This window comes from Nocardia sp. NPDC058480 (assembly GCF_042720495.1).
In the GTDB taxonomy this organism is placed as follows: Bacteria; Actinomycetota; Actinomycetes; order Mycobacteriales; family Mycobacteriaceae; genus Nocardia.
Map to the genome: position 1 here is coordinate 171,802 of NZ_JBHXMN010000006.1, position 45,623 is coordinate 217,424.

Annotated in this window: 47 protein-coding genes and 1 pseudogene (1 of these 48 running past the window's edge); 18 read left to right on the top strand and 30 right to left on the bottom strand. The window is 65.5% G+C overall.

The annotated features are described in order from the left end of the window. The 4 genes and pseudogenes from ACFWO8_RS17285 to ACFWO8_RS17300 form a co-directional block, all read right to left on the bottom strand. Positions 1 to 72, bottom strand: the beginning of a protein-coding gene (locus tag ACFWO8_RS17285; RefSeq protein WP_378951458.1) for a MerR family transcriptional regulator. Its footprint begins 327 nt before the window's first position; only the first 72 of its 399 coding nucleotides appear in the window; it begins with the start codon at positions 70 to 72; its stop codon lies beyond the left edge, outside the window. 110 nt (positions 73 to 182) lie between these two features. Beyond that, positions 183 to 890 (bottom strand): annotated as a pseudogene (locus tag ACFWO8_RS17290) (PP2C family protein-serine/threonine phosphatase); the annotation flags it as partial. A 77-nt stretch (positions 891 to 967) separates the two neighbouring features. Then, positions 968 to 1,999, bottom strand: a complete 1,032-nt coding sequence (locus ACFWO8_RS17295; RefSeq protein WP_378951461.1) for a hemolysin family protein — start codon at positions 1,997 to 1,999, stop codon at positions 968 to 970. Further along, positions 1,992 to 3,356 (bottom strand): hemolysin family protein, encoded by a 1,365-nt coding sequence (locus ACFWO8_RS17300; protein ID WP_378951464.1) that lies wholly within the window; start codon positions 3,354 to 3,356, stop codon positions 1,992 to 1,994. The genes ACFWO8_RS17295 and ACFWO8_RS17300 overlap by 8 nt, the downstream gene beginning before the upstream one ends. A 209-nt stretch (positions 3,357 to 3,565) precedes the next feature. Between ACFWO8_RS17300 and ACFWO8_RS17305 the strand changes: the two genes are divergently transcribed. After that, entirely contained in the window at positions 3,566 to 4,018 is a 453-nt protein-coding gene (locus ACFWO8_RS17305; protein WP_378951467.1) for a nitroreductase/quinone reductase family protein, read from the top strand. 44 nt (positions 4,019 to 4,062) lie between these two features. On the opposite strand, the gene ACFWO8_RS17310 is transcribed toward ACFWO8_RS17305, so the two are convergent. Then, on the bottom strand, positions 4,063 to 4,998 hold the full coding sequence (locus ACFWO8_RS17310) for an oxygenase MpaB family protein (protein WP_378951470.1): 936 nt from the start codon (positions 4,996 to 4,998) through the stop codon (positions 4,063 to 4,065). Between the two features lie 140 nt (positions 4,999 to 5,138). Here ACFWO8_RS17310 and ACFWO8_RS17315 point away from each other — a divergent pair, with 140 nt between their 5' ends. Beyond that, positions 5,139 to 5,801 carry a TetR/AcrR family transcriptional regulator gene (locus ACFWO8_RS17315; protein ID WP_378951473.1) on the top strand — a complete coding sequence of 221 codons (663 nt, stop codon included), beginning with the start codon at positions 5,139 to 5,141 and terminating at the stop codon, positions 5,799 to 5,801. Between the two features lie 166 nt (positions 5,802 to 5,967). Continuing rightward, on the top strand, positions 5,968 to 6,501 hold the full coding sequence (locus tag ACFWO8_RS17320; protein WP_378951476.1) for a VOC family protein: 534 nt from the start codon (positions 5,968 to 5,970) through the stop codon (positions 6,499 to 6,501). A gap of 21 nt (positions 6,502 to 6,522) precedes the next feature. Here the strand turns inward: ACFWO8_RS17320 and ACFWO8_RS17325 are convergent, their stop codons facing one another. Further along, entirely contained in the window at positions 6,523 to 7,380 is an 858-nt protein-coding gene (locus ACFWO8_RS17325; protein WP_378951479.1) for a DNA/RNA non-specific endonuclease, read from the bottom strand. A gap of 146 nt (positions 7,381 to 7,526) precedes the next feature. After that, positions 7,527 to 8,132 carry a hypothetical protein gene (locus tag ACFWO8_RS17330; RefSeq protein ID WP_378951482.1) on the bottom strand — a complete coding sequence of 202 codons (606 nt, stop codon included), beginning with the start codon at positions 8,130 to 8,132 and terminating at the stop codon, positions 7,527 to 7,529. A gap of 203 nt (positions 8,133 to 8,335) precedes the next feature. Between ACFWO8_RS17330 and ACFWO8_RS17335 the strand changes: the two genes are divergently transcribed. The 4 genes from ACFWO8_RS17335 to ACFWO8_RS17350 all read left to right on the top strand — a co-directional run bounded on the left by ACFWO8_RS17335 (position 8,336) and on the right by ACFWO8_RS17350 (position 12,694). Further along, entirely contained in the window at positions 8,336 to 9,511 is a 1,176-nt protein-coding gene (locus ACFWO8_RS17335; protein ID WP_378951486.1) for a Rieske 2Fe-2S domain-containing protein, read from the top strand. A gap of 34 nt (positions 9,512 to 9,545) precedes the next feature. Continuing rightward, positions 9,546 to 10,724 carry an acyl-CoA dehydrogenase family protein gene (locus ACFWO8_RS17340; RefSeq protein ID WP_378951490.1) on the top strand — a complete coding sequence of 393 codons (1,179 nt, stop codon included), beginning with the start codon at positions 9,546 to 9,548 and terminating at the stop codon, positions 10,722 to 10,724. Positions 10,725 to 10,750: 26 nt separating this feature from the next. Continuing rightward, complete coding sequence (gene bphC / locus ACFWO8_RS17345) at positions 10,751 to 11,656, top strand: biphenyl-2,3-diol 1,2-dioxygenase (protein WP_378951493.1); 906 nt, start codon at positions 10,751 to 10,753, stop codon at positions 11,654 to 11,656. A gap of 180 nt (positions 11,657 to 11,836) precedes the next feature. Continuing rightward, positions 11,837 to 12,694 carry an IclR family transcriptional regulator gene (locus tag ACFWO8_RS17350; protein ID WP_378951496.1) on the top strand — a complete coding sequence of 286 codons (858 nt, stop codon included), beginning with the start codon at positions 11,837 to 11,839 and terminating at the stop codon, positions 12,692 to 12,694. Positions 12,695 to 12,780: 86 nt separating this feature from the next. Here ACFWO8_RS17350 and ACFWO8_RS17355 read toward each other — a convergent pair whose 3' ends face one another. After that, complete coding sequence (locus ACFWO8_RS17355) at positions 12,781 to 13,551, bottom strand: SDR family oxidoreductase (RefSeq protein WP_378951499.1); 771 nt, start codon at positions 13,549 to 13,551, stop codon at positions 12,781 to 12,783. Positions 13,552 to 13,922: 371 nt separating this feature from the next. Here ACFWO8_RS17355 and ACFWO8_RS17360 point away from each other — a divergent pair, with 371 nt between their 5' ends. From ACFWO8_RS17360 to ACFWO8_RS17370, 3 genes are all read left to right on the top strand, one after another. Beyond that, complete coding sequence (locus ACFWO8_RS17360; RefSeq protein ID WP_378951502.1) at positions 13,923 to 14,519, top strand: TetR/AcrR family transcriptional regulator; 597 nt, start codon at positions 13,923 to 13,925, stop codon at positions 14,517 to 14,519. A 44-nt stretch (positions 14,520 to 14,563) separates the two neighbouring features. Further along, positions 14,564 to 16,267: a 3-oxosteroid 1-dehydrogenase gene (gene kstD, locus ACFWO8_RS17365; protein WP_378951505.1), complete on the top strand. Its 1,704-nt coding sequence runs from the start codon at positions 14,564 to 14,566 to the stop codon at positions 16,265 to 16,267. 280 nt (positions 16,268 to 16,547) lie between these two features. After that, positions 16,548 to 17,510: an alpha/beta hydrolase gene (locus ACFWO8_RS17370; RefSeq protein WP_378951508.1), complete on the top strand. Its 963-nt coding sequence runs from the start codon at positions 16,548 to 16,550 to the stop codon at positions 17,508 to 17,510. Between the two features lie 72 nt (positions 17,511 to 17,582). Here the strand turns inward: ACFWO8_RS17370 and ACFWO8_RS17375 are convergent, their stop codons facing one another. Next, entirely contained in the window at positions 17,583 to 18,272 is a 690-nt protein-coding gene (locus ACFWO8_RS17375) for a PadR family transcriptional regulator (protein WP_378951511.1), read from the bottom strand. A 129-nt stretch (positions 18,273 to 18,401) separates the two neighbouring features. Here ACFWO8_RS17375 and ACFWO8_RS17380 point away from each other — a divergent pair, with 129 nt between their 5' ends. Continuing rightward, positions 18,402 to 18,908 (top strand): flavin reductase family protein, encoded by a 507-nt coding sequence (locus tag ACFWO8_RS17380; RefSeq protein WP_378627718.1) that lies wholly within the window; start codon positions 18,402 to 18,404, stop codon positions 18,906 to 18,908. 46 nt (positions 18,909 to 18,954) lie between these two features. Here the strand turns inward: ACFWO8_RS17380 and ACFWO8_RS17385 are convergent, their stop codons facing one another. From ACFWO8_RS17385 to ACFWO8_RS17470, 18 genes are all read right to left on the bottom strand, one after another. Next, positions 18,955 to 20,586, bottom strand: coding sequence for a flavin-containing monooxygenase (locus ACFWO8_RS17385; RefSeq protein ID WP_378951514.1), 1,632 nt, complete (start codon positions 20,584 to 20,586; stop codon positions 18,955 to 18,957). Between the two features lie 199 nt (positions 20,587 to 20,785). Further along, positions 20,786 to 21,418, bottom strand: coding sequence for a hypothetical protein (locus ACFWO8_RS17390; RefSeq protein ID WP_378951517.1), 633 nt, complete (start codon positions 21,416 to 21,418; stop codon positions 20,786 to 20,788). Next, the gene (locus tag ACFWO8_RS17395; RefSeq protein ID WP_378951520.1) at positions 21,418 to 22,695 is read right to left on the bottom strand and encodes a hypothetical protein; all 1,278 of its coding nucleotides are present in this window, start codon (positions 22,693 to 22,695) and stop codon (positions 21,418 to 21,420) included. Before ACFWO8_RS17395 ends, ACFWO8_RS17390 begins: the two co-directional genes overlap by 1 nt. Before the next feature lie 32 nt (positions 22,696 to 22,727). Next, positions 22,728 to 23,774, bottom strand: coding sequence for a hypothetical protein (locus tag ACFWO8_RS17400; protein ID WP_378951523.1), 1,047 nt, complete (start codon positions 23,772 to 23,774; stop codon positions 22,728 to 22,730). Next, positions 23,771 to 24,901 (bottom strand): hypothetical protein, encoded by a 1,131-nt coding sequence (locus tag ACFWO8_RS17405; RefSeq protein WP_378951526.1) that lies wholly within the window; start codon positions 24,899 to 24,901, stop codon positions 23,771 to 23,773. Before ACFWO8_RS17405 ends, ACFWO8_RS17400 begins: the two co-directional genes overlap by 4 nt. 10 nt (positions 24,902 to 24,911) lie before the next feature. Then, positions 24,912 to 25,949: a hypothetical protein gene (locus ACFWO8_RS17410; protein WP_378951529.1), complete on the bottom strand. Its 1,038-nt coding sequence runs from the start codon at positions 25,947 to 25,949 to the stop codon at positions 24,912 to 24,914. A gap of 23 nt (positions 25,950 to 25,972) precedes the next feature. Continuing rightward, positions 25,973 to 27,547, bottom strand: a complete 1,575-nt coding sequence (locus ACFWO8_RS17415; protein WP_378951532.1) for a phage tail protein — start codon at positions 27,545 to 27,547, stop codon at positions 25,973 to 25,975. Between the two features lie 41 nt (positions 27,548 to 27,588). Next, positions 27,589 to 28,368, bottom strand: coding sequence for a phage tail protein (locus ACFWO8_RS17420; protein WP_378951535.1), 780 nt, complete (start codon positions 28,366 to 28,368; stop codon positions 27,589 to 27,591). Between the two features lie 104 nt (positions 28,369 to 28,472). Next, entirely contained in the window at positions 28,473 to 29,597 is a 1,125-nt protein-coding gene (locus ACFWO8_RS17425) for a hypothetical protein (protein ID WP_378951538.1), read from the bottom strand. Beyond that, on the bottom strand, positions 29,597 to 30,013 hold the full coding sequence (locus ACFWO8_RS17430) for a DUF5361 domain-containing protein (protein ID WP_378951541.1): 417 nt from the start codon (positions 30,011 to 30,013) through the stop codon (positions 29,597 to 29,599). Before ACFWO8_RS17430 ends, ACFWO8_RS17425 begins: the two co-directional genes overlap by 1 nt. Next, positions 29,974 to 30,264 carry a hypothetical protein gene (locus ACFWO8_RS17435; RefSeq protein WP_378951544.1) on the bottom strand — a complete coding sequence of 97 codons (291 nt, stop codon included), beginning with the start codon at positions 30,262 to 30,264 and terminating at the stop codon, positions 29,974 to 29,976. The genes ACFWO8_RS17430 and ACFWO8_RS17435 overlap by 40 nt, the downstream gene beginning before the upstream one ends. A gap of 112 nt (positions 30,265 to 30,376) precedes the next feature. After that, complete coding sequence (locus tag ACFWO8_RS17440; RefSeq protein ID WP_378951547.1) at positions 30,377 to 30,964, bottom strand: hypothetical protein; 588 nt, start codon at positions 30,962 to 30,964, stop codon at positions 30,377 to 30,379. A gap of 77 nt (positions 30,965 to 31,041) precedes the next feature. Next, complete coding sequence (locus tag ACFWO8_RS17445) at positions 31,042 to 31,257, bottom strand: hypothetical protein (protein WP_378951550.1); 216 nt, start codon at positions 31,255 to 31,257, stop codon at positions 31,042 to 31,044. An 812-nt stretch (positions 31,258 to 32,069) separates the two neighbouring features. Continuing rightward, positions 32,070 to 32,243 (bottom strand): hypothetical protein, encoded by a 174-nt coding sequence (locus ACFWO8_RS17450; RefSeq protein WP_378951553.1) that lies wholly within the window; start codon positions 32,241 to 32,243, stop codon positions 32,070 to 32,072. 88 nt (positions 32,244 to 32,331) lie between these two features. Further along, positions 32,332 to 32,802: a hypothetical protein gene (locus ACFWO8_RS17455; RefSeq protein ID WP_378951556.1), complete on the bottom strand. Its 471-nt coding sequence runs from the start codon at positions 32,800 to 32,802 to the stop codon at positions 32,332 to 32,334. A 6-nt stretch (positions 32,803 to 32,808) separates the two neighbouring features. Then, positions 32,809 to 34,662, bottom strand: a complete 1,854-nt coding sequence (locus ACFWO8_RS17460) for a hypothetical protein (RefSeq protein WP_378951559.1) — start codon at positions 34,660 to 34,662, stop codon at positions 32,809 to 32,811. A 104-nt stretch (positions 34,663 to 34,766) separates the two neighbouring features. Continuing rightward, complete coding sequence (locus ACFWO8_RS17465) at positions 34,767 to 35,372, bottom strand: hypothetical protein (RefSeq protein ID WP_378951563.1); 606 nt, start codon at positions 35,370 to 35,372, stop codon at positions 34,767 to 34,769. A gap of 412 nt (positions 35,373 to 35,784) precedes the next feature. Then, positions 35,785 to 36,663 (bottom strand): hypothetical protein, encoded by an 879-nt coding sequence (locus ACFWO8_RS17470; RefSeq protein WP_378951566.1) that lies wholly within the window; start codon positions 36,661 to 36,663, stop codon positions 35,785 to 35,787. A 242-nt stretch (positions 36,664 to 36,905) separates the two neighbouring features. On the opposite strand from ACFWO8_RS17470, the gene ACFWO8_RS17475 reads away from it, so the two are divergent. From ACFWO8_RS17475 to ACFWO8_RS17500, 6 genes are all read left to right on the top strand, one after another. Next, the gene (locus ACFWO8_RS17475) at positions 36,906 to 37,190 is read left to right on the top strand and encodes a helix-turn-helix domain-containing protein (protein WP_378951569.1); all 285 of its coding nucleotides are present in this window, start codon (positions 36,906 to 36,908) and stop codon (positions 37,188 to 37,190) included. A 375-nt stretch (positions 37,191 to 37,565) separates the two neighbouring features. Continuing rightward, positions 37,566 to 39,101, top strand: a complete 1,536-nt coding sequence (locus ACFWO8_RS17480; RefSeq protein WP_378951572.1) for an FAD-binding protein — start codon at positions 37,566 to 37,568, stop codon at positions 39,099 to 39,101. A 104-nt stretch (positions 39,102 to 39,205) separates the two neighbouring features. Further along, positions 39,206 to 39,577, top strand: a complete 372-nt coding sequence (locus tag ACFWO8_RS17485) for a nuclear transport factor 2 family protein (protein ID WP_378951575.1) — start codon at positions 39,206 to 39,208, stop codon at positions 39,575 to 39,577. A gap of 7 nt (positions 39,578 to 39,584) precedes the next feature. Next, positions 39,585 to 41,246, top strand: coding sequence for an FAD-dependent oxidoreductase (locus ACFWO8_RS17490; protein WP_378951578.1), 1,662 nt, complete (start codon positions 39,585 to 39,587; stop codon positions 41,244 to 41,246). An 11-nt stretch (positions 41,247 to 41,257) separates the two neighbouring features. Then, on the top strand, positions 41,258 to 41,515 hold the full coding sequence (locus tag ACFWO8_RS17495) for a hypothetical protein (RefSeq protein WP_378951581.1): 258 nt from the start codon (positions 41,258 to 41,260) through the stop codon (positions 41,513 to 41,515). A 94-nt stretch (positions 41,516 to 41,609) separates the two neighbouring features. Beyond that, a complete protein-coding gene (locus ACFWO8_RS17500) occupies positions 41,610 to 42,521 on the top strand; it encodes an alpha/beta fold hydrolase (protein WP_378951584.1) in 912 nt (303 codons plus the stop codon). Between the two features lie 249 nt (positions 42,522 to 42,770). Here ACFWO8_RS17500 and ACFWO8_RS17505 read toward each other — a convergent pair whose 3' ends face one another. After that, on the bottom strand, positions 42,771 to 43,766 hold the full coding sequence (locus tag ACFWO8_RS17505) for a helix-turn-helix transcriptional regulator (protein WP_378951587.1): 996 nt from the start codon (positions 43,764 to 43,766) through the stop codon (positions 42,771 to 42,773). A 113-nt stretch (positions 43,767 to 43,879) separates the two neighbouring features. Here ACFWO8_RS17505 and ACFWO8_RS17510 point away from each other — a divergent pair, with 113 nt between their 5' ends. Continuing rightward, complete coding sequence (locus tag ACFWO8_RS17510; protein ID WP_378951590.1) at positions 43,880 to 44,347, top strand: VOC family protein; 468 nt, start codon at positions 43,880 to 43,882, stop codon at positions 44,345 to 44,347. On the opposite strand, the gene ACFWO8_RS17515 is transcribed toward ACFWO8_RS17510, so the two are convergent. Next, positions 44,344 to 45,171 carry a mycofactocin-coupled SDR family oxidoreductase gene (locus ACFWO8_RS17515; protein WP_378951593.1) on the bottom strand — a complete coding sequence of 276 codons (828 nt, stop codon included), beginning with the start codon at positions 45,169 to 45,171 and terminating at the stop codon, positions 44,344 to 44,346. The genes ACFWO8_RS17510 and ACFWO8_RS17515 overlap by 4 nt on opposite strands. 1 nt (position 45,172) lies before the next feature. Further along, on the bottom strand, positions 45,173 to 45,623 hold a 451-nt coding region (locus ACFWO8_RS17520), incomplete at its 5' end, for an SDR family oxidoreductase (protein WP_378951596.1).

Below are 45,623 nucleotides of genomic sequence, written 5' to 3' on the forward strand. Positions count from 1 at the left end.
GTAGTCGACTGTTCGAGTCGAGACCTCGGCGCGGTTGGCCAGGTCACCGATCCGGATCGGCGCTTCGGTCATCTCGGCGCCCTCTTTCCACGCTGCCGTTCACCTGGTCATGGCGTCCATCAGCGTAACTGTTGTGGTTCGGTGCGGCAGCACAGCCTTCATGACTCGGTTCGGGTGGCGGCAACGAGATCGGCGACGACGACAGTGACGTTGTCCGGTCCCCCACCTGCCAGAGCAAGGTCGATCAGCTGGTCGGCGCACGCGTCGACGGTGCGTGCGCCGGCCATGGTCGTTTCGATCTGCTCGGGTCCGACCACATCCGACAATCCATCCGAACACAGCAGAAACCGATCGCCGATCTCGGCGTTTCCATTTACGAGGGCAGGGGTCACCGCCGCACCGGTCAACGCGCGCATGATCAACGAACGTCGCGGATGCGTTCGCGCCTGCTCGGCGGTGATGTGGCCGGCGTCCACCAGGGACTGGACGAAGGTGTCGTCGTGGGTGAGCTGCGACAGGTGACTGCCACGCAGCCGGTAGGCACGGGAGTCGCCGACATGTACGAGCCCGAAGGCGGTGCCGTCGAACAAGATCGCGGTGAGTGTGGTGCCCATACCCGCCGTCTCCGGATTGCGGGTGGCATGCTCAGCTATCGCCGTGTTGCCTTCCAGCACCGCATGTTCCAGCCGTAGCAGGAGATCACCGTCACCCGTTTGTTCGAGCGGTGCCAGTGCGGCGATCATCAACGCTGAAGCGACTTCGCCTGCCGAGTGACCGCCCATCCCGTCGGCGAGTGCGAGCACCCTCGCCCCCGCGTGGAAGCTGTCCTCGTTCGCCGCGCGGACCAGCCCACGATGGCTGCGCTGCGCACAGACCAATCGGGATGTCACGGCGACACCTTCGTTGCCCATCGCAAGTCGACACCCATGATTTCGTCCCTTCGTCGTGGTGACCCTGCTTGTTCTACCTAGTATTTCGTGTCTGTGCCCGCAGCCGCAGGGAGCAGCCGTTGCAGGACGTCGGTGATGGTGACCAGACCGACGATCGCCGTTCCGGCGTCGGCGGCGGTGACCAGCGCGAGGTGGCTGCGGGATTCGCGCATGACACGCAGCGCCTCGTACACCGGGACGCTCGAACCGAACCGCAGCACCGGCCGCATCAGTTCGTCGGCAGCCGTCCGCGGCAGGGCGGTGAGACTGTCACGCACGTGAACCACACCGAGGACGTCGGTCCCGTCACGCACCAGCAACCGCAGGTGACCGGTCTCCCTCGACATGTCCTGGATGTCGCGGATCCCGGCGGTGGGTGCTACCGCGCTCGGCATGGGATTCGGCGCGGTGATGTCACCGACGGTGAGCTGTTCGAGTTCCAGTGCGCTGGTGAGGTTTCCGTGATAGCGTTCATCGAGGGTGCCCGCGGTCGCGGAATGCTCGACCAGGTGGCGCAACGCGGCCGAGTCCTGACCCGCGTCGACCTCGTCGACCGGCGTGACACCGACCCTGCGCAGGCACCAGTTGGCGGCATGGTTCAACGCGGTGAGCAGCGGCCGCGTCACCGCCATGAACGCGCGCATCGGAATGGCCAGCATTGTCGCCGATTTCTCCGGGTGCGCGATGGCCCACGACTTGGGTGCCATCTCGCCGACCACCAGGTGCAGGAATGTCACCACGATCAGCGCGAGCACGAACCCGGCCGCATCGGCCACCCACAGCGGGGCACCCAGGTGCTCGATGAGCGGGGTGATCCAGTGGTGCACAGCAGGTTTGGTGACCGCACCCAAGGCAAGGGTGCAGACCGTGATACCGAGCTGGGAACCCGCCAGCAGCACCGGCAACTCCGCCGAACTCCGCAATGCCGCACGCGCGGCACGACTCTTCGGTGCGGCATCCTCTAGCCGGTGCCGACGGGCCGCGATCAGCGCGAACTCGACAGCCACGAAGAACGCACTGGAAGCGATCAGGACGATCGTGACAGCGGCGACCACCCACGGGTTACTCATCATTGCCGCCTGTCTGTTCGGTGCGCACGGTCAACCACACCGACGACGGCACATGCTTGCCGATCGCTCTGACCTCGGCCGCCACCGTTCGGGCCGGCCCCGGCCGTTCGGCGATGTAGTCCGCGCCGCGGCGAGGAATCGCGACCTCGACCCGGTCACCTACCTCCGGCAGTCCGCCGTAAGTGTTGATGATCAGTCCGGCAATGGTCTCGAAGTCGCCTGCGGGCAGGTCCACTCCGATCACCCGCTCGACCTCGTCGAGGTGGATGTCGCCCGGCATGAGCCAACCATCTTCTACCGCGACGATTTCCGGGGTCGTGCCGGAGTCGTGTTCATCGGCGATCTCACCGACGAGCTCTTCGGCGATGTCCTCGATCGTCACGATCCCGGCGAAACCGCCGTATTCGTCGACGACGAGCGCCATCTCCTGCCGCGCCGTGCTGAGCCGGGCAACGACCTCGGGCAGCGCCAGTGACTCCGGCACCAGTACCGCGGGCCGCATATGGTCGCCCGCGGTGCCGGTCGGTTCACCGCCGAGCAGGTCATGCAGTTCGATGGTGCCGAGAATATCGTCGCTGGAATGTCCGACGACGGGGTAGCGGGTGTGTCCGGTACTCATGCGAGCGAGCACCGTCGCGACCGGCTCCTCGACATTGACCAGGTCGACCTGCGAACGCGGGATCATCGCGTGTTCGGCAGTGGCGGAAGGGAAATCGAGCATCCGATCCAGCAGCATCGACAACTCACGCGGCAGTTCGCCCGCGTCACGGGAAGCGGCCACGATGTGTTCGAGGTCGCGGGGGGTGGCCGAATGTTCCACGTCGTGGACCGGCTCGATCCGCAACGCGCGCAACAGGACATTCGATGATTGGTCGAAAAGCCAGATCAGCCAACCGAATACCCGCAGATACAAGGTGGTCGAGCGGGCCAACCAGCGCGCCACCGGTTCGGGGCGCGCGATGGCGAGGTTCTTCGGGAACAACTCACCGAACAGCATCTGCACCAGCGTCGAGAACACGATCGCCAGTACCGTGCCGACACCGATGCCGACCGCGGTCGGAATGCCGATCCCGCCGAACATCTCCCCGAGGCCACGACCGATCAGCGGTTCGGCCACATAACCGACTAGCAGCCCGGTCACCGTGATCCCCAACTGGGCGCCCGAGAGCATGAACGACGTCCGCCGCGTCACCGCGAGCGCACGGCCCGCCGCCGCATCACCGGCCTCGGCGCGCGCGGCGAGCCGGGACCGATCCACCGCCATATACGCGAATTCCTGGGCAACGAAATACCCGGTCACCGCGGTGATCAACAGAACTACAACCACTCCGAGAACCACGCTCAACGCGGTCAGCACATGCCCACCCCGTCACGCGCCGCACCGCGGAGCAATCTAGACGGACCTTCGTCGTCAACTTCACCATCAGGCATGCGCGCCACACTAGCACGTAGCACTGTATGGTTTCCGCGCCGAAACCAGTGGCCAACGAACCGAATTGGTCTCCTACCGAGGCCGGATAGGGCTCCTCCGTTTCGCTCGCACGTCGTCCGGCTAGGCTCAGCGCGGTGAGTGGCACATCGATGCGGTTCGCACGGATGACGTCTTACGCGATGGACGCCATCGTGGGCAAGCAGTTTCGATCTCGAGGTGGCCGACTGCGCGTCGGCCAGGTCGGAATCCTGGAGCTGGCCACCATCGGCAGACGCTCGGGACGCGCGCGGTCGGTGATCCTGTCGCACTACAGTCGAACCGAGGACGGGTATGTGGTCATCGGCACCAACGCGGGCTCGCGGCATCAGCCCGGCTGGTACTACAACATATCCGCGGATCCGCGAGTCGCCGTCACCGCCGACGGGCTCACTCAGACGATGCTCGCCCGGATTGTCACCGGTACCGAACGTCGTCGACTGCTACGTCTGTTTGTGTTGCGCGGGTACGGGATTCCAGCACTGCTGGTAGCTGCGCTCCTGATCGGCACCCGCACGGTGCCGATTGTCGTCCTGCACCGAACACGCTGAACCGGGCCGGTGGTACTGCGGCATGCCAGCAGCCGACAGCCAGGTCAGTTGCCGGTATCGGGTGCGAACGACGTGAGGCCGACCTTGCGGTAGCGGCCGACCAGGCGTTCGTATTTGCGCCGGTTGCGGGCCATCGGAGAATCGGTGAGGGTGGCGGGGAGCCGGTTGTAGGCGACACGCAGGGCGGTGGTGAGGACTCGGAACCGGCGGTCGTGGCGGGCGGTCCAGGTGATCGGCATTTTGGCACGCACGTCGGGGTGCATGATGCCGCATCCGAGGATCATCGCCAGATAGCCGAGAGTGGGTGCGCTCAGCCGCCAGAGCGGGGTGACGACGGCGGGGAGGAAGTCCGGGCGCGGGGACTGCCGGACGGAGCTGGTGGCGGCCTCGAGGGCCGAGGTCGCGCATAGTTCGGCGATCATGCTGTCGTAGTGGGCGGTCAGGTCCGCGTAGTTCGCGATCGGCTGCGAGTTGCCGGGCAGGTGCAGGCCGCGCGTCTTGGTGCGGTAGTGGTCCCAGATGGCCTGGTCCGTTGCCGCCGACGGGGTGTCGCCGGTCAATGCCAGGTAGGCGCCGCGCTGAACGAAGAAGGTGGAGTAGAGGATCCAGTTCCACGCCCGCGGGTTGAGCGCCGAATATCGTTCGCCATCCGGGCCGACGCCTTTGACGTCGCGGTGCAGGAGCATCAGACGCTGCGACTCGGCGTCCCGATCGGCGTCTTCGCCGTGGTAGATCAGCTGATCTGCCGCCGCGGTGCGCACCGCCCGCGCCCACGGCTGGTACCGCGAACGTCCGGTGGCCTCGAGCGCGGCCGACACCGGGGGCAGCATCGGCTGGTCGAACAAACCGACACCGAACAAACCGAAGAGGACCGATCCGCCGACACGTTCGAATCGTGCGACGGCGCTGCGGGATTCGCCCGATAAGGCCGGGGTGGTATCGACCGAGCGGGGGTCTGGATGTGGCACAGGACAGGTCATCGGTGAACTCCTTTGTTCCGCCGCCAGTTCTGGTGCAGGACGGCACCACAAACTAGTCTGGTGTCAGAGTGCACCAGAACTGGTGGATGGTCAAGAGTGCCGGTGGACTACGCTGACGCCCGAGGTAGGGAAAGGCGGCCATGCACAAGGACTCCGATGGCGCGACGCCGTCGCGCGTCTACGGTGGCGTGGCCGCGGATGAACGCCGATCCCGTCGCCGTGGCGCACTGTTCGATGCCGCGCTCGACCTGCTCGCCGAGGGTGGGGCGCCCGCTGTCACCAAACGGGCGGTCTGCGTCAAGGCCCGGCTCAACGATCGCTACTTCTACGAGCAATTCACCGACCGCGACGCCCTGCTCACCGCACTGGTCGAGGAGCACACCGCCCTCGGCATCGCCGCGGTGGTCACCGCCACCCACCACGCCGCCCCGGACATCGACCGTCAGGTGCGCGCGGCAGCGGACGCGTCGCTCGGATTCCTGCTCGCCGACCCCCGCCGACCAGCCCTGCTGCTCAACGCGCACAGCACCGAGGCACTCCAGGCCGCGCGCCTGTCCACCCAGCACGCGATCGCCCGCGCCATGTCGGCGGTGGGCCGCGAACTCGTGGCCGAACCCGCCGGTCCACTCGACGCCGATATGACCGCCTACAGCGTGGTGAGCGGCACCCTGGAGCTGGTCGCCGCCTGGATGCGCGGCGAATTCGACACCACCAGAGAACATCTCACCGACCTCATCGCGGGCCTGCTGCTGAGCACCGACCGCGGCGCGCTACCCGTCACCGGGGCGAAGCCGGCGCGATAGCCGACCGAGCACCGTCAGCCGGACCGCTTGCCGTCGGCACGACCTGGGTCTGCGCGGCGAAGCCGGGGAAAGAAGACTCCCACTCCCCGGACATCCGGTGGTGCCGACCGATGCCGACGTGGGACTGTTGGGGGTCGAGAACTTTCGATCGAGGAGGCCACCGCAGATGCGGGGAATCAACCACATCGTGCTGTTCGTCGCGGATCTGCCGCGCAGTATCGCGTTCTACGAGGACGTGCTCGGATTCGAGCGGCTCGCCGAAGGGTTCCCCGGCGGCGCGTTTCTGCGCTACCCCGGCTCGGCCAACGACCACGACCTCGGACTCTTCCAGGCCAGGACACCCGCGACCGGCACGGCGGGGTCGGTCGGGCTCTATCACGTCGCGTGGGAAGTGGACACGTTGTCCGAGCTGGTCGCGGTCCGGGACCGCCTGGTGGCGGCGCACGCGCTGACCGGTGCGGGCGATCACGGGTCGACCAAAGCGCTCTACGCCCGCGACCCCGACGGCATCGAGTTCGAGGTGTGTTGGCTGGTCCCCGATGACGAGGTCGAGGCCGCACTCGCCCCGGGTACCTCGCTGACCGCGCCACTGGACATCGACGCCCAGATCCACCGGTACGGCGCGGCCACTCCGGGCGGCCCGCGCACCGATCCACAGGTGTGGGCGCGCGTCGCGGCACGGCGGGCAGCGATGTCCTGACCTGGCCGGTGGGGAAGAGAACTACCAGCTGATGTCGGCCGTCGACTCGAGCGGTCTACGGTTGGCCACCGTCTCCTGGGTGACGAAGGTGTCGGCGATATGCAGGGCTGCCGGGAATCGGCAGCGTGCTCGTTGTTCGATCTCGGGCACCGCGACCTGGAATACGCGGAACTCGTCGAGCGCGAGCGCTTCGAGTTCATCGAGATGCTGGGTCAGCAGAAATGCCTTGCACCGCAGCCGGTTTCCCTCTACGAAGCAGATCACCTTCCAGTATTCTCGCGGCAACGCCACGCCACGATGCAGCTGGTCATCTGCGCGGAAGGCCGGTCCGCCGAAGACGCTCACCCTCAGGTCGTCGATGTCGACGTCGGCGAAGACCGCGTCTTCGAGTTGTCCCCACACCCCAGCACGGCTGCTCTGGTTGAAATCGTCCATTTGCGGGGTGATGTTGGTGTAGAAGAACGAGTCGATATTGGCCTGCTCGGCCTCGCTCTCGCTGCCCCACAGCAGATCCGCGCGCCGCGCCAGGTGTCCGCGATCGAGCCGATTCCGTAGGTAGAGTTCGTTTCCCACCTGCACATGGGCCGGGATGCGTGGGTCTTTGACGAAATCGATGCCGGTGCGGGGAAGTTTCCTCATCGCGGCACCGTCGATATTCCACGCGACCCAGAACGCGAACCGCCGCGGCGTGCTCAACGCCAACGAGAAGTGCGTGTAGCTGATGACGTCGGAGCCGTCGAGGCGAACCGCGTCACCGCGGACAGCGGCATCCAGTTCCGGCACCTCGACCCTCGGCCCGAGAAAGTCCGGGTCGTACCCGGTCCGCAGCACGGCGCGCTCGATGCCGGTTGTCGACGGAGTAGCCACGTGGGCGGTCATCGGATGCCCCTTCCAGAAGGCGGACATTGCGTGTGGCGCCCGTGATGGGCGTACACACGATCGTCGTCGCCACCGGAGACGTCCTCACGAGTAGTCGACTACCCGTTCGTTCCACACGCCTCTAGCCCAGCAGGAGACTTCACCCGCTAGTGCGTACCGGGTATCCCGGCGTCGGTCACGGCGAAGGTGGCCCACGCACGCACGACGACGTTGCCCGCGGCATCGGCGCCGGCCAGGCTGACATCGACGCGCGATTCGCCGTCCTGCACATAGCTCTGCGTGACACGCCCCGAACAGGACATGACCTCTCCGGACGGCAATGGCCGCACCGACCTGGTGCGAAACCGGCGGATCGCCTCGGCGCCGAGCCAGTCGGTGGCATAGGTCGCCAACAGCGCCGCCGCCTGTGGCGAAACCTGTCCGCCGGTAAAGGTTTCGGCCGCCGCCCACGACTCGGCGACGAGACCGCCGGTGCGGTCGAAGTATCGGGTGAGCGACTCGGCGGCACCGACCGCGGGCTGGCCGGGGGCACCCGCGCGGATCGCGGTCAGCTGGTCACCCGCGCGCGGCGGTGGACCGAAGAATCGGTGATCGGTCTCCACCTGCTCCCCCACCCTCGATCCGTCGGCGGGCAGGAAGGTCGGCGGTACCACGGGTCGAGCGGCGAGCCGGTAGGCCGGATTGTCGGAGTGCGCGGCTTGCGCGAACAGCCGGATGGCATCGGTGTCCAAGACCACCGCGACGTTACCCATGATTGTCTCCTGCTCGTCGTAACCGATGCCGTCACGGTAGGGCGCTCGCCCTGCTGTGATCGGTTCCTCTCCCGGTCATCGGGACGCCGGCTGACCGGGACGAAAACATGTCCGCTGACCGGGAACACCACGACCCGCCGACCCTCGCGCGGCGCGACCATCGGCACAGCTCATCCCCACTCCGTCCGAACATGGAGGTTTCGATGCCGGAGAACTCGCCGAACGGCCGATCACCGGACACCACCGCTGACTACCGGCAGATCGAGGCCGCCGCGGCGCCGACTCGATTCGCCCGCGGCTGGCACTGCCTCGGCCTGCTCTCGTCGTTCCGCGACGGCAAACCGCACGAGGTGAAGGCCTTCGGCACCATGCTCGTGGTGTTCGCGTCCGAATCCGACGGCGCGCTGCACGTGCTCGACGGCTACTGCCGTCATATGGGCGGCAACCTCGCACACGGCACCATCAAGGGCGACTCGATCGCCTGCCCGTTCCACGACTGGCGCTGGGGCGGCAACGGTAAGTGCACGGCCATTCCGTACGCGCGCCGGGTTCCGCCGCTCGCCAAGACCCGCACCTGGCCGACGCTCGAGCGCAACGGCCAGCTCTATGTCTGGCACGACCCGCAGGGCAGCAAGCCCACCGACGAGGTGACCATTCCCGAGATCGAGGGCTACGGCACCCCGGAATGGACCGACCTGACCTGGAATTCGATTCTGATCGAAGGCTCGCACTGTCGCGAGATCGTCGACAACGTCGTCGACATGGCGCACTTCTTCTACGTGCACTACTCGTTCCCGCGCTATTTCAAGAACGTCTTCGAGGGCCACGTCGCCACCCAGTACATGCGCTCGACCCCGCGCCACGACGTCACCGTCGGCACCAGCTACGACGACCCGGATTCCGCGCTGCGCTCGGACGCCTCGTACTTCGGGCCGTCCTACATGCTCGATTGGCTGTGGAGCGAATCGAACGGGATGACAATCGAGACGGTGCTCGTCAACTGCCACTACCCGGTCGACGAGAACTCGTTCGTGCTGCAGTACGGCGCGATGGTCAAGAAGCCGGAGGGTATGTCCGACGAGGACGCCAACGCGATGGCGGCGCAGTTCGCGCAGGGCGTGGAGTACGGCTTCGAGCAGGACGTCGAGATCTGGAAGAACAAGGCGCCCATCGACAATCCGCTGCTGTCGGAGGAGGACGGTCCGGTGTACCAGCTGCGCCGTTGGTACAAGCAGTTCTATGTCGACGTCTCCGACGTCACCGAGGACATGACCAAGCGGTTCGAGTTCGAGATCGATACCGAACGCGCGGTGACGAGCTGGGAGGCCGAGGTGGCCGACAACATCGCCCGCGGCACCGTCGTCGACACCATGTCCTGACCCCGACCACCCCGAACAGAAAGCACCACCGAAGATGACCAAGGTTCTCGACAATATCGCCGCGATCGCCGACAAGCTGCGCGATCAGGCCCCGGAGGCCGAGCGTCTCGGGCAACTGCCCGACGCCACGGCCCAGCTGCTGAAGACGGCGGGTCCGATCCGCTTGCTGCAGCCGAAGAAGTACAGCGGCTTCGAGGCGCACCCGCGCGAGTTCGCCGAGACGGTGATGGCCACCGCCGCGCTCGATCCGGCCAGCGGCTGGATCGCCGGCATCGTCGGCGTGCACCCGTGGCAGCTGGCCTTCGCCGACCCGAAGGTGCAGGACGAGGTGTGGGCCGACGATCACGACACCTGGATGGCCTCGCCCTACGCGCCGACCGGCATCGCGCGCCCGGTGGACGGCGGCTACATCTTCAACGGCCGCTGGCAGTTCAGTTCCGGCACCGATCACTGTGACTGGATCTTCCTCGGCGCCATGCTCGGTGACGCCGAAGGCAAGATGGCGCTGCCGCCGACGATGCTGCACATGATCCTGCCACGCCAGGACTACCAGATCGTCGAGGACTCCTGGAATGTGGTGGGACTCAAGGGCACCGGGTCCAAGGACATCATCGTCAAGGACGCGTTCGTGCCCGACTACCGGGTGATGAACGGCGACCACGTCATCGACGGCACCGCGCAGAAGGAGTACGGGGTCACCGAGACGCTGTACAAGATGCCGTGGTCGACGATGTTCCCGCTGGGCATCAGTTCGGCGGTGGTCGGTATCGCCGAGGGCGCGCTGGCCGCGCATCTGGACTACCAGCGCGACCGGGTCGGCGCGCAGGGCACCGCGGTCAAGGACGATCCGTACGTGCTGTTCGCCATCGGCGAGGCCGCCGCCGACATCAACGCCGCGCGCCAGGAACTCCTCGCGAACGCCGACAAGATCTTCGACGCGGTCGACGCGGGCAAGGAGATCAGCTTCGCCGAACGGGCCTCGGTCCGGCGCACCCAGGTCCGCGCGGCCTGGCGCGCGGTCACCGCGGTCGACCAGATCTTCGCCCGGTCCGGCGGCAACGCGATGCGGACCGACAAGCCGCTGCAGCGCTACTGGCGCGACGCGCACGTCGGCCTCGCCCACGCCATCCACGTGCCGAGCACGGTGTACCACGCCTCGGCCGTCAGTTCCCTCGGACTCGAGCCCGCGGACCACCTCCGCTCGATGATCTGACCCGAATACCCAGAAGGACAACGGAAATGACAGACATCAAAGGCCTCGGCTACGTCAAGATCCAGACCGCCGACATGGACCGCTGGCGCACCTTCGCGTTCGACGTGCTCGGCTTCGCCCAGGGCAGCGGACCGGACGAGAACGCGCTGTACCTGCGGATGGACGAGCGCGCGGCCCGCATCACGGTCGTGCCGGGTGACAGCGACGCCATCGTGACCATCGGCTGGGAGGTGCGCGATCACGCGGCCCTGGTCCGGGTGCGCGACGCGGTCACCGCGGCGGGGATCGCCGTGAAGCCGCTTTCTGTCGAGGAGGCCGACGCGCGCCGGGTCGAGGAGGTCATCACCTTCCAGGACCCGACCGGCGCGACACTCGAGGTGTTCCACGGCGCGGTACTCGACCACAGCCCGGTGGTGACGCCGTTCGGCGCGAAGTTCGTCACCGGCGCACAGGGTTTGGGCCATGTCGTGTTGCCGACCATGGACCCCAACGGCGCCTTCGACTTCTACACCGATGTGCTCGGCTTCCTGTCGCGTGGTGCGTTCCGGATTCCCGCGCCGCCGGAGTTCGGGCCGATGCGGGTGCGGTTCCTCGGTGTCAACGAGCGCCACCACAGCCTCGCGCTGTGCCCCGCGCCGCACGGTGGCGCGCCGGGTCTGGTGCACATCATGGTGGAGGTCGACAGCCTCGACGCCGTCGGGCAGGCGCTCGATCGGGTGACCAAGGACGGCTTCTCGGTGTCCTCCACGCTGGGCAGGCACACCAACGACAAGATGGTGTCGTTCTATGTCCGCGCGCCCGGCGGCTGGGACATCGAGTTCGGCACCGAAGGCATGCGGGTCGACGAGACGTACTACAGCGCCGAGGAGATCACCGCCGACAGCTACTGGGGCCACGATTGGTCCGGTAGCGAGCCGCTCGCGGCGATGTAAAAACCTCCCGGCAGCCCACGACGGCCCCCGACCCGAGCGCACCGCTCGGGTCGGGGGCCGTCGTCTGTATATCGACCCGCCGAATCATGTGACAACGACCACAACGGATGGTATGAATAGGTATATGCCTAATCGAAATATGCGAGTGGGCATCAGCTCGTAGATCCGAATGGAGAGCTCATGGTCATCCAGGCCGAGGCCACCACCCCGAGCGCGATCCTCGATCGCGCATCCCTGCTGCTCGACGCCTTCGACGGCCCGGGCAGGCTCACCCTCGCCCAGATCGTCCGGCGCACCGGTCTACCCCGGTCCTCGGCGCATCGCATGCTCGACCGGCTGGTGCAGTTGCGCTGGCTACGGCGTGAAGGGCGCGACTACGAGCTCGGCATCCGCCTGATGGAGCTCGGCTCACTGGCGGTGCACCAGGACCGGCTGCACCGGGCGGCGATGCCGTTCCTGCACGAGCTGCACCGGGTCACCGGGTTCGTCGTGCATCTGGCCGTGCTGGACGGTCCCGACGTCGTGTACCTCGACAAGGTCGGTGGCGAGCTGTCGGCGGTGGTGCCCACCCGTGTCGGCGGCAGACGGCCCGCTGCCTGCACCGCGGTCGGCAAAGCGATCCTGGCCTACTCCGACGAGCACCGCGTCACCGAGGCCATCGCCGGACAGTCCAGCGCCCGCACCCGCTACTCGATCACCACCAAGGCCCAGCTCGACACCGAACTGGACAAGGTGCGCGCGCACGGGATCGCCGTCGAGCGCGAGGAATCACTGCCGGGCTTCGGCTGTATCGCGGCGCCCATCGGCGATCTCGGCGAGGCCGCCGTGGCGGCGGTGTCGGTGTGCGGGCCGGTGGATCGAATGCTGTTCGATCACCGCCTCAGCGCGCCGGTCCGCACGACCGCGCTCAATATCTGGCGCCACGTCGACGACGGCCGGGTGCGGGTGCATCCGACGTTGCAGCAGCATCCCCGTCCGCTCGGGGTGGGTCCGGCGGCGCGGCCGTACGCGGACCAGCGTGGTCCGCGTACGGCGTGATCCCACCTTTTCGGTCAAGCGACCTATGTTGGTGGCGGCGAGGTCAACGCCACGGACCGGCGTATCAGCCGGTCCGTGTCATCTTGTCACCGGCCGGCGAGGATGCCCCCGGATACGTCGAGGTAGGCGCCGGTGATCCAGCGTGCGTCCTCGGATGCGAGGAACCCGACGACATCGGCGATGTCGGTGACCTCGCCGACCCTGCCGATGGCCGACCATGCGGCCATCTCCGCGACGGCCTGGGGGTTCGAGAAGACCGGGCTGCCGTTGTTGGTCACGCCGGCGGCGACGGTATTGATCGTGATCTCCTGGGGGCCGATGTGCCGCGCCAGTTGCACGGTGATCTGCTCCATGGCGGCTTTGCTGATCGCATAGACCGTTTGACCAGGATGGGACGTTCTGGTGATGCCCGAGGAAATATTGATGATTCGCCCGCCTCGTGACATCAGCCTCAGCGCCCGCTGGGTAAGGAAGAACGGTGCTTTGGCGTTGACCGCGATGAAGCGGTCGAAGATCTCCGGCGTCACCTCCTCCGGCGCCATTTCGTCGAACCCGGCGTGCGCGGCGTTGTTCACGAGAATATCCAATCTCGTCGTCCCGGTGCGGTTTTCGAGTTCCGGCTCCAGCGCCGCGAACAGTTCCGAAACCGCGTCCGGCTCACCCAGTTCGGCTCGGAGCATGAAGGCTGTGCCACCGGCGTACTCGATCGATGCCACGGTCTGCTTCGCCGCATCCTGGTTCGTCGCGTAATGCACCGCGACCAGCGCCCCGTCGTGCGCGAGTCTGGTCGCGATGGCACGCCCGATTCCTCGGCTCGATCCGGTGACCAACGCCGTCTTGTTCTGCAGCCCGTTCATAACCACCCCTTCTACTACGACATGTAGTTGAAGCGTAGCGAGTCGAAAACGCTCCGTGAACCGCAAATCCGGTGCCGAACAACACACCGAAACCCCTTGCGGCACAGCGTAATAGCTGCGCAATCAGATACAACCGACAGCAGTTCTGTCGACATCCACCAATCCGCGGTGCGACACCTCGGTCAGGGGCAGAAGGTGCCGAACTGATCGAGGTCGAAGTCGTACTCCCACCGCGGCGACAACAGGATGAGTGCCCGCGGGCCAATATGACAGCAAGAAGCATGTTGACAGCCTCTGTCATATAGGGAGATACTTTCGCCACGGATGCGGTGGATCGTTCATCGCACGGTTTTCGGAAGGGGTGGTTGGCGGTGTCATTGCGCGATCGGCAGCGTCGTCGGGTTCGCGACGAAATTCAGCGGGCGGCCTACGGATTGTTCGCACGGTCGGGGTTCGAGGCGGTCACCACCGAGCAGATCGCAGCGGCGGCGGGGGTTTCGCCGAGTACGTATTTCCGGCACGTACGCAGCAAGGAGGATCTGCTGCTGGAACCGGTGCGGGAAGGAGGTACCGGCATTGCCGGCCTATTGGAGACCCGCCCCGGAGACGAGCCAGCCGATATCGCATTGGCGGGGGCGATCCTGGCGCGCTCGACGTCGATGGGGATCGAGGAGCTCGAGCAGTGGCGGGCGGCTTTCATGACCGCACCGCACCTGCTGGAGCGGGTCACCTTGATCCCGCCCGATCATCGGGTCCGGTTGGTCGAGCTCGTCGCCCACCGGATGTCACGCGATCCCGAGGCCGATCCCACGCCGGGACTGCTGGTGCATCTGATGCTCGCGGCCGCGGAGTTCGGTCTCCTGCAATGGCTGCGCGCCGCCCATGACCCGGCGACATCGCTGCCGGTGTGCATGGAAGCCGCCTTGGCCGCAGTCCAGGACCCCCGCTGGCGTCATGCCAGGGCCTGATCTCCCTGGTTCAAATGTGTTTCACAGGTAAGGAATCTGTACCCATGCAACTAGAACACAGCGATACCGACTCCGTAGACGTGCTGGTGGTCGGCTCCGGCGCCGCCGGGATGACCGCCGCGATCACCGCTGCCCACCAAGGGCTTTCGGTACTCGTCGTCGAAAAGGCCAGCCATTGGGGCGGCTCTACCGCCCGATCCGGCGGGGGCATCTGGATTCCGGGCAATACCGTGCTGCGCCGGGAAGCGCCCGACGACGACCTCGAGGCCGCGCGCACCTATCTCACCAACATCATCGGCCCGGTGGTCGACAAGGACAAGATCGACACCTACCTCGACCACGGGCCGCGGGTGTTCGACTTCCTCACTGCCCACAGCCCCCTGCGGATGCGATGGGTGCCCGGTTACAGCGACTACTACCCCGAGGCCGAAGGGGGGCGCAGCCACGGCCGTTCCGTCGAACCTGCCCCCTTCGACGCCCGAGGGCTCGGTGCGGAATTGGCCACCCTCGAACCCGATTACTCCAAGGCCCCCCGCAACTTCGTGCTCACCCAGGCCGACTTCCGCCAGATCCACCTCGGTTTGCGTAATCCCCGTGCGCCCTGGCGCGTGATCCGAATCGTCACCCGCTGGCTCACCGCCCGTCTCCGAGGCCGCCATCTCCTCGCTCGCGGCCAGGCATTGAGCGCCATGTTGCGCAAAGGGATGCTCGACGCGGGGATCCCGCTACTGCTCGACACCCCGCTGCTCGAGTTGATCCGCACCGGCGACCGGGTCACCGGCGCCATCGTGCGCCGCGGCGACGATGAACACCGCCTCACCGCGCGAGCCGGGGTGATCTTGGCGTGCGGCGGCTTCGAACACAATCCCGCTCTGCGCCAACTGCATCAGCGCGCACCCATCGGCGCGGACTGGACCGTCGGCGCCGCCGCCAATACCGGCGACGGCATCGCGGCCGGTGCAGCTGTGGGCGCGACGACCGGTTTCATGAATGACGCCTGGTGGGGGCCATCCATCCCGCTACCTCGTCAACCGTGGTTCTGCCTGGCTGAACGAAATCTGCCCGGCAGCCTCATCGTCAATGACCGCGGCCTACGGTTCATGAACGAATCGTTGCCCTATGTCGATGCCGTACACCGCATGTACGGCGGCGAATACGGACAGGGCGACGATCCAGCGGAAAACCTGCCCGCTTGGCTGATCTTCGACCAGCGCTACCGCAACCGCTATCTGTTCGCCGGCCTTCCCCCACGGCAACCCCTGCCCCGACGCTGGTTCGACACCGGCGTGCTCGCCCGCGCCGCCACCATCGGCGAACTCGCCGACAAGATCGGCGTGCCTGCCGAGCGACTCACCGGCACGGTGAACCGGTTCAACACCTTCGCCCGCACCGGCGTCGACGCGGACTTCGGTCGAGGCGAGAGTGCCTACGACCGCTACTACGGCGATCCCCGTCAACACCCCAATCCCAACCTCGGCGCCTTGACTACCGGCCCCTATTACGCTGCCCGCCTGGTGCCCGGCGACCTCGGCACCAAAGGCGGCCTGGTCACCGACACGCACAGCCGAGTCCTGCGCGCCGACCACACCGTCATCGAGGGCCTCTACGCCGCGGGCAACACCGCCACCCCTGTCATGGGCCACACCTATGCCGGACCCGGCGCCACCATCGGACCCGCGATCGTCTTCGCCTACCTCGCCGCCCGTCACATCGCCACGACGGGGACCGTGGAGCAGAACAACATGTGACGCAACCGCATTGGACGACAGCGGTAAACCGACCCGACGGCGCGAGTCAGGTACCCACAGTGGTTCGAGGCAGGGCGGGCTGCGCGGGGGACCTACAGTGGGCCGCCCGCAGTCCGCTCGTTCGGGGTGGTCATCCACCGACCTTGGGCTCACCGGCGGGCATCGACCTGGTGTTTCCGCCCAGTGGGAGAAGGCGGGTCGGATCGTGCCGGGCTGGTTCTACGGTAAGGCCGACGACGTGCTCGACTGCCGATTCCGTCGCCGAATCCCAGGAGGACCAGTGACTGTGCGGACTTTCCCGACCACCGGGCCGGGTGCGGTTCCTGATCCGGAAGTCGCGGCCATGCTCGGCACGCTCGACGCCGGATTCCCCGATGTCGCCACGATGGCAGCGGCCGACGTGCGTGCGGCGATCCGCGCCAGACGCGCTCCGCTGCAACGACTTCCCAAGATGCGGGTAGCGCGCGACATCACGATCGACGGACCCGGCGGCCCGCTGCCGCTGCGCGTGTTCGGGCCCGAGCACGACGGCGGCGCGCTGCCGGTGATCGTGTTCGCGCACGGCGGCGGTTTCGTCTTCTGCGATCTCGACAGCCACGACGAGTTATGCCGCTCGATGGCGGCGGGGGTCGGCGCGGTGGTGATCTCGGTCGACTATCGGCTCGCGCCGGAGCATCCCGGCCCCGCGGCCCATGACGACATGCTCGCGGCGCTGCGGTGGGCCGCGGCGAACGCCGGTGTCTACGGCGGTGATCCGTCGAGGATCGCGCTGGCCGGTGACAGCGCGGGCGGCAATCTCGCGGCCACCGTGGCCATCGCGGCCAGGGACGATGGCGGTCCGCGAGTCGCCGCGCAGATCCTGATCTATCCGGTGATCGACGACGATTTCGAGACCGAGTCCTACCGGCGGTTCGGCACCGGCCACTACAACACGACCAGCGCCATGCGGTGGTACTGGCAGAACTACGCCCCCAACGGCACCGACGACGTGCGTCTGGTGCCGACCAGGGCGGACTCGCTCGCCGGTCTACCGCCCGCGGTGGTGATCACCGCCGAACTGGACCCGCCGTGCTCGGCCGGGGACGCCTACGCCCAGCGGCTGACAGGCGACGGTGTCGCGGTCCGGCATCGCCGCTACACCGGGCTGTTCCACGGATTCCTCAGCATCCCGTCGCTGTCCGCCACCGCTGCCGCGCGAACGCAGATCTGGGCGATGGTGCGCGACGTGCTCGGTCCGGCGTAGAGAAGTTCGTTCCCGGGCCTCATCTACGGAACAGACTGCGCGACAGCATGATTGCCGACGGCCTGGGCGGAACTAGTCGGCCGGGCCGTCCGGCACACCCTCTTCTTCGCGCACGCGCTGCTCGATCTCGCGCCAGCGCCCCGGCGTCGGATGGGGGTACTCGGCGCGGTCGTCGTGCTCGGCGCCTGCCAGTACGGTGGCTGCGCTATCGATGTCGTCGATCAGCTGCTGGGCGAGGTCGCGTTCGGTGGCGTAGTGACGCTGGGACCATTGCAGCACGAGCTGCGAATAAGCCCAGCCCGGCTCGGATTTCGCCGCTTCTGCGTCGACCGCGGCGCGTTGCGCGAGCTCGTCGACGTCGGCGATGTGGTCGCGCAGGATCTGCTTGAGGCGATCAGGGGAACCGAGGTGTCCGAACATGACCCGCACCAGCACATGGTGTTTGAGCACCGACGGATCCACCGGGGCCTTGTTCCACCACGTGGTCACCGCCGCCCGCCCGTCCGTGGTGATCTGGTAGAGCCGCCTGGCGCGCATCGCATTGTCGGGGTCGAGGCGCGAAGTCGCGAAGCCGTACTGCTCGAGCTTCTTCAGTTCGGCGTAGATCTGGCTGTAGGACGGGGTCCAGTAGATGTAGCGCAGACTCCAGTCCGCCCACTTCTTCAGGTCGTAGCCCGAGATCTCCTCCTCGAAGGAGAGCATGGCGAGCACCGCCCAACTGGTCGGCGGCAGATTGGGCACGTCGGAGTCGCTGGTCGCCATCGCAGCATGCTAGCAATCGGTCTTGCCGGAATTCGCCCCTCGACAACCACTGACCGGGAGGCGGTCTTGAGCCGCTCCCCCCTCTTCCCGGATTCTGGGCGGTATCGAATTCCGTTCGGAAGGACATCTATGAATGCGGACAACGTCGTCGTCGACGCAGGTATCCCAGCCCCCGCGGACTTGCGCAGAGTGCTCGGCCACTTCGCGACCGGTGTCGCGGTGATCGCCGCCCACGACGGGACGCGACCGCTCGGTTTCACCTGTCAGTCGGTGGTGTCGGTGTCGCTGGATCCGCCGTATGTGTCGTTCTGCCCGGCCAAGAGCTCGACGAGCTGGCCGCTGCTGCGCGCGGCGGGCGCCCTGTGCATCAACATCCTGGCGCAGGAGCAGAGTGCGCTGTGCCGCCAGTTCGCGGTGAGCGGTGCCGACAAGTTCGCCGGTGTCGAGTGGGACAGGGCGGGCAACGGCGCGCCCGCGCTGGCCGGGGCGCTGGCCCAGATCGAGGTGACGGTGGAGCTCGAGCACGATGCGGGCGACCACACCGTGGTGCTCGCCCGCATCGGTGACCTGCGGGCCACCGAGGGCGCCGAGCCGCTGCTGTTCTACAAGGGCGGGTTCGGCGGCTTCACGGCCTGATCCGACGACGGGGTGGCCCACTGCGGACCACCCCGTCGTCGTCTTCTCATGCCTCGATGACGTCGAAGCCCTTGTACCCGGCGGCCGCGACCTCGGCGATGATCTCACCGTAAGCACCGAACCCGCCGACGAAGGGCATGAACACCCGCGGCCTGCCCTCGATGTTCGCGCCCAGATACCACGAATTCGCCTGTGTCATCAACGTTCCCGCGGCTCGGTTGACGCATTCGCGCACCCACTCCGACACCGCGTCCGGCCGTGCCTCGAGCGCCACCGCTGCTCTGTCGTCGAGGAAGCCGATGGCCTCGGCCACCCAGTCGACGTGCAGTTCCGAGTGCAGCACCATATTGGCCAGCACCGACGGACTGCCGGGACCGGTAAGGTTGAACAGGTTCGGAAAACCTGTCATCCCCAGTCCCAGATAGGTTTTCGGCCCTTCCCGCCACGCCTGGTTGAGCGTCTCACCGCCCCGGCCGACGATGTTCATCCGCGACACCGAGCCGGTCATCGCGTCGAATCCGGTCGCGAGCACGAGGGTATCGAGGGGGTAGTGCGCGTCGGTGGTGTGTACGCCCTCGGCATCGATGCGGGTGATCGGTGTCGCCTTCAGGTCGACGAGGTCGACATTGTCGCGGTTGAAGGTCTGGTAGTAGTTCGTGTCGGTGCAGATCCGTTTGGTGCCGATGGGGTGGTCGTGCGGAACGAGCAGATCGGCGACGCGCGGGTCCTCGATCACGGCCCGCACCTTCTCCTCCCAGAATTCGCGGGCGGTGTCATTGGCGGCGAGGGTCGTGAGCTGGTCGGGGAAGGTCTTGCTGAACAGCACACCGCCCAGCGCCCAGCGCTTCTCGTAGGCATCCCGGCGTTCCCGCTCACTCACCGCGACCGCGGAATCCGGATGTGCCTGGTGCGGCGAACCACCACCGCTGGCCATCGACAGCCGCCTGCGCTCGGGATAGTTCGCCTTCTGCGCCGCTCGGTCCTGTTCGGTCAGTGGCGTATTGCCCGCGGGCACACTGAAATTGGCGGTGCGCTGGAACACGTGTAGCTGCTCGGCCTGTTCGGCAACGCACGGGATCGTCTGGATGCCGGAGGATCCGGTGCCGATCACGCCGACCCGGCGGCCGGTGAGATCGACCCCCTCGTGCGGCCAGTGCGAGGTGTGCAGGATCTGCCCGGCGAAGGTGCCGAGACCGTCGATGGCCGGGGTGTTCGCGTTCGACAGCGGGCCGGTGGCCAGCACGACGAACCGCGCCGAGACCGCGCGGCCGGTGCCGGTGCCGACCTGCCAGCGCAGGGTCTGCTCGTCGAGCACGATATCGGTGACACGAGTATTGAATTCGATGTCGCGACGCAGGTCGTAGCGATCGGCGACGTGCTCGAGGTAGGCCAGGATCTCGGGCTGGGTGGCGTATTTCTCGCTCCAGTCCCATTCCTGTTGCAGCGCGTCGTCGAAGGAGTACGAGTAGTCCACGCTCTCGACATCGCAGCGCGCGCCCGGGTACCGGTTCCAGTACCAGACGCCGCCCACGCCGTCGCCGGCTTCGAACACCCGCACGGTGAGGCCGCTGCCGCGGAAGCGGTGCAGCGCGTAGAGGCCGGCGATGCCCGCACCGACGACGACCACGTCGACGTCGGCCGGGCCTTTCGCTGGTGCCGATGGGGTCTCGGGGTTCACAGTGCCTACCTTTCGATGGAGACCGGTTTCTCTGCCGCGACGCTATGGACGCGCACGCCGTTCGAGCAGGTCCCCTTCCCGCTGACCGGCACACTGAGGCCAAACGGACTACCAGGTGGTCACAGACACACAGGGGCTCGCGCGCCAGTGCCGACCGACGACAGCACCGACCATCGGACGTGAGCGGCAACACCCTGGTTCAGAGGTCCCGAGCCCTGATTTCATCGACACACCACGAGAATCGAAACCCGCTGATCCCGTAGGTCTGTTTGTTGACAGCGACCCCCCACCGCCGGGATTCCGAGCCGACCGGAACGTCACCCGCTAGATCGATCCACTCCACCAGTAGCGTCTCGCCCTCCCCCGCAACCACACTCATCGTGTACCGGTGCCCGACCGCGCGGCAGACGAACGTGGTCCCGGCAGGCGTCGGGGTAACGACCGGATCCACGACTGGTGTACTTCCGTCGCGGGAAATCATCACTGCTCCGTCCGCAACCACGAACGCGACGTAGCGACGACTGTCCTCCGAGCATCGCAGGAAGGCGAACATGCCGATCTGCGGGTAGTGCTCATCGGTACCCCTGGCGATGGTGAACCGAACTTCTTGTGCGTCGAACGTGAATGGATCCACCCATATACCGCCGTACAGACCGGCCGATGACGATAGCCCGCCCTGCGGCGGTTGGGCGATAGCCTGACGAATGGACGGCAATCCCTTCGACAGGCTGTGGCCGGTCCAGGCGATCCAGTTCGGTCCGACGGCCGAGCGATCGAACGTGTCGGTCACGTCGATTCCCGTCCACAGCGCACTGACGACAACCAATGGCATCAGCTCGTCACCCCTCTCAGGCTCGCTTGCAGACCTCGGCCGGCCGGATTGTCCGGTGTCGCGATGACCACCGTGAGCCGATCCCCGACCGCGAGGACCCACGTTCCGGCGATGGTGGTGTCAGTGGCATGGTTTGCGGCGGTGATCGTCGCGGCAGTACCCGCAATCACCGTCCCGTTCCGGCGAAGTTCCACCACCAAATTTCCGGTGCCTGCCGTTTCGCCGCGATAGGTGATCGATGTGACGGTGATGGCACGTTCGATGCGCAGACCTTCGGGAACCACATTTCCGGGACCTGCCGCACGGGTGCCGGAGTGTGACTTGTACGCGATGTCGTAGGCCTGCCCGGCGGCGGTAGGTGGTCTGGCGTCGACCAACCGTGGGTCGGTGTCGGCGATCGTCGCGATCGCCGTGCGGGCCGCCTCGGTGTCGGCTGCGGTGAGTACCGATCGGCCTACTGCGGTCGAGTCTGCGATCTGCACGGCCGGATGGGTGTGTGGAGTTGGTGTTCGAGCGTCGCTGAGCCGCGGATCGTTGCCTGCCACGGCGGTGGACGGGGTAGACCCGATGGTTGGAGGAAAGGTTGCCGGTTTGTCGCCGATCCCGGCCCAGTCCGTTGCGCCGCGGATCACGATGCCCTGCCCGTCGGGTGTCCAACCACCGGCTGCGCCATGGTAGATGTAAAGCAGCCCATCAGCTTTCACGATATACTGGAAGCCTTCGGTCGGTGTCACCGGCAACTGCGTATAGGTCTCGACCTGTCCGTCGATGCGCAAACCTTCGCCGCGAGGACCGACAACGACGGCGTTGCCTGCCGACGCCGGCACCGGCGACACCAGCGTCAGGTCGATCAGCCCCGCTGACCCGACATCAGGATCATTCGGGTCAGGGCCTGGTACGTAGGCTGGGACGTGAAAATTGTATGGTGCCAGCTGGATTCGATCGCCGTCGTAGTCGAGTTCGAACGAGACCCGCCATGTCCAGTCGCTCGGGTTCGTATCGGCGTTCGGTGCGACCAACCGCACACCGCGACGGCCCCGCCAGGTGAGATATCCGAACTCGTCGAGCTGGCATTCGTAATGTTTGGGCAGCTGCACATAGGTTGCCGGATGAGGTTGCGCACCAGCGACGAGGACCTTGGGCGCATCGGCGGTGAAGGTGACGGTCCCGCTCAACGGTGAGAATTCGGGTAGGTCGTCGATGTCGGGCCCGTCTATCGTGTTGGCGAGGAAACGCCCGACGACTTTTCCGTACTCGAGTGGGGGCAGATCGGCCATGGATCCATACCTTTCGACAAGCAATCGCGCGATTAGACGGGCTGCGCGCGCACGATGATCTGGGCGTTGTTGGTGGCGACCGTGTACCGCGCGGTGCCGACGATTCGCCGCACCAGGATGTACAACACGATCGTCCGATTCGCTGGCACGACACCGACTGTCGAATCGGGGCTGATCGGGTACTGGAACTCCGAGGCGACCAGGCCGCTGCCGATTCCGGGAATGGTGGTGCCGTGACCACGTGCGACCAGTTCACCGTCGACGCCGTCGATACGAACCTCGATATTGCATTTGGATTCGCCCCGCGCGCCCTCCGTGGTGACCGCGAGATAACCGGACACGAGCGGCCGCCACGACATCGGCTGACCTGGAATCGTCATGGACGCCAGCACTTTGACCTGATCGCTCAGATGCGAGCCTCCGACCATCTGCCCCTGCCCGATAGCCCATGGACCGGCAAGACGAGGACCTGGGCGAGGTACGAACTTGTCGAGTGCAGCGTCCCAGGCGAGCACGTAGTCCTGGCCGAGTGGGCGTGTCGAGTCGACGAGAACGTCCGCAGCATCCTGGATCCGACCGGCCACACCGAGGTCACCGGGATCACCAGTTTCCCCCCGAGGGAAGGTGATTTCCACTCGTTGTCCGGGTGCGGCACCGGTGACTTGTGCGGCGGCCGACGAGCTCGTCGGACCGGCGACCCCAGATCCGGTCAACCGGTTCGGCGGTCCTTTGTGTCCCGGGTTTGCGAACGCGTTGGCGAAGCCGATGAATTCGAGTCCGGTCCAGACGTAGACGGCGTCTTCCGCGACCACTCGCCAGGCTTTGCGGGCATCGGAGGTGGTGAGGCCGAGTGCCCGCAAGGCGGCGGGATCGGCGATGTCGCCCTGCCACAGCCATGGCCATGCCGCTTCGCCTTCTTCGCCGGGGGGACCCGCTGGGCCCTCCCGCAATTCGACGAGTGCCTCGCGATCGACCAGTTCCATCGGGTTGACCGTGTACGGGAGGCCGATCGAGTCGCCGACGCCACGCATCGTGACCAGGATGTCGGCGGTGAACGCGGGTGGTCGAGGATCGGTCATTGTGGCTCCTCTGTCCCTGCGGTGATGATCAGCGCCGGGTCGAGCGCGGGCGCGTTCGGCAGATCAACCGGCCGAGCCCAGCAGCTGATCTGAGCGCCGGGCAGGTAGTAGTTGTAGTTCGAGCTGCCCGCGTTGCGTCTGAGGACGACTACCAGCACCGCGGCCTGGCCGGCAGGTATGACGCCCACCGAATCGGTTGGTGTGCACCGGGTTCCGAAGTAGGGCATCAGATCACAGTGTCCGTCGATCCCCGCGGGCAGACCGGACCCCTGCGCGACGATCTGCCCGCTGTCAGATCCGATCCGGACCTCGGCGTCGATACGCGTGACATAGGTCGTAGCGCCTTCGGTGGTTTGCACGAGAACGCCGCCGGCAACAATCGGCGACCAATCCGTGTCCTGCGCTGGAATAGTCAGCCTGGCAACCGTATTCGGCGATGTTCCGATGTTCGCTTGCGAAGCTGAGAATCCAGCGCCACCGTCCCAGGCACGGCCCTCCATGATCGACCATGGTCCCCGCAACCCTGGATACGGTCGCGAGGTCCATTTGTTGACTGTCTGGTCCCACACCGGCACCGCTCCCTCGACCAGTGGTAGGTCGAGGTAGTCGGGCGCTTCGCGGATCGGCCCGGGACCGCCTGGTTCACCTTTTCGGCCCTTCACTCCTCGGGGCACTGTCAGGTCGAGAATGAGATCAGGTGGCACGCCGGTGATCGTCGCCTGCAGCTCGGAACCGACCGGTCCGGTCTCGACGTTGCCGAGGCGAACAGTGCAGGGTCCACCATCGGGTCCAGCGGCACCGAACGCGTCGGTGAACGTATCGAAACTCGAGCCGTTCCAGTACACCAACGTGTTCGCCGACAACACTCGCCAGGCCTTGCCGGCCTGTCCTGGGCCCAGTCCGGCAGACAGCGCCGACAGCGCGGATTGATCGGCGATATCGCCTTCCCAGCGAAACGCCCGGCCTGGTTCTCCCGGCAGGCCGGCAGTGCCCGGTATGCCGGTCATCAATTCGAGCGAGCCGTCGGCTGGGGTGGCATGTAGAGACTGGACGACACCGGTGGCGCCGACACCTTCATCGATTCCCCGAATTAGCGCCGTGTCGAAATACTTTCCTACAGTGGACATGTCACCTCCATCAGATGGGCTGGGCGTAGACGACCAGCGATGCCCGCGCCCGCTTGTAGCCGATCGTCGCGGTCCCGTTTCCGACCCGCTCGACTGCCACCAGCAGGTCCACCGATTGGCCAGCCGGGATCGTCGCGTAGGTCGAGGTGGGCGACAGCGTGACCGTGGATTGCTCGTCGCGAAAGGTCGACACGATCGGCATGTAGAGGTAGACCCCTGCCGATCCGACCGCACTCGCGACAACCTGTCCCTGTGAGTGGTGCATCCTCACGACCGCCTGGGAGTACTGAGAACCGCTGTTCGCGGAGAAGGTCGACAGGTGTCCCTGCACAACAGGTCGCCAAATGAATGGCTGAGGGGGAATCGTGAACGTCGCCGCGATGATCTGAGCGGCCGTGGACTCCTGGTCTGCGGCGAAGTCGCCCTCGACCCATGACCAAGGACCGGCTCCCATCGGGGCGGGCATGGCACGGAATTTGCCGCCGGCACGGGAAAATCCGAAAACACCGCCGTGCGATGGACCCGATGCAGTGTCGAAGTCGGGTGACTCCGAAATTGCGCCGGACGTGCCCGGGAGCCCTTTGGGCCCTTGAAGGCCCGCGGGCACTGTCACTTCGAGCTGCTGTTCGGCACCCGCGCCGATGAAATCAACCGCTGCGGTGGTCAAGTTCTCGCTGTACACCGTGCGGATGCTGGTGATCGTGTTGGCGTCGGCGACCGGGCCATGTGGGCCGACGGCCCCGGCCGAGTGCTTCCACTCAGTGCCGGTCCAGACGTCCATCCCGTTGTCGTCCAGCCGATGCCACCACCGTCCTCGGTCCAGCAAGCCGAGGCCAGGGGGCCGTGCCGCGACGTCGGGTATCTCGCCCATCTTCTCGAATGTGGTGTGGGGTCGGCCGCGTTGCCCCCGCTCACCGCGCGGACCAGAGGGCAGAGCCAAACCGGCCACTTCCTCCGAGACCGTCACATGCGCAGTGAGTATGGGTAGTCCGTCGACATCGGACTCTCGGTCCACAGCCACCCGTGCGGGAAAACTGATGTCCGCCATAGAATTCTCCTCTCGGGATTCGGCTAGAAGATCAGCAGATCGAGGTCCGCGCCCACGTCGGTCGACAGATCTTTGATCGAGTGCGCTACGCGGGCCAGCCGCTGCCACGCCTTGACGATCGAGTCCTCTTCATCGGTGCCGTCGCCGACCGTGATCTCCCACTGGGCGGCTGTTTGGCGGTTGTCGATGAAGGTCAGTTCGGTGACGTAGTCGGTGAATACGTATCCGCCGAGGACGAACCCGATCTGGTCACCCAGCTCGTAGTCTTTGCCCAACGTGTACGGGGCGTGGTCTTCGACGGTCACCTTGTGACTCGTGTAGCCCCGGGTGACATGCAGCCCCTGCCTGGCAGCAACCAGACCGTCGAGATTGAACGCTTTGTCGCTGCCGGTGATGTACAGCTCTCGAAAGGCATACGGTCCGGCGCGCCGGACACGGTTTGTGTCCCGGTAGACCATCCACGCCAGAAAGACGTCGTTGAGCTGACCTTGGTAGAGCGATCCCAGCCCGATCAGCGACAGCAGGTCCTTGATGACGATGTTGATGCCGGCATTCACCCAGCCTGGCGACCTGCCGCCGACGATGATGTCGGTGGCCGTTGGTTTGTGCAGCGCCACCTCTGACGGCCCGATCCCGGAGTATTCCCCTTCGAAGTACCACACCCACGGGAAGTTCCGGTGGGTGCCGAATCTGCCCGGTTGGCCGTAGATCGCCTCATATTCGGAGGTTGAATCGAAGTTCGGATACCGAATAGGTGTGGTTCCGTCGTCGGCGAATTCTTCTATCCAGGAATGGATTCCATCCAGCAAGGTGCCGGTGGGGCCGGTGACGCCGGACTTGTCCACAGTCTCGAGAACGACCGTCGGCCGGTCCAGGTAGAACCAGTCCGGTGCCGGCTGTTGGTCTTCGCCCGCTAGGAAGAACCGAGCAGTGAGGATGACGCCGGAGTCGTCCAGCATGGGTTGGAAGAGTTTGTCTGCCATGTCGAATCGCGCCGACGCGGCGCTCCATCGGCTGGTGTCGGTCAGCGGATTCACCGGTACCACCGCGATCGGGAACAGTGAGTTCCCGATATTGCGCCAGTCGCGCGATGGGTCGTCCAACGATCCGGCACCCAGTCCTTGTAGCCGGATCAGATTCGCGGTCAGGTATGTGGTGATCAGGGTGCGGACCGGCCCGAGCAGGATCATGTGTCGCGGGAACTGGACGAGGATGGGCGCGAAAGGATTTGCCCAGCAACAGATCGTTGCGATGTGGTTCCAGCAGTGGATGGCCTCGATGTCGACGGTCTCGACACCGTTCTCGTCGCGCACAATCGATGCCTTGGTGATGTAACCGTCCCAGCGGAAACTCTTGGTGTTCACCGTGATCGGGATCGTCGCGTCTTCAGCATCGGGATTGTTGAACAGATGGTCGAAGTGGACCATGTCCTTCGGGCAGATCATCTTGAGCCCGCCGGCTGCGTTGCGCGGGTAGGTGAACTCCAACGACAGGTAGCTGTGTTCCTCCCCGACCTCAACCATGTTCTTGTCCCAGTACCGAACCAAGATGTCCTGGTCACGAACCTGTGCGTGCTCTGTCTGAGTCGCCACGTCCATCCGCCGAGATTCGGTGTCCGGGTCCCATCCAGGCGCGCTCATCAAAACGGCCTCGATGATCGAGGCGTGACCGCGACGATAATGCTCGACTGCGCTGTGCCTGCATCGACCAGCACGGTGATGTCGGTGGAGCTCCACCGTGGCAGCGGCGCCAACCAGCGCCGCCCGGCCAGTTGTGCCCACACATTGCGACCGACAGGATCTGCCGACGAGTACACGCGAGCTGTTCGGCGCCGCGGATGTGTGTCGATCCGCAGTGTCTCGCCCTCCTGCAGCACGGGTGTCTGCACCAGCCGTGGCGGCTCTGCTGTGGTCAGGTCTTGGATCGACCAGCGACCTGGACCGTTCATGGTGTACCGCGGCCAGGCAGGCTGATCCGCCGCGTTCCGGGCGCGCACTATCCCTTGTCCGGAGCCGGACGTGTTGTTCCACACCGCGATTTCGTCGAACTGGTGCTCCAGCGGATCCATCGCCGTCGCCGACATCTTGTAGGCGATGCGAGCGTTGAGTGCCGGATCGACGTCACCGATCGGCTGAGGTGCGGACTCGAGCTGCGCCTGCTGAAATCGCCAGCCTTGATGGCGGGTGAAGTATCCGACTGTTACCGGTAGGTCGGTGGACCAGCCCCGGAACCACGCGTCGTGTACGGCGTGGAAGTCTCGGATCGGTTCGGAGCAGCCGTCTTTCGCGGAGATGAGTACCAGGAAGTCCCAGTCCTTCTTCGACCGGACGGACCGCAGGAAAGTCGCGCCATCCTGCCTGGCACCTTCGGAAATCAGCAGCTGTGTCGGCGCGAACATGTGCCCGGACTGATTCGACAACCGAACGCCTTCACGCCCGGCGTTCGCTCCGGACAGATGCCAGACTCGCCCGTTCACGTCCCACACAACAAGTTTCGTCGCGTGTCTTTCCAGAAGTTGGTGCATTATCGACCGAGCCCTCCCCCGCGTTGCTGTGCCAGCACACGGCGTCGACGCACCCGTTCGACCGCAATCGCGGCACTCTTCGGGTCCATTCCGTTGAAGTTGTAGATATCGCCTCGCGCGGTCCGCCCGCCGGGGCTGTTGGCCAGATCGACCAACCCGAAACCGCTTCCGATCACTTCTTTCGCTGTTTGACCGGCGTAGTCGACGGCCTGTTCGATCGGCTTCATCACGATCTGGGCCGCCTGCGACCCCAACAGCGACCCCACGATCGGCGCGAGCGGTCCCGCTGGTCCCAACGCGGGCGCCAACGCAGCTCCCAGTGCGGTCCCGATATCACCGCCCGCCTTCTGCGCCAGTCCCGCAATGCCGCCATTGATACCGCCGAGAAGACCGGCCCCGCGCATCGATCCGAAATCCGGACCCACGGAACCGGGACCACCGAAGGACGTAGCGATCCCGCCCAACCAGGAACCAGCGAGGACACCCATCTTCTCGCCGAGGTCAGGTCCGGATCCACCAGCAGGACCTAGTACTGGTCCGATAGCCGCGCCGATATCGCGCCCCAACGCACCACCTGCCGTTGTGACGCTGCTCGCCAAATCCTCACCGCCAACGACACCTGGCAGTTCGAGCGTTCTCGCAGGCGACGTCGGGCCCGATCCACTGCCGGTGTATCCCAGCAGCGCATTTTTGAACAGACCCGCGGTGCTCGATGATGCCGCCGCAGCTGCCGGTAAGGCACCGAGCGAGCCCGAGCTTTGCTGACCCGTGCCCGAGGTGAGGGCCGAGCTTAACCCGACTCCCGCCTGGTCGCCGACATTCAGTGCAGCGTTGCCGACCAGGTTCAATACGCCGGCGACCTGGCCGAGTACATCGAGCGCATCGCGAAATGCCGCCACCAAGACTGCCGTGCCGAACGACTGGTCAACAATCGAGTTCGGTAGCGACCACGCCTCGGGGGCGCCCGTTGCCGCCGGATCCGATTCTGGTCCCTGCCATGGTGTTCCGCTGGTCGGTGGACCGACCAGACCGGAATCGAGGCGCCCGTTGTTCATCGCCGCCAGAAGTTCTGGCCAGCTCATCGCTGCCAGCCGCTCGCGGCCGGCATCCATGTCGTCTGCCACTATCCGCTCCAATCGAGAAATTCATTCATCCGATCGATACTCACGGCGGTCCCGATCCTCTCGCGACCGGATTTCACTCCTGGTCGGGGGACGGGATCTGGTCGTCCGCGTCCGTGTCGAGCGTCCTCGGTTTTCGCCCACACCAGCCACCGCAGCGAGTCCACCATGTCCGCGAGTAGGTGCTGGTTCAGTTGCCAATGCTGTCCGCTCGGGTCCAGCGCACGCGACAACGCGGAGCCGCTGGGCAGCCACTTGATGATCGCCCTGAGGTCCCGCCAGCTGAGAACGTCGGATCCCAGGTGGCGCAGCCGTAGTCCGTGGGCGATAATGTCGTACTCGATTGCCTCGCCATGCTCTTCGACCAGAGCATCGAGGCTCAGGATTCCCCCAGGCTGACCCCTGAATGGACGCGCCACGCTTCGAGTAAAGTCCGGTACTCGTCGGGATCCATGTCATCCACCGCCGCAAGAGCTTCCGCCGACAGCGACAACTCGAGCAATGTATACATCGCGTCGACCTCACCCATCCGGCGGATTCGTCGAACCAACCCGGGCTTGAGGTAGGACAGCGACGGTAGCTGAACGTCCACCCCACCGACCCGGTAGATGAAGTCGTCCTTGATACTGATCTGCTCGCCGAGCCTCGTCGGCGTTTTCGGAATAGTCATGCTGCACAGACCCTTTCAGAGAGATGGAACAGGTTTGGACCTCAAAGATGGGGCCCAGCGGCGGCGGGCGGGCCTGCGCAATAGGGTGGACCCGCCGCCGACTGGGGGCTTATCAAGCGGCCGGGATGCCGTCGTCGAGGTAGCGGTAGGCCTTCACGCCGACGTCGTCTTTGAACGCCTCGACGGTCACTGTGAAGCCGACGAGATCCCGGGCGACGAACTTGTTCTCGGTGATCGAGGAGATCTTGGCGTTGGGCAACACGATCCGCAGCTTCTTCTCCTCGGTCTTCATGTCGAATACCCATGACCGGTGTGGGAGGACCGAACCGGTCTCTTCGACGGTGACGAGTGTCCCGGTGGATGCCGTCGGCGCGGTGATGGTGAGGTTCTCGTGTCCGAAAACCTCACCGAGAACGTCCTTGTCCCACACCGCGTAGAGGGTGAGGCCGAATCGTACGGAGTGCTCGGTCTGCAACTGGGCGATGATGTCGGCGTTCCAGTCCTTCACCGACTGGACTCGCCGTTCCCCCTTGGACTCGATGCCGTCTTCGGAGACATACCCCAGCGCTGTGAACCCTGGATCGATGGTCGTCGATGCCGAGGCTGGCAGCAGTGTGCCGAGCGGACCGGACAAGACGCCGCCGGTCACGGCGATATTGGGAGTGCCCGCACCGATGTACTTGCTGGTTGGCAGAGCCATGTGAATATTCCCTTCGGGGTGTTTGCGCAGGCCCGGGGGAATTTCGAGTATTCAGTTATGCTGCTCCCGTTAGGGAGTCATGCAAGGACGGTGCCTCGCACATACAGGTCGGCGAGCAGCACATACCTCGGTGCCGCTGTCGCCGGATCGGATTCGTTCTCCACGCCGGCGTCGTCGATGTGGTCGCACCACACCGGGCCGATGTAACCGGGCGCGGCCGCCGTCAGAATCGAGCGCACGACAGCGAGAAGCTCGGCGGCGGTACCTGCGGCGTCGCTGCACTCGAAGCGCACTCGTGGACGATCGAGGATCAATCTCGTGCCGCGCCGCCCAAAACGGTCTTCCTTGTCCTGGCGACGTTCCCGATCGTCTCGAACAACCCGAACCATCCGAGGCGGAGCCGGATCAGGAACCTGCGTAACGACTTTCGCTGGATCGGAAGCGGCAGCCAACTCGACCGTCAAATGATCGACAAGACTTCTCTCGACATCCGCGAAAACTATTCTTTCGAGCATCGCCTTCTCCTTCGCTAATATTCACAGATGAAAATTTAGTGACACCAATAGTCAGCGAAATGCTCCGCAGACGACGACCAGCCTCCGAGCGTCGAGTAGCGAGTCAACCTCGGCTCTATATCGCCCGTTGGCGCCGCTTCTATCGACTTGATCGCGCACGACCAAGGACGGCATAAGAAACCCTTTGACTAACCCTCAGATTCTCATGATTCGACGCGTTGCACAGGGCTGGAATTGAGTTCGTCAACCGCTAAAACTGGTCAACAGCCTCCCGCAAGAGCAGATCGCCGCCTCCAGGTCGGGTGCCGATCATTCCGCTCCGTCGATCGCCGTTCTCATTAACCGTTGCGCAAAGATCAACGCCTCCCGAAGTGTCGCGAAGACGTGGTCATAACCGGAACAAAATCCCTACTCGAAATACACAGACACTCCCCATTCGTTCCATTTGAATGCCCCCTCGATCATGCCGAAATGCTCACCAGATAGCAAATCAACCATTATCACTCCCGAGGGAAACTCTCGAATAGTCACCGATATCGGCTCTTCAAAATAGCTACGAATCTCAGTTTCAACTTCTTTTGTGTAGTTACTCAACGACACGCCCTTTTCGCTAATACACGACGGTGCCATTTTTCTTCAATATCATCAGTCGAACCATCTGCATTGATATGAATCAATGCTTGCTTCATTTCGATATCGAGTCCGCCTTCGGCATTTTGGAGGATATGACCCTCCACGGAGGGTACACCGTCCATTCGGAACATCAGCGAAATACTTCGTAGCCCACGGTCGGCCCTCTATTTGGCCATGCCCAACCACCGATCGCCTTGCGACGGCGGCTTATCATTGAGATCAGTCCTTACGAGAAACCACCCAAGGGCGCCAAACCCGCTCGTAGTCGGAGTACACGGTGACGCCTTCGGAAAAGTCGCGAATTCCACGACCGGGAAGGTATGCGGCCACAAGAAGATCTAGACCATTGGTTAGTATCAATGGAACATCCGGTCGCGCCATATTCACTGAATCGAATACTTGCCGCCCACACTCCTTCTGTGCGCGCCTCTCGGTACATCTGACCCCTAATACCACACTGTATGCGTCGATCGCTTCAGGGGTTGCCTCGACATCATCTGGATATGAATAAGAATTACGGAAGAAATCTCCAAAAACCTCGCCAAATTTGGGATCCGGCGCGAACCAAACCCGCACTCGGGCCCCATCCTCCACCTTTCCCGCATAACCACCAAGGAGTTCGCCCACAATCTCCGCCTCAAGTTCCGGAGAATTGTCAGTATAGAAGAAGACCAATTCGCTGTCCGACATGTCAACCTACTTTCCAAAGGTTATGATTGACCCATCCCCCAGGATAACATGGAGCGTGCTTGGCAGGCGTCCACCCGGTTGCCCTTTAGCCCTGGCGTAAGCCCGCTGCGCTTCCTCTCGCGTCGTTCCGACCTTCCTCCCATCAACGACCAATCCATCATTAGGGCCGAGCTGGTCAGTGTCCGTCATATTCTTCTTGAGCGCGTTGTTGCTGCCGCTATCCAACGTCTTGAAGTCGACGATCATACCCGGATCATCTGGTCCTTTTCGAATCATTGCATCCGGGTTCTTAACATCCGGTTTGACTGGACGCTGATCAATTCGCCAACCTTCAGCCTCTAAACGATCCGCGATATCGCGCTCCTTTGGCAGGAACTCACTCTTGGGATCGTGCACACCAGACTTGAAGTCGCGACCAAGGGAGCCATGATCAAAGGCCGGATCTTGTAGCTTAGGAGCTTCGGGCGGTTTCCTCTTTCCTTTCCCGAACAGCCCTCCCAGGATTTCCTTGCCCTTGGCAACCGCACCATCGACTGCCTTGCCGACGCCCTCGGCTGCCTTGCCAACAGCACCGCCGACCGAGTCAGCCAGGCCCACAATGGCTTTGCCGATTGCGGCGGGATCCTTCACCACCATCTCGGCAAGCTTCAGGATCACCTTCCCACCAACAGTGAAGATGCTCTTCACCAAGAACAGATCACTGACCGCCAACAACGAGTTGACGATCCCCCAACCCCACTGACCGTTCTGGAAGTTGTGGATCGCCGCCTTCGCTGACCCATAGACCGGAATCAGGCTCTCCACGAACGACGGCTCACCGACCCCCGATTCCTTCGACTCGGCATTCGCCGGCGGCCGATCCGCTTCGACCGGCGGCGGCTGGTCAGCCTCTTGCGGCCGTGGTTCCGGCAACGTATGCGGCGCCGAATCCTGCGGCGGCCCAAACTCATCAGGCACCGGCTGTTCCGGCGCAGCCGGAGCAGTACCGGGATCGCTCGGCGCCACCGGGAGGAGATCAGCATCTACCGGCGGTGCAGACTGCCCGCCCTCGGAACCATCGACACGATCACCAGGTGTCGCCTGCTGGGGTTGCGGGTTCGCATGCTGCAGATCCCCTGGCGCATCATCGGCGGTGCCCGGAACCGGGACCGGGTAATAGTAATGCCACCGACCGTCTGGATCGACCCAGATATAGACGTCCTTGCCGTCCTCCCAGCGAGGATGATCTCCATCCCACTCCACATCATGACCAGGAGGATTCTCGATCCACCGATCACTCGGCGGCGGACCACCCTGCCCAGAACCACCCGCGCCGTTCCCGCCACCGGGACCGGGCGCGGCTTGCGGACCTCCACCCGAGGCGCCACCACCCGGGTCCTGCTGCTCCTGATACAGCAGATAATCCAGATCCGGCCCCGCCTCCATCGGAACCGAAGGACGACTCGGGGCGATATCGCCCGGAGCGCCGTACTGCTCATCGGTGGGCGGAGCCACGATCCCGGGATCAATATTCCGCGAATCACCCGGGCCTTTCGTGCCATAACCGGCCATCTGCGCGTCATCGGACTCAGGCGGCGCCGGCCGCGGAGGAACAACCATCGCCACGGGCTGAACGACAGTTCCCGACGACAGGAACTCATCCACCATCAAACGACGATCCTGCACCCGCTCGACTATGCGAGCCGCAGATACCGGATTCATCCCACCGTATGAATAGACACCCCCGCCCCCGACCACGGAATCCGATGCCCCACCATCGAATTCGTCGACCGCGACACCACTCGCAGTCAAACGTTCCCACGCGACCGCACGCTCAGCAACCCACGACGGCACCGAGCCATCATCTGGATTAACCGCCATCAGGAGCACCCCCACATCGGACGCACAGCGCACCGAATGGGGGTGTGCTGAAGGAAATTCCAGATCATTCAGAGCAGAGAATCTTCCGCAGCCGGACCGGAATACTACTGTTCTCCGCGAGCCTGCACAATTCGGTGCCGCAACTGGTCAGCTAGGTCGGCATAGGCTTCGGTTTTCGATCGTGCTTCGCAGGCAAGTCCGCGGGGATGTGTTGCGTACCAGATGCCGTCGTCGGATTGTGCGACCTTGATGTCGGCCAGGTCGTAGTAGTCCTCCGGAGACGGAGTCGGCCATTGGCCGTCGTCGTCCTTCACAACATGCATTCCGGTGTCGAATGCCCCCGGCTGTCCGCCCGGAGTCGGTGTCCATCGAATCTCTTCGAGCTCGGGATGCAGTCGTACGCCACGCATCACGAGGTACTCGGCGATCCGTGTGGCCTGCTTGATGGTGGTGACTGTCGCTTCCGCAAGCTTGCGCCCTTCCGGGCTACGCCACTCCGGAAGGTGTAGAACCGCGAGCTCGTCCGCCAAGATCTTTGCCAATGGATCAAGGCCTGTGGGTTCGCGGGACTCAGCACCCTGTCCGGTCAGCACTTGCTGAAGAAAGTCGATGAATTCCGGCGTCACCTGCTGTCCCGTAGCCGTTTTGACGTACTCTGCTGGCTGATGAGTGCCGAAGCGTACCGATTCAACAACTTCTCTGTCAGACATGAACACCCGCCTTTGTTGAGACCGAGCCACCGTTTGGCATCTCGTGTGGGTAGGTTTCGCGGAAACTTTCGGCTGCGCGGGAAGGTGGCGTGCCTCCGCACGACATATGAAAAAGCCCAATCCCTGTAGCGGAATTGGGCTCAAGCAATATTGGGAATGTCTGGCTGGTTACACAATTAGTTTGGGGTGGAGTCGTCAGCAGCGATCCGTTGTGCCAATCGTAGCGCCGATCATCGCTCACTGCAACCAAATCCCGACATTCCTACGTTCGCGACTTCAGCCGACCTGCGACACGAAAAACCGCCACTAGCAACAGCTTTGGGCAGCGGTTGTCAGTAGCGGTTTCTGGTGCCAACGATAGCGCCGGGAGCTTGATCACGCAAGCATCAAGCCCGTTTCTACACAGAGCCCGCTACGCCTTCGGGACGCCTCCCGAAGCCAATACGAGCACGTCACCGAGGCGATACACCGCGACGTCGGCAGCACTGAGCCTGTCGTTGGTGGTTCGAATCCCGTTGGGTCCGTGGTGCTGCCAACCGCGAACCTCTAGTCGATGTTGCCGGGCCCAGCGGTACAAAGTCGACCGCGGCACCGGTGCACCGACGCCGTCCAACACGCGCAACAGATCCGCCAGCGGCCAGAGCTGATCCTCGGCCGTGGATCGCGCTATCGCCTCGATCTGTTCCACCTCGTGCCACGAATCGCAGCGCCGGCACCGCACCCGCTTGGCGATTCGTTCGGCGCGTAGGTCATGTCGGCACTGCAAGCCGTCGGCCAGAACTGTCGGGCATGGCCCCACGTAACGTTGCGCAACCGGACGATCGATCGACGAACTCAGCCGTTCAAGGGCGCCGGAGAGCTCAGCCATGAGTTGACCGGCGGAGGGGTGGCTGCGCAGCGCCATCGGCTGACATGCCATCCAGACTACGGTCTGTTCGAGTGGACTGGCCTCGGTGAGTGACAGTGCGGCCCGATCGCGTGTATCGCCGCGATTGTTGTGAACGAGCTGGATCAGCCCTGGTCTCCCGAGCGGCACAGTGGCATCCAGATACGCGGCAAGAACATTCGCCCAGGTGGCTATCACCTTCTCGACTTCGGCGAGCGCACCATCGCCGTGCATGCGGATTCCGCGCCCGGTCGCGCGAACCGGCAAGGGCACATTCGCCGATTTCCCGCCGATACGTTGCGCTTGCAAGCGATCCAGTCTCGACCGGGCGATAGTCAGGTCGGTGAGCAGACCGGGCAAGCAGAGCAGGGCTTGCACGACCGCGTCGCCGCATGTGGCGCACACCGTCAATCGATCGGGGACCGGTCGAGCACAGTGAGTACACGTGGTTGACAGGTGCTGGGCGTGGTTCGAATGAAATGCCATGGCGCAGAGATCCTCTCGACTGACAGCGTGAATCCCCCACCAGGCTAACCCCCAAATGGTCGCTCTGACACCCCGAACAGTCGCTTGCTGGTCCAGATCTGACGCAGAACCTGTGGTGGTGCGCTTGCATAGGACCGCATTCGGTCCTCAGAATGGAACACATGAATAAATCCAACGACCTGGTGAACATTCAGGTCGACGCGGCGGAAGAAGCCAAGCGAGTAAACCTCGCCCTGGCCGCCACGCTGCGAGGACTGCGCGCCAGACGCCGGATGACCCAAGAAGCCCTGGCCGATGCCGCGAACATGAACAAGAAGACGGTCCAGCGCCTCGAGGCGGGCGAGCGGGCGATGACCATCAACCAGCTCTATCGGCTCTCCCGGGCGCTAGGAGTCAAGCCCAGCGAGTTCGTCACCGACATCGAGTCCGAAATCGGCATCCAGTAGCTCCCCAGGCACTTCCCCTCGTAGACGCGCTTCGACGACGAAGGTCGCCACCGTCATCTGCCGCCAGTCGGCCGTCACCCGAATCGACGGCCACGCCAAATCTCCACCCTCATCACACAATTCGAGCCCCGCCCTTCTGGTACGAACCCTTCCGATGTTGGCGCCGCCTTCGATGGTAGGCGAGACCGTGACCAATTTCGAGGAATGTTTGCCCCGATATTGCCTGGGCCTCCGGAGTTGTTGCCAGCGGCGCCAGTGGGGACTCGAGACCCTGACCGGCACATTCGCGGATCGATGCCCTCCCGGTGATCGGGAGAACCGCCCCACGACCACCGGAGCCGGGCCTACCGTCGAGCGCAATTCGAGGAGGAAACAGTGGTGGACTGGAACGACGAGGTCGATGTGCTGGTCGCGGGGTCGGGTGGCGGCCTGGCGGGCGCTTACACCGCCGCGCGTGAGGGACTCAGCGTCGCGGTGGTCGAGGCGACCGACAAGTTCGGCGGCACGACGGCGTATTCGGGCGGCGGCGGGGTGTGGTTCCCGTGCAACCCGGTGCTGGAGCGGGCGGGCACCGACGACACCATCGACGACGCGCTGACGTACTACCGCGCCGTAGTCGGTGACCGCACCCCGGACGAGTTGCAGCAGACCTACGTCCGGCGAGGTCGCGATCTCATCGAATACCTGGAAGCCGACGACCATTTCGCGTTCACGATGCTGCCGTGGCCGGACTACTTCGGTAAGGCGCCCAAGGCCCGCCTCGACGGTCAACGCCACATCATGCCGACGCCGCTCCCGGCCGCCGAGCTGGGCCCGCTGCGCGACTCGCTGCGCGGACCCCTCGACACCGATCGGCTCGGCGCTCCCCTGCCGGATCTGCTCATCGGCGGTCAGGCGCTGATCGGGCGGATGCTGCGGGCGATCTCCAGCTACCCGCACGCGCAGCTGCACCTGGACTCGCCGCTGGTGGAACTGGTGGTCGAAGACGGCGTGGTGACCGGCGCGATCGTCGAACGCGACGGCGCCGGATTCGCGATCCGCGCGCGGCGGGGCGTGATCCTCGCGGCGGGCGGTTTCGAGCAGAACGACGAACTGCGCAAGCACTACGGTGTGCCCGGCGAGGCACGAGACACCATGGGGCCCTGGGGAAATCAAGGCAAGGCGCACATGGCGGGCATCGAGGCTGGCGCCGACACCGATCTGATGGATCAGGCGTGGTGGTCGCCCGGACTGACCCATCCCGATGGGCGTTCGGCGTTCGCGCTGTGGTTCACCGGCGGGATCTTCGTCGATCAGGACGGCCATCGCTTCGTCAACGAGTCGGCGCCCTACGACCGGCTCGGTCGCGATGTCATCCGGCAGATGCGCGAGCGTGGGCTGACCTTGCCGTTCTGGATGATCTACGACGACAAAGAAGGCGAGGTGCCGCCGATCAAGGCCACCAACGTCTCGATGGTCGAGACCGAGAAGTACGTCGAGGCGGGGCTGTGGCACACCGCCGACACCCTCGGCGAGCTGGCCGCGAAGATCGGCGTGCCCGCGGCGAATCTGGAAGCCACCGTCGAGCGGTTCAACACGATGGTCGCCGCCGGTGTCGATCCCGATTTCGGGCGCGGCGACGAGGCCTACGACCGGGCCGTCACCAACGGCGAACCGCCGCTGGTGACCATCGACAAGGGCCCGTACCACGCGGCGGCGTTCGGCATCTCCGATCTGGGCACCAAGGGCGGCCTGCGCACCGACAGCGCGGCGCGCGTGCTCGGCCGCGACGGCGAACCGATCCCCGGCCTCTACGCCGCGGGCAACACGATGGCCGCGGTAAGCGGCGAGGTGTACCCCGGCGGCGGCAATCCGATCGGCGCGTCCATGCTGTTCAGCCACCTCGCCGTCCGGCACATCCTCGGCGAATGACCCACCCATGTCCCCTCCCGCTGGTCGGGAGAGAAAGGGACACCCGGCCACCGAATGTGGTTCGGTTCACTTACTCATCCTTTCTACTTTTCAGGAGCGACACGATGGCTTCAGCGGACGACATTCGGGCGACGGTGCGCAAATACGTGGAGGCCGTCGGCAGCGGTACGGCCGCCGACGTCGTCGCCCTCTACCGCGAGGACGCGACGGTGGAGGACCCGGTCGGCAGCGAACCGTACGTCGGCCACGCCGCGATCACGAAGTTCTACGAGAACATCGAGCCGCTGGAACGTTCGACCGAGCTGTTCTCCCTCCGCGTCGCGGGTGACAGCGCCGCGTTCAGCTTCCGGGTGGTCACCAAGTTCGGTGAGCAGACCTTCACCCTCGATCCGATCGATGTCATGACTTTCGACGAGGACGCCCGCATCGTGAGCATGCGCGCGTTCTGGTCCCAGGACGACATGGTCGTCGGCTGAGACGACGATGACTGCTACCGAACAACAGTGGGACCATGAGGTCGGCTTCCTCGTGGTCGGCAGCGGCGCGGGCGGGTTGACCGGCGCGCTCGCCGCCGCCGATCGCGGGCTGGACACCCTCGTCATCGAGAAGGCTTCGGTGTACGGGGGCAGCACCGCGCTGTCGGGCGGTGGCATCTGGGTACCCAACAATCCGGTGCTGCTGCGCGAGGGCCTCGGCGATTCCCGCGCCGAGGTGCGCGCCTATCTCGACGCGGTCGTCGGTGACCGGGTGCCGACGAAGAACCTCGACGCGTTCATCGACGAGGGCCCGCGCATGCTCGCCTTCCTCGAGACCAGCCCGCACCTGCGTTTCCAGTGGTGCACCGGCTATTCCGACTATCACCCCGAAGCGCCGGGCGGGCGAGCGGCGGGTCGGTCCATCGAGCCGCTGCCGGTCGACCTCAAACAGCTCGGCGCGGACGAGGAGCTACTGCGTCCCGCCGCGCTCGCGACACCGCCGGGACTGTTCATCACCTCCAAGGACTTCGTCCAGCTCAATATGGTGACCCGCACCTGGCGGGCACGCTGGACCGCGCTGCTGACCGGTCTGCGGGCGGTCAAGGCGATCGTGTTGCGCAGGCACATGGACACGCTCGGCCGGGCGCTGATCGCTCGGTTGCGGCTGGCCGTGCGCGATGCCGGGGTACCGCTGTGGCTCGACACCCCGCTGCGCTCGCTGATCACCGACGACACCGGCGCGGTGCTCGGTGTCCTCGCCGAACGCGACGGCCGGGAGATCCGGATCAGGGCGCGCGACGGTGTGCTGCTGGCCACCGGCGGGTTCGAGTTCAACCAGGCCATGCGCAAGGACTACCTGCCCGAGGGCGGGCGCGACAATTTCAGCGCGGCATCGGCGGACAACACCGGCGACGGCATCGTCGCGGGCGAAAATGTCGGCGCGGCAGTCGATCTCATGGATGACGCGTGGTGGATGCCGTCGTTCCAGCGCCCGGAGGGCATCAATCAGGTGCTGGTGTCGGAACGGTCGATCCCGCGCTCGATCATCGTCGACAGCACAGGCGAGCGCTTCACCAACGAAGCTTCCCCGTATGTGACGTTCGTGCATGCCCAGCTCGCGGGCGGCCACGATCCGGCCTGGCTGATCTTCGACGCGAAAGCCAAGAGCCGCTACCCCATCGGCGGCATCGTGCCCGGCCAGAAGTTCCCGTCCTCGTGGCTGACGACCGGCCTGATGCGGACCGCGCCCGACATCGAGGGACTCGCCGCCGCGATCGGCGTCCCGGTCGACAGTTTGCGCGACACCGTCGGGCGCTTCAACGGTTTCGCGCGCGACGGGCACGACGCGGACTTCGGCCGCGGTGTCAGCGCCTACGACAACTACTACGGCGATCCGACCCTGGCGACGCCCGCGCTCGATGTCATCGACAAGGGCCCGTACTACGCGTTGCGGGTACGGATCGGCGACCTCGGCACCAAGGGCGGGCTGGTCTACAACGCCGATGCCCAGGTGCTGCGCGCCGACGGCTCGCCCATTCCCGGCCTCTACGCCACCGGCAATACCGCCGCCGCGGTGATGGGCAACGACTACGCCGGTGCGGGCGCGACGATCGGCCCGGCCATGGTGTTCGGCTACATCGGCGCGCGTCACGCTGCGGGCGAGCGGTAAGGCGGGCGGCCATGCAACCCGTCGAATGCGCTACCTGTGGCAACAAGGTGCTGGCAGAGAAGTTCAGTCCGAGCCACACCAGCATCCAGTGGCTCGACGACGCCGAGTCCGCGTGCCCCGAGTTCGCTCGGCGCGCGGCCCTCGGTGAACACAGCAGCTGGATCCCCACCTGCCCCGCCCTGCGCGATTCCGTCGAGAATGCCGTCCGCGCAGGCGTATTGGCGACCGATCAGCTCCGCCACGAACCGGTTCCCGGCCGACTCGGCTGACACCCACGACCAGGAGAGAACCCATGAACAGACTCGACAACCACCGGACGCTGGTCACCGGCACCGAGATCCGCATCGACGGAGGTACCCACGCATGACCGACCTGAGCTACGAGGGCACCCTGCGCGAGATCACCACCGACGCAGGCGTCTTGCGCTACCACGAAGCGGGCGAGGGACTGCCGCTGCTGCTCCTGCACGGATCGGGGCCCGGTGTCACCGGGTGGCGCAACTTCCGCGGCAACCTCGCCTTCTTCGCGCAACGATTCCGTTGTCTCGTCCTGGAATTCCCCGGTTTCGGGGTGAGCGACGACTTCGGCGGACATCCGATGATCACCGCGCTGGATTCGGTGGTCCGTTTCGTCGACGCGCTCGGCCTCGACAGCGTCGACATCATCGGCAACTCGATGGGTGGCGGGGTGGCGCTCAACTACGCCATCGCCCACCCGGAGCGGGTCGGCAAGCTGGTGACGATCGGTGGCATCGGCCGCAACCTCTTCAGCCCCGGCCCCGGTGAGGGCATCAAGCTGCTCCAGGAGTTCACCGAGGAACCCACCCGCGAGCGGTTGATCCAGTGGCTGCATTCGATGGTCTACGACCCCGCGATGGTCACCGAGGAATTGATCGAGGAGCGCTGGATCCAGGCCACCGATCCCGCGACCCTCGACAGTGCCCGCAGGATGTACAGCAAGGCCGCGTTCGCGATGATGATCAAGGCGATGGAGGCCTCCGACGCACCGCCGCCGTGGGCGATGCTGCACAAGGTGGCTGCCCCGACGCTGATCACCTGGGGCCGCGACGACCGGGTGAGCCCCCTGGATATGGCGCTGATCCCGATGCGCACGATCCCGCGCGCCGAACTGCACGTGTTCCCGAACTGCGGGCACTGGGCGATGATCGAACGCAAGGACGAATTCGAGTCGGCCGTCCTGGCTTTCCTCACCCGCAAGGACGGCACGCGCTGCCCCGGAGGTAGTGGAGCCTGCCTCAGCCCACCGCCGCGGTGACCGCGTCGTCGCTGATGTCGATCAGGCGACGGCGCGCCCGCGGATCCACGGCCTGTGCGTGCGGACTGCTCTGCCTTGTGCCGTTGAAATACCCCTGTCACCTGCGACAGGCCCGGATCGCAGATCAGCCGAAGGGCTGCGTCCGCACCTTCGGCGACAGTGCTGATCGGCGTAACGCCGGATTCCACCACCATGAGGGTGGCCGGGTGCAGAGCGTTCACGTCCGGGCAGCCGCCATACCGCTGCGGACTATGACCCTGCGGCGCGTGCGGCGCGGCGGGACAGAGCGGCGAAGGCGTCACGCAGCGCGTCGGGGCCGATGACCTCGATCTCGGTGTCGAAACGCGCCAGCGTCGCGGCGAGCGCGGCCCAGGACCAGGACCCGGTCAGCAGTCTGGTTCGGGCGGGGCCGAGTTCCTCGACGATTCCGTCGCCGACGAACGGGGCCACCTGTGCGGCAGGCAGGCCCAGGACCACCTCGCCGCGACAGGGCCAGATGTTCGCGCTGCCGGAGCCTTTGAACCGGGCAGACAGGAACGCGGCGACGTCGTCACCCGGCACCTGCCGGGGGGCGAAGCGCGGCCCGTTGGGGACGCGCAGCGCCATCCGATCGGCACGATAGATCCGCCAATCCTGCCGCTCGGGATCCCATCCGATCAGGTACCAGCGTCCGCCCCGGACCACGAGGTGGTGCGGCTGCACCCGCCGCGCAGGCCGCATCCCGGGATCTTGCGCGCCTACCGCCGACAGGTAGTCGAACCGCACCTCCTCCGCGGACCGGACGGCGGCGCTCAGTGCGAGCAGAACGGCGGTGTCTACCTGGGGATCGGCACCACGCCCGGCCGTTTCGACCGCGGTCACGTCGAGGGCGTCGACGCGCTGTCGTAGCCGGAGCGGCAGGACCTGCCGCACAGTCGCCACAGCGCGTGCGGCGGCCTCTTCGATACCCGCTCCGGTCCCCACCGCGATCCGCAACGCCACCGCGAGCGCGACCGCCTGCTCATCGTCGAACAGCAACGGCGGCAACTCGCTGCCCGCCTCGAGCCGATAGCCACCCGCCGGCCCTTTGACCGCCTGGACGGGGTAACCGAGCTCGCGCAGCCGATCGACGTCGCGGCGAACCGTGCGTTCGCTCACCGCCAGCCGCTGGGCGAGCAGCGTTCCCGGCCAGTCACGACGGACCTGCAGCAACGACAGCAGCGAGAGCAGGCGGCGGGAGGTCCCCCTCGAAGACTCGATCGGCATGGTCACCAGGCTGCCACGAATAGCGGACGTTCCCTGACCGGTACTGTTGTGAGAGTGGCGTTGTCGCCGGAACCCTCCGGCGGCGACATCACCTCCGAAGGGACCCGATCACCATGTCGGTCAACGCTGTCGCCCACTTGAACTTCCACGGTCAAGCCCGTGCTGCCCTGGAGTTCTACCAGTCGGTTTTCGGCGGGCAGACCACCATCGCCACCTACGGCGATTTCGGGATGCCCGCCGAGTCGCCCGACGCGACCAAGGTGGTGTTCGGCCAGGTCATCGCCGACAACGGCTTCCAGGTCATGGCCTACGACGTGCCCGGAGCGGACGCACCCCTCGCTCAGGGAGCGCCCACTACCCGCAGGGAGAACGGCACCACTCTCACCACGGAACCGTTCTTCCTCTCCGTCCGCGGCGACACCGTCGACGAGGTCGGCGCACTGTGGGAGCGCCTCGCGGACGAGGCAAGCGTCATCGAGGAATTCGGCCCTGCCCAGTGGGCGCCCGGGTTCGGGATGCTGCGCGATCGCTTCGGCATCACGTGGATCCTCGACGTCGCGGCCGAGTACACCCAGGGCTAGCGCTGAGTGCTGCCCGCGTCGATGGGCAGCGTCACGGCGGTGATGTAGCGGCCCTCGTCCGAGGCGAGGAACAGGGCGGCATTGGCGATGTCGATCGGTTCGACCCACGGGATGGGCAGCATGTTCATCGTCACCGCCGCCTCGGCGAATTCCTCGCGGGTGGGATGTTCGCGGTCGGGCCGGAACACCTTGCGCACCATGTCGTTCTGGATCATCGGGGTGTCGACATTGGTCGGATGCACCGAGTTCACCCGGACATGGTGCGGGGCGAGCTCTTTCGCGAGCGAGCGCATCAGGCCCACCACCCCGTGTTTGGCGGCGGTGTAGTGCGCGACGCCGACCAGCCCGCGCAGTCCGGCGATCGAGCTGGTCAGGACCATCGCACCGCCGCCGCGAGCGATCAGGTGCGGCGCGGCGGCCTTGGATGTCTGCCACACACCGGTCAGATTGACGTCGATCATCGTCTGCCACTGCTGTTCGGTCAGTTCCAGTGCGCCACCACTGGAACTGATTCCCGCGGTGGCGCAGACGATGTCGAGGCCGCCCAGCGCCTCGACGCCCGCGTCGACCGCGGCCCGCAGCGCCGCACCGTCGCGGACATCGACGGTCGCGGCGACGATCCGCGCGCCGGTCGCCTCGACCGCGCGCACGGTCTCGGCGAGGTCGTCGTGCGTCGCCCCCGGCGACACCACGGTCTCGACCGGCCCGCAGATGTCCACCGCGATGATGTCGGCGCCTTCCTCGGCCAGCCGGATGGCCTGTGCGCGGCCGATGCCGCGCGCCGCGCCGGTGATCAGCGCGATCTTGCCCGAAACCCGTCCCATGTCACACCTTCTGAGTAAGTCCGGCATCCACCACGAGCTGGATCCCCGTCACGTAACGGGACTCGTCGGATGCGAGGAAGAGCACGGCATTGCTGACGTCGACCGGATCCACCCACGGCACGGGGAGAATCGTGCGACGGGCCAGCGCCTCCGCCGCGTCCTGCTGAGTCGGATTCGGCAGGTCGGGGCGCACTTTGGCGTACACAGCGTCGTTGAGGATCATCGGCGTGGCGACCGAGCCGGGATGCACCGTGTTCACCCGGATCCCGCGCGGGCCGAGCTCGTTGGCCAGGGTGCGGGCCAGTCCGACCACGGCGTGCTTGCTCGCCGAGTAGTGCGCGGCGGCCCCCCCCCCCCCCAAGCCGGGGGGGGGGCGCACCAAAACCACCCACCCCCCCGCCCGCACGGCCGCAACAGTCTCGTAAAAAAAAAAGACCCAGCCCCACACAAAC

Bases quoted from the DNA above. Each gene is read 5' to 3' on its own strand.
- ACFWO8_RS17375 (WP_378951511.1), bottom strand. From the start codon at position 18,272: ATGGCGACCAGCGACTCCGACGTGCCCAATCTGCCGCCGACCAGTTGG.
- ACFWO8_RS17465 (WP_378951563.1), bottom strand. From the start codon at position 35,372: ATGTCTGACAGAGAAGTTGTTGAATCGGTACGCTTCGGCACTCATCAG.
- ACFWO8_RS17415 (WP_378951532.1), bottom strand. From the start codon at position 27,547: ATGGACGTGGCGACTCAGACAGAGCACGCACAGGTTCGTGACCAGGAC.
- ACFWO8_RS17410 (WP_378951529.1), bottom strand. From the start codon at position 25,949: ATGGCGGACATCAGTTTTCCCGCACGGGTGGCTGTGGACCGAGAGTCC.
- ACFWO8_RS17380 (WP_378627718.1), top strand. From the start codon at position 18,402: ATGAATGCGGACAACGTCGTCGTCGACGCAGGTATCCCAGCCCCCGCG.
- ACFWO8_RS17505 (WP_378951587.1), bottom strand. From the start codon at position 43,766: ATGCCGATCGAGTCTTCGAGGGGGACCTCCCGCCGCCTGCTCTCGCTG.
- ACFWO8_RS17400 (WP_378951523.1), bottom strand. From the start codon at position 23,774: ATGACCGATCCTCGACCACCCGCGTTCACCGCCGACATCCTGGTCACG.
- ACFWO8_RS17440 (WP_378951547.1), bottom strand. From the start codon at position 30,964: ATGGCTCTGCCAACCAGCAAGTACATCGGTGCGGGCACTCCCAATATC.
- ACFWO8_RS17295 (WP_378951461.1), bottom strand. From the start codon at position 1,999: ATGAGTAACCCGTGGGTGGTCGCCGCTGTCACGATCGTCCTGATCGCT.
- bphC (WP_378951493.1), top strand. From the start codon at position 10,751: ATGACAGACATCAAAGGCCTCGGCTACGTCAAGATCCAGACCGCCGAC.
- ACFWO8_RS17475 (WP_378951569.1), top strand. From the start codon at position 36,906: ATGAATAAATCCAACGACCTGGTGAACATTCAGGTCGACGCGGCGGAA.
- ACFWO8_RS17325 (WP_378951479.1), bottom strand. From the start codon at position 7,380: ATGACCGCCCACGTGGCTACTCCGTCGACAACCGGCATCGAGCGCGCC.
- ACFWO8_RS17515 (WP_378951593.1), bottom strand. From the start codon at position 45,171: ATGGGACGGGTTTCGGGCAAGATCGCGCTGATCACCGGCGCGGCGCGC.
- ACFWO8_RS17455 (WP_378951556.1), bottom strand. From the start codon at position 32,802: ATGTCGGACAGCGAATTGGTCTTCTTCTATACTGACAATTCTCCGGAA.
- ACFWO8_RS17390 (WP_378951517.1), bottom strand. From the start codon at position 21,418: ATGCCATTGGTTGTCGTCAGTGCGCTGTGGACGGGAATCGACGTGACC.
- ACFWO8_RS17340 (WP_378951490.1), top strand. From the start codon at position 9,546: ATGACCAAGGTTCTCGACAATATCGCCGCGATCGCCGACAAGCTGCGC.
- ACFWO8_RS17310 (WP_378951470.1), bottom strand. From the start codon at position 4,998: ATGACCTGTCCTGTGCCACATCCAGACCCCCGCTCGGTCGATACCACC.
- ACFWO8_RS17490 (WP_378951578.1), top strand. From the start codon at position 39,585: ATGACTGCTACCGAACAACAGTGGGACCATGAGGTCGGCTTCCTCGTG.
- ACFWO8_RS17460 (WP_378951559.1), bottom strand. From the start codon at position 34,662: ATGGCGGTTAATCCAGATGATGGCTCGGTGCCGTCGTGGGTTGCTGAG.
- ACFWO8_RS17405 (WP_378951526.1), bottom strand. From the start codon at position 24,901: ATGTCCACTGTAGGAAAGTATTTCGACACGGCGCTAATTCGGGGAATC.
- ACFWO8_RS17450 (WP_378951553.1), bottom strand. From the start codon at position 32,243: ATGTTCCGAATGGACGGTGTACCCTCCGTGGAGGGTCATATCCTCCAA.
- ACFWO8_RS17315 (WP_378951473.1), top strand. From the start codon at position 5,139: ATGCACAAGGACTCCGATGGCGCGACGCCGTCGCGCGTCTACGGTGGC.
- ACFWO8_RS17500 (WP_378951584.1), top strand. From the start codon at position 41,610: ATGACCGACCTGAGCTACGAGGGCACCCTGCGCGAGATCACCACCGAC.
- ACFWO8_RS17355 (WP_378951499.1), bottom strand. From the start codon at position 13,551: ATGAACGGGCTGCAGAACAAGACGGCGTTGGTCACCGGATCGAGCCGA.
- ACFWO8_RS17335 (WP_378951486.1), top strand. From the start codon at position 8,336: ATGCCGGAGAACTCGCCGAACGGCCGATCACCGGACACCACCGCTGAC.
- kstD (WP_378951505.1), top strand. From the start codon at position 14,564: ATGCAACTAGAACACAGCGATACCGACTCCGTAGACGTGCTGGTGGTC.
- ACFWO8_RS17495 (WP_378951581.1), top strand. From the start codon at position 41,258: ATGCAACCCGTCGAATGCGCTACCTGTGGCAACAAGGTGCTGGCAGAG.
- ACFWO8_RS17435 (WP_378951544.1), bottom strand. From the start codon at position 30,264: ATGACTATTCCGAAAACGCCGACGAGGCTCGGCGAGCAGATCAGTATC.
- ACFWO8_RS17320 (WP_378951476.1), top strand. From the start codon at position 5,968: ATGCGGGGAATCAACCACATCGTGCTGTTCGTCGCGGATCTGCCGCGC.
- ACFWO8_RS17510 (WP_378951590.1), top strand. From the start codon at position 43,880: ATGTCGGTCAACGCTGTCGCCCACTTGAACTTCCACGGTCAAGCCCGT.
- ACFWO8_RS17350 (WP_378951496.1), top strand. From the start codon at position 11,837: ATGGTCATCCAGGCCGAGGCCACCACCCCGAGCGCGATCCTCGATCGC.
- ACFWO8_RS17330 (WP_378951482.1), bottom strand. From the start codon at position 8,132: ATGGGTAACGTCGCGGTGGTCTTGGACACCGATGCCATCCGGCTGTTC.
- ACFWO8_RS17395 (WP_378951520.1), bottom strand. From the start codon at position 22,695: ATGGCCGATCTGCCCCCACTCGAGTACGGAAAAGTCGTCGGGCGTTTC.
- ACFWO8_RS17485 (WP_378951575.1), top strand. From the start codon at position 39,206: ATGGCTTCAGCGGACGACATTCGGGCGACGGTGCGCAAATACGTGGAG.